At 62.2% G+C, this 57,671-nt stretch carries 51 protein-coding genes and 1 pseudogene (2 of these 52 cut by a window edge); 25 read left to right on the top strand and 27 right to left on the bottom strand.

Going from position 1 to position 57,671, the window contains the following annotated elements:
• The 6 genes from LIY36_RS00520 to fdhA form a co-directional block, all read left to right on the top strand.
• Positions 1–1,177: the 3' portion of a sarcosine oxidase subunit beta gene (locus LIY36_RS00520; RefSeq protein ID WP_034115307.1), read on the top strand. Its footprint begins 74 nt before the window's first position; only the last 1,177 of its 1,251 coding nucleotides appear in the window; its start codon lies off the left edge, out of view; its stop codon occupies positions 1,175–1,177.
• A gap of 14 nt (positions 1,178–1,191) precedes the next feature.
• A complete protein-coding gene (locus LIY36_RS00515) occupies positions 1,192–1,494 on the top strand; it encodes a sarcosine oxidase subunit delta (protein WP_073525868.1) in 303 nt (100 codons plus the stop codon).
• A complete protein-coding gene (locus LIY36_RS00510; RefSeq protein ID WP_192299862.1) occupies positions 1,491–4,508 on the top strand; it encodes a sarcosine oxidase subunit alpha in 3,018 nt (1,005 codons plus the stop codon). Before LIY36_RS00515 ends, LIY36_RS00510 begins: the two co-directional genes overlap by 4 nt.
• Positions 4,509–4,631: 123 nt before the next feature.
• Positions 4,632–5,264 (top strand): sarcosine oxidase subunit gamma, encoded by a 633-nt coding sequence (locus LIY36_RS00505; RefSeq protein WP_192299861.1) that lies wholly within the window; start codon positions 4,632–4,634, stop codon positions 5,262–5,264.
• 10 nt (positions 5,265–5,274) lie between these two features.
• Positions 5,275–6,132, top strand: a complete 858-nt coding sequence (purU, locus tag LIY36_RS00500; protein ID WP_226454496.1) for a formyltetrahydrofolate deformylase — start codon at positions 5,275–5,277, stop codon at positions 6,130–6,132.
• A gap of 181 nt (positions 6,133–6,313) precedes the next feature.
• A complete protein-coding gene (fdhA, locus tag LIY36_RS00495; RefSeq protein ID WP_192299859.1) occupies positions 6,314–7,513 on the top strand; it encodes a formaldehyde dehydrogenase, glutathione-independent in 1,200 nt (399 codons plus the stop codon).
• Positions 7,514–7,631: 118 nt separating this feature from the next.
• On the opposite strand, the gene LIY36_RS00490 is transcribed toward fdhA, so the two are convergent.
• The 3 genes from LIY36_RS00490 to LIY36_RS00480 all read right to left on the bottom strand — a co-directional run bounded on the left by LIY36_RS00490 (position 7,632) and on the right by LIY36_RS00480 (position 9,476).
• Entirely contained in the window at positions 7,632–8,090 is a 459-nt protein-coding gene (locus LIY36_RS00490; RefSeq protein WP_226454495.1) for an anti-sigma factor, read from the bottom strand.
• Positions 8,091–8,175: 85 nt separating this feature from the next.
• Entirely contained in the window at positions 8,176–8,853 is a 678-nt protein-coding gene (locus LIY36_RS00485) for an anti-sigma factor (RefSeq protein ID WP_226454494.1), read from the bottom strand.
• Complete coding sequence (locus LIY36_RS00480; protein WP_226454493.1) at positions 8,850–9,476, bottom strand: RNA polymerase sigma factor; 627 nt, start codon at positions 9,474–9,476, stop codon at positions 8,850–8,852. Before LIY36_RS00480 ends, LIY36_RS00485 begins: the two co-directional genes overlap by 4 nt.
• A gap of 151 nt (positions 9,477–9,627) precedes the next feature.
• Between LIY36_RS00480 and LIY36_RS00475 the strand changes: the two genes are divergently transcribed.
• Positions 9,628–10,200: a DUF2780 domain-containing protein gene (locus LIY36_RS00475; RefSeq protein WP_226454492.1), complete on the top strand. Its 573-nt coding sequence runs from the start codon at positions 9,628–9,630 to the stop codon at positions 10,198–10,200.
• Here the strand turns inward: LIY36_RS00475 and LIY36_RS00470 are convergent.
• Positions 10,197–11,084, bottom strand: coding sequence for an acyltransferase (locus tag LIY36_RS00470; RefSeq protein ID WP_226454491.1), 888 nt, complete (start codon positions 11,082–11,084; stop codon positions 10,197–10,199). The genes LIY36_RS00475 and LIY36_RS00470 overlap by 4 nt on opposite strands.
• A 174-nt stretch (positions 11,085–11,258) precedes the next feature.
• Between LIY36_RS00470 and rloA2 the strand changes: the two genes are divergently transcribed.
• The 4 genes from rloA2 to creD are packed head-to-tail and all read left to right on the top strand — an operon-like array spanning position 11,259 to position 15,301.
• Positions 11,259–11,759: a retropepsin-like aspartic peptidase RloA2 gene (gene rloA2 / locus LIY36_RS00465; protein ID WP_192299853.1), complete on the top strand. Its 501-nt coding sequence runs from the start codon at positions 11,259–11,261 to the stop codon at positions 11,757–11,759.
• A 9-nt stretch (positions 11,760–11,768) separates the two neighbouring features.
• Positions 11,769–12,437 carry a two-component system response regulator CreB gene (gene creB, locus LIY36_RS00460; protein WP_226454490.1) on the top strand — a complete coding sequence of 223 codons (669 nt, stop codon included), beginning with the start codon at positions 11,769–11,771 and terminating at the stop codon, positions 12,435–12,437.
• Positions 12,437–13,876 carry a two-component system sensor histidine kinase CreC gene (creC, locus tag LIY36_RS00455; RefSeq protein ID WP_192299851.1) on the top strand — a complete coding sequence of 480 codons (1,440 nt, stop codon included), beginning with the start codon at positions 12,437–12,439 and terminating at the stop codon, positions 13,874–13,876. Before creB ends, creC begins: the two co-directional genes overlap by 1 nt.
• 51 nt (positions 13,877–13,927) lie before the next feature.
• Positions 13,928–15,301 (top strand): cell envelope integrity protein CreD, encoded by a 1,374-nt coding sequence (gene creD, locus LIY36_RS00450; RefSeq protein WP_226454489.1) that lies wholly within the window; start codon positions 13,928–13,930, stop codon positions 15,299–15,301.
• Positions 15,302–15,476: 175 nt separating this feature from the next.
• Here creD and LIY36_RS00445 read toward each other — a convergent pair whose 3' ends face one another.
• The 8 genes from LIY36_RS00445 to LIY36_RS00410 form a co-directional block, all read right to left on the bottom strand.
• Positions 15,477–16,106, bottom strand: a complete 630-nt coding sequence (locus LIY36_RS00445; RefSeq protein ID WP_226454488.1) for a glutathione S-transferase N-terminal domain-containing protein — start codon at positions 16,104–16,106, stop codon at positions 15,477–15,479.
• A gap of 145 nt (positions 16,107–16,251) precedes the next feature.
• Positions 16,252–16,434 carry a hypothetical protein gene (locus LIY36_RS00440; RefSeq protein ID WP_226454487.1) on the bottom strand — a complete coding sequence of 61 codons (183 nt, stop codon included), beginning with the start codon at positions 16,432–16,434 and terminating at the stop codon, positions 16,252–16,254.
• Positions 16,431–17,525, bottom strand: coding sequence for a PepSY-associated TM helix domain-containing protein (locus tag LIY36_RS00435; protein WP_226454486.1), 1,095 nt, complete (start codon positions 17,523–17,525; stop codon positions 16,431–16,433). Before LIY36_RS00435 ends, LIY36_RS00440 begins: the two co-directional genes overlap by 4 nt.
• 63 nt (positions 17,526–17,588) lie before the next feature.
• Complete coding sequence (locus LIY36_RS00430; protein ID WP_226454485.1) at positions 17,589–20,018, bottom strand: TonB-dependent siderophore receptor; 2,430 nt, start codon at positions 20,016–20,018, stop codon at positions 17,589–17,591.
• Positions 20,019–20,235: 217 nt separating this feature from the next.
• Positions 20,236–21,204 carry a FecR domain-containing protein gene (locus LIY36_RS00425; protein ID WP_226454484.1) on the bottom strand — a complete coding sequence of 323 codons (969 nt, stop codon included), beginning with the start codon at positions 21,202–21,204 and terminating at the stop codon, positions 20,236–20,238.
• Positions 21,201–21,719, bottom strand: a complete 519-nt coding sequence (locus LIY36_RS00420) for an RNA polymerase sigma factor (protein WP_226454483.1) — start codon at positions 21,717–21,719, stop codon at positions 21,201–21,203. The genes LIY36_RS00425 and LIY36_RS00420 overlap by 4 nt, the downstream gene beginning before the upstream one ends.
• A 99-nt stretch (positions 21,720–21,818) precedes the next feature.
• Complete coding sequence (locus tag LIY36_RS00415; protein WP_226454482.1) at positions 21,819–22,526, bottom strand: 3'-5' exonuclease; 708 nt, start codon at positions 22,524–22,526, stop codon at positions 21,819–21,821.
• Positions 22,523–24,445 carry a putative nucleotidyltransferase substrate binding domain-containing protein gene (locus LIY36_RS00410; protein ID WP_226454481.1) on the bottom strand — a complete coding sequence of 641 codons (1,923 nt, stop codon included), beginning with the start codon at positions 24,443–24,445 and terminating at the stop codon, positions 22,523–22,525. The genes LIY36_RS00415 and LIY36_RS00410 overlap by 4 nt, the downstream gene beginning before the upstream one ends.
• A gap of 244 nt (positions 24,446–24,689) precedes the next feature.
• Here LIY36_RS00410 and LIY36_RS00405 point away from each other — a divergent pair, with 244 nt between their 5' ends.
• Positions 24,690–25,136 carry a response regulator gene (locus LIY36_RS00405; RefSeq protein WP_226454480.1) on the top strand — a complete coding sequence of 149 codons (447 nt, stop codon included), beginning with the start codon at positions 24,690–24,692 and terminating at the stop codon, positions 25,134–25,136.
• 175 nt (positions 25,137–25,311) lie between these two features.
• Here LIY36_RS00405 and LIY36_RS00400 read toward each other — a convergent pair whose 3' ends face one another.
• Complete coding sequence (locus LIY36_RS00400; protein ID WP_226454479.1) at positions 25,312–27,489, bottom strand: malate synthase G; 2,178 nt, start codon at positions 27,487–27,489, stop codon at positions 25,312–25,314.
• Between the two features lie 266 nt (positions 27,490–27,755).
• Here LIY36_RS00400 and LIY36_RS00395 point away from each other — a divergent pair, with 266 nt between their 5' ends.
• Positions 27,756–28,268, top strand: coding sequence for a glycine cleavage system protein R (locus LIY36_RS00395; RefSeq protein ID WP_226454478.1), 513 nt, complete (start codon positions 27,756–27,758; stop codon positions 28,266–28,268).
• Positions 28,269–28,491: 223 nt separating this feature from the next.
• Here the strand turns inward: LIY36_RS00395 and rarD are convergent, their stop codons facing one another.
• The 5 genes and pseudogenes from rarD to LIY36_RS00370 form a co-directional block, all read right to left on the bottom strand.
• Positions 28,492–29,376 carry an EamA family transporter RarD gene (gene rarD, locus LIY36_RS00390; protein WP_226454477.1) on the bottom strand — a complete coding sequence of 295 codons (885 nt, stop codon included), beginning with the start codon at positions 29,374–29,376 and terminating at the stop codon, positions 28,492–28,494.
• Between the two features lie 118 nt (positions 29,377–29,494).
• A complete protein-coding gene (locus tag LIY36_RS00385; protein WP_226454476.1) occupies positions 29,495–30,469 on the bottom strand; it encodes a serine/threonine protein kinase in 975 nt (324 codons plus the stop codon).
• A 168-nt stretch (positions 30,470–30,637) separates the two neighbouring features.
• Entirely contained in the window at positions 30,638–32,536 is a 1,899-nt protein-coding gene (locus LIY36_RS00380) for a PhoX family protein (protein ID WP_226454475.1), read from the bottom strand.
• Between the two features lie 80 nt (positions 32,537–32,616).
• Positions 32,617–33,381, bottom strand: a complete 765-nt coding sequence (locus tag LIY36_RS00375; protein WP_226454818.1) for a TOBE domain-containing protein — start codon at positions 33,379–33,381, stop codon at positions 32,617–32,619.
• 63 nt (positions 33,382–33,444) lie between these two features.
• Positions 33,445–34,176: pseudogene (locus LIY36_RS00370) on the bottom strand (ComF family protein); the annotation flags it as partial.
• 92 nt (positions 34,177–34,268) lie between these two features.
• Here LIY36_RS00370 and bioB point away from each other — a divergent pair.
• From bioB to LIY36_RS00320, 10 genes are all read left to right on the top strand, one after another.
• Entirely contained in the window at positions 34,269–35,324 is a 1,056-nt protein-coding gene (gene bioB, locus LIY36_RS00365; RefSeq protein ID WP_192299833.1) for a biotin synthase BioB, read from the top strand.
• A gap of 155 nt (positions 35,325–35,479) precedes the next feature.
• The gene (gene bioF, locus LIY36_RS00360; protein ID WP_226454474.1) at positions 35,480–36,661 is read left to right on the top strand and encodes an 8-amino-7-oxononanoate synthase; all 1,182 of its coding nucleotides are present in this window, start codon (positions 35,480–35,482) and stop codon (positions 36,659–36,661) included.
• Positions 36,654–37,385 carry an alpha/beta fold hydrolase gene (locus LIY36_RS00355; protein ID WP_226454473.1) on the top strand — a complete coding sequence of 244 codons (732 nt, stop codon included), beginning with the start codon at positions 36,654–36,656 and terminating at the stop codon, positions 37,383–37,385. Before bioF ends, LIY36_RS00355 begins: the two co-directional genes overlap by 8 nt.
• A complete protein-coding gene (gene bioC / locus LIY36_RS00350; protein WP_192299830.1) occupies positions 37,378–38,190 on the top strand; it encodes a malonyl-ACP O-methyltransferase BioC in 813 nt (270 codons plus the stop codon). Before LIY36_RS00355 ends, bioC begins: the two co-directional genes overlap by 8 nt.
• The gene (bioD, locus tag LIY36_RS00345; protein ID WP_192299829.1) at positions 38,187–38,864 is read left to right on the top strand and encodes a dethiobiotin synthase; all 678 of its coding nucleotides are present in this window, start codon (positions 38,187–38,189) and stop codon (positions 38,862–38,864) included. The genes bioC and bioD overlap by 4 nt, the downstream gene beginning before the upstream one ends.
• Before the next feature lie 106 nt (positions 38,865–38,970).
• Entirely contained in the window at positions 38,971–39,252 is a 282-nt protein-coding gene (locus tag LIY36_RS00340) for a pyrroloquinoline quinone biosynthesis protein PqqE (protein ID WP_192299828.1), read from the top strand.
• Positions 39,253–39,579: 327 nt separating this feature from the next.
• Positions 39,580–41,385, top strand: coding sequence for a phenylacyl-CoA dehydrogenase (locus LIY36_RS00335; protein ID WP_226454472.1), 1,806 nt, complete (start codon positions 39,580–39,582; stop codon positions 41,383–41,385).
• A gap of 206 nt (positions 41,386–41,591) precedes the next feature.
• A complete protein-coding gene (locus LIY36_RS00330) occupies positions 41,592–42,881 on the top strand; it encodes a GGDEF domain-containing protein (RefSeq protein ID WP_192299826.1) in 1,290 nt (429 codons plus the stop codon).
• Between the two features lie 90 nt (positions 42,882–42,971).
• Entirely contained in the window at positions 42,972–44,744 is a 1,773-nt protein-coding gene (locus tag LIY36_RS00325; protein WP_226454471.1) for an acyl-CoA dehydrogenase C-terminal domain-containing protein, read from the top strand.
• A gap of 123 nt (positions 44,745–44,867) precedes the next feature.
• Positions 44,868–46,646 carry an acyl-CoA dehydrogenase C-terminal domain-containing protein gene (locus LIY36_RS00320; protein WP_226454470.1) on the top strand — a complete coding sequence of 593 codons (1,779 nt, stop codon included), beginning with the start codon at positions 44,868–44,870 and terminating at the stop codon, positions 46,644–46,646.
• Positions 46,647–46,870: 224 nt separating this feature from the next.
• On the opposite strand, the gene LIY36_RS00315 is transcribed toward LIY36_RS00320, so the two are convergent.
• Positions 46,871–47,770, bottom strand: coding sequence for a LysR family transcriptional regulator (locus LIY36_RS00315; protein ID WP_226454469.1), 900 nt, complete (start codon positions 47,768–47,770; stop codon positions 46,871–46,873).
• Positions 47,771–47,979: 209 nt separating this feature from the next.
• Here LIY36_RS00315 and LIY36_RS00310 point away from each other — a divergent pair, with 209 nt between their 5' ends.
• Positions 47,980–49,248, top strand: a complete 1,269-nt coding sequence (locus LIY36_RS00310) for an aspartate aminotransferase family protein (RefSeq protein WP_192299822.1) — start codon at positions 47,980–47,982, stop codon at positions 49,246–49,248.
• 182 nt (positions 49,249–49,430) lie between these two features.
• On the top strand, positions 49,431–49,589 hold the full coding sequence (locus LIY36_RS00305; protein ID WP_192299821.1) for a YqaE/Pmp3 family membrane protein: 159 nt from the start codon (positions 49,431–49,433) through the stop codon (positions 49,587–49,589).
• A gap of 5 nt (positions 49,590–49,594) precedes the next feature.
• Here LIY36_RS00305 and pqqE read toward each other — a convergent pair whose 3' ends face one another.
• The 8 genes from pqqE to LIY36_RS00265 form a co-directional block, all read right to left on the bottom strand.
• Entirely contained in the window at positions 49,595–50,746 is a 1,152-nt protein-coding gene (gene pqqE / locus LIY36_RS00300; protein WP_192299820.1) for a pyrroloquinoline quinone biosynthesis protein PqqE, read from the bottom strand.
• Positions 50,718–50,993: a pyrroloquinoline quinone biosynthesis peptide chaperone PqqD gene (pqqD, locus tag LIY36_RS00295; RefSeq protein ID WP_003194772.1), complete on the bottom strand. Its 276-nt coding sequence runs from the start codon at positions 50,991–50,993 to the stop codon at positions 50,718–50,720. The genes pqqE and pqqD overlap by 29 nt, the downstream gene beginning before the upstream one ends.
• Positions 50,990–51,742 carry a pyrroloquinoline-quinone synthase PqqC gene (gene pqqC / locus LIY36_RS00290; protein WP_017739525.1) on the bottom strand — a complete coding sequence of 251 codons (753 nt, stop codon included), beginning with the start codon at positions 51,740–51,742 and terminating at the stop codon, positions 50,990–50,992. Before pqqC ends, pqqD begins: the two co-directional genes overlap by 4 nt.
• 11 nt (positions 51,743–51,753) lie before the next feature.
• Positions 51,754–52,665, bottom strand: coding sequence for a pyrroloquinoline quinone biosynthesis protein PqqB (gene pqqB, locus LIY36_RS00285; RefSeq protein ID WP_192299819.1), 912 nt, complete (start codon positions 52,663–52,665; stop codon positions 51,754–51,756).
• A gap of 69 nt (positions 52,666–52,734) precedes the next feature.
• The gene (gene pqqA / locus LIY36_RS00280; protein WP_003194766.1) at positions 52,735–52,809 is read right to left on the bottom strand and encodes a pyrroloquinoline quinone precursor peptide PqqA; all 75 of its coding nucleotides are present in this window, start codon (positions 52,807–52,809) and stop codon (positions 52,735–52,737) included.
• A gap of 173 nt (positions 52,810–52,982) precedes the next feature.
• Positions 52,983–55,319 carry a pyrroloquinoline quinone biosynthesis protein PqqF gene (gene pqqF, locus LIY36_RS00275; protein WP_226454468.1) on the bottom strand — a complete coding sequence of 779 codons (2,337 nt, stop codon included), beginning with the start codon at positions 55,317–55,319 and terminating at the stop codon, positions 52,983–52,985.
• A gap of 48 nt (positions 55,320–55,367) precedes the next feature.
• Positions 55,368–56,162, bottom strand: coding sequence for a carbon-nitrogen hydrolase family protein (locus LIY36_RS00270; RefSeq protein ID WP_226454467.1), 795 nt, complete (start codon positions 56,160–56,162; stop codon positions 55,368–55,370).
• A 10-nt stretch (positions 56,163–56,172) separates the two neighbouring features.
• On the bottom strand, positions 56,173–57,671 hold the 3' portion of the coding sequence (locus LIY36_RS00265) for a flavin monoamine oxidase family protein (RefSeq protein ID WP_192299816.1). It continues 193 nt past the right edge of the window; 1,499 of the gene's 1,692 nt are visible here — the last part of the coding sequence; the start codon falls outside the window, past its right edge — the gene reads right to left on this strand; its stop codon occupies positions 56,173–56,175.

Here is a 57,671-nt window from a genome sequence, read left to right as displayed (position 1 = left end):
CACGCCCACCCCTAAAAAGGTCTATGACGTGGTCATCGTCGGCGGCGGCGGGCATGGTCTGGCGACCGCCTACTACCTGGCAAAAGAACACGGCATCACCAACGTGGCCGTGGTCGAGAAAGGCTGGCTGGGCGGCGGTAACACCGCGCGCAACACCACCATCGTGCGTTCCAACTACCTGTGGGACGAGTCGGCGCACCTGTACGAACATGCGATGAAACTGTGGGAAGGCCTGTCCCAGGACCTGAACTACAACGTGATGTTCTCCCAGCGCGGCGTGTACAACCTGTGCCACACCCTGCAAGACATCCGTGATTCCGAGCGCCGCGTGAGCGCCAACCGCCTCAACGGCGTGGACGGCGAGCTGCTCAACGCCAAGCAAGTGGCCGACGAGATCCCGTACCTCGATTGCTCGAAAAACACCCGCTACCCGGTACTCGGTGCCACCGTGCAACGGCGTGGCGGCGTGGCCCGTCACGATGCCGTGGCCTGGGGCTTTGCCCGTGCGGCCGACGCCCTTGGCGTGGACCTGATCCAGCAGACCGAAGTGATCGGTTTCCGTAAGGAAAACGGCGTGTGCATCGGTGTGGAAACCACCAAGGGCTTTATCGGCGCCAAGCGCGTCGGTGTGGTCACGGCCGGTAACTCCGGGCACATGGCTTCGCTCGCCGGCTTCCGCCTGCCGATCGAATCCCATCCGCTGCAAGCGTTGGTGTCGGAGCCGATCAAGCCGATTATCGACAGCGTGATCATGTCCAACGCCGTGCACGGTTACATCAGCCAGTCCGACAAGGGCGACCTGGTGATCGGCGCCGGTATCGACGGCTACAACGGCTATGGCCAGCGTGGTTCGTACCCGGTGATCGAGCACACCATCCAGGCCATCGTCGAGATGTTCCCAGTGCTGTCGCGCGTACGCATGAACCGCCAGTGGGGCGGCATCGTCGACACCACGCCGGACGCCTGCCCGATCATCTCCAAGACGCCAGTGCCGAACATGTTCTTCAACTGCGGTTGGGGCACCGGTGGCTTCAAGGCCACTCCAGGCTCAGGCAACGTGTTTGCCGCCAGCCTCGCCAAGGGTGAAATGCACCCGTTGGCCGCACCTTTCTCCATCGACCGTTTCCACAACGGTGCGTTGATCGACGAACACGGCGCTGCGGCCGTCGCCCACTAACAGGAGAAATTCCTATGTTGCATATCTTCTGTCCTCACTGTGGCGAACTGCGCTCCGAAGAGGAATTCCACGCGTCCGGCCAAGCGCATATCCCGCGCCCGCTGGACCCGAATGCCTGCACCGATGAGCAGTGGGGCGACTACATGTTCTTCCGCGACAACCCCCGTGGCCTGCACCACGAGTTGTGGATTCACGCCGCCGGTTGCCGCCAGTATTTCAACGCGACCCGCGACACCCTGACCTACGAAATTCTTGAAACCTACAAGATCGGTGAGAAGCCCCAATTCACCGCCAAGGCCTCTGGAGAGAAGGTATGAGCCAGACCAATCGCCTGTCCAACGGTGGCCGGATCGACCGTAATAAAGTCCTGACGTTTACCTTCAACGGCCAGACCTACAAGGGCTTTGAAGGCGACACCCTGGCCGCCGCCCTGTTGGCCAACGGCGTCGACATCATCGGCCGCAGCTTCAAGTACTCGCGTCCTCGCGGCATCTTCGCCGCCGGTGCCGAAGAGCCGAACGCGGTGTTGCAGATCGGTGCGACCGAAGCCACCCAGATTCCCAACGTGCGCGCCACGCAACAGGCGCTGTACCAAGGCCTGGTCGCCACCAGCACCAACGGCTGGCCGAACGTCAACAATGACGTGATGGGCATTCTCGGCAAGGTCGGCGGCAAGCTGATGCCGCCGGGTTTCTACTACAAAACCTTCATGTACCCACAATCGTTCTGGATGACCTACGAGAAGTACATTCGTAAGGCTGCCGGTCTTGGCCGCTCGCCGACCGAGAACGATCCGGACACCTACGACAACTTCAACCGTCACTGCGACGTGCTGGTGGTCGGTGCAGGCCCTGCCGGCCTGGCCGCCGCACTGGCTGCCGCACGCAGCGGCGCGCGCGTGATCATTGCCGACGAGCAGGAGGAGTTCGGCGGTTCGCTGCTCGATTCCCGCGAAAGCCTCGACGGCAAGCCGGCTACCGAATGGGTCGCCAGCGTCATCGCTGAACTCAAGGCCCTGCCGGACGTGGTGCTGCTGCCGCGCGCCACCGTCAACGGCTACCACGACCATAACTTCCTGACCATTCACGAGCGCCTCACCGATCACCTCGGTGACCGTGCGCCGATTGGCGTGGTGCGCCAGCGTATCCACCGTGTGCGCGCCAAACGCGTGGTGTTGGCGACGGGCGCGTGCGAGCGTCCACTGGTGTACGGCAACAACGACGTGCCGGGCAACATGCTCGCCGGTGCGGTCTCTACCTACGTGCGTCGCTACGGCGTGGCGCCGGGTAAAAAACTGGTGCTGTCGACCAATAACGACCACGCCTACCGCGTTGCGCTGGACTGGCTCGACGCCGGCCTGCAAGTGGTCGCCGTCGCCGATGTGCGCCACAACCCACGTGGTGCGCTGGTGGAAGAGGCCCGCGCCAAAGGTATTCGCATCCTCACCGGCAGCGCCGTGATCGAAGCCCGTGGCAGCAAGCACGTCACCGCTGCCCGTGTGGCCGCGATCGATGTGAAAGCGCACAAAGTCACCAGCCCAGGCGAATGGCTGGACTGTGACCTGGTGGCCAGTTCCGGCGGCTACAGCCCGGTGGTTCACCTGGCGTCGCACCTGGGCGGCAAGCCGACCTGGCGTGAAGACATCCTTGGTTTTGTCCCGGGTGAAGCGCCGCAGAAGCGCGTGTGTGTCGGTGGCATCAATGGCGTCTACGGCCTCGGCGATTCCCTGGCCGATGGTTTTGAAGGCGGCGTGCGCGCGGCCAGCGAGGCCGGTTTTGCGCCGGTCGAAGGCACCCTGCCAAAAGCCCTGAGCCGCTTGGAAGAGCCAACGCTGGCGGTATACCAGGTGCCCCACGACAAGCCGACCGCACGGGCGCCGAAGCAATTCGTCGACCTGCAGAACGACGTCACCGCCGCCGCCATCGAACTGGCGACCCGCGAAGGTTTCGAGTCGGTCGAGCACGTCAAGCGCTACACCGCACTGGGCTTCGGCACCGACCAGGGCAAGCTGGGCAACGTCAACGGCCTGGCGATTGCCGCCCGTTCGTTGAACGTGACCATCCCGCAGATGGGCACCACCATGTTCCGTCCGAACTACACGCCGGTGACGTTCGGCGCGGTGGCGGGCCGTCACTGTGGGCACATCTTCGAACCTGTGCGCTACACCGCACTGCAAGCCTGGCACGTGAAGAACGGCGCCGAGTTTGAAGACGTCGGCCAGTGGAAACGCCCATGGTATTTCCCACGCAACGGTGAAGACCTGCACGCCGCGGTGAAACGCGAATGCCTGGCCGTGCGCGACAGCGTGGGCCTGCTGGATGCGTCCACACTCGGCAAGATCGACATTCAGGGCCCGGATGCCCGTGAGTTCCTCAACCGCATCTACACCAACGCCTGGACCAAGCTCGATGTGGGCAAGGCGCGCTACGGCCTGATGTGCAAGGAAGACGGCATGGTCTTCGACGACGGCGTAACGGCCTGCCTCGCCGACAACCACTTCCTGATGACCACCACCACCGGCGGCGCTGCTCGCGTGCTGCAGTGGCTGGAAATCTACCAACAGACCGAATGGCCAGACCTCAAGGTGTACTTCACCTCGGTCACCGACCACTGGGCCACCATGACCCTGTCCGGCCCCAACAGCCGCAAGCTGCTGGCCGAAGTCACCGACATCGATCTGGACAAGGACGGCTTCCCGTTCATGACCTGGAAAGAAGGCCTGGTGGGCGGCGTACCGGCGCGGGTGTTCCGGATCTCGTTTACCGGCGAGCTGTCGTACGAAGTCAACGTGCAGGCCGACTACGCCATGGGCGTGCTCGAACAGATCGTCGCGGCGGGCAAGAAGTACAACCTGACCCCGTACGGCACCGAAACCATGCACGTGCTGCGGGCCGAGAAGGGCTTCATCATCGTCGGTCAGGACACCGACGGTTCGATGACCCCGGACGACCTGAACATGGGTTGGTGTGTCGGTCGCACCAAGCCGTTCTCGTGGATCGGCTGGCGCGGCATGAACCGTGAAGACTGCGTGCGTGAAGAGCGCAAGCAACTGGTGGGCCTCAAGCCAGTCGATCCGAAAGTGTGGCTGCCCGAAGGTGCGCAACTGGTGTTTGATCCGAAGCAGTCGATCCCGATGAAGATGGTCGGTCACGTCACTTCGAGTTATGCGCACAACTCCCTTGGTTATTCGTTTGCCATGGGCGTGGTCAAGGGCGGCTTGAAGCGCATCGGTGAACGGGTGTTCTCGCCACAGGCCGATGGCAGTGTGATCGAGGCGGAGATTGTGTCTTCGGTGTTCTTCGATCCCAAGGGTGATCGTCAAAATATCTGACGGACCGAGTAGCGGCCTTCGCGAGCAAGCCCGCTCCCACATTTGGAATGCGTAAACCCTGTGGGAGCGGGCTTGCTCGCGAAGACGCCAGTAGCCTCACAACAGAATTTGGATAGGTGCTTTATGACAGCAGCCAATGTGTACCAACAACGCCCAACCACCGGGGCCAAGGCCGAGTCGTCGCTGCACCATGCCGACCTCGCCAGCCTGGTTGGCAAGGGCCGCAAGAACGCCGGTGTGACCGTGCGTGAAAAGAAACTTCTGGGCCACCTGACCATCCGGGGCGATGGGCACGATGCAGCCTTCGCCGCCGGCGTGCACAAGGCCCTCGGCATCGAACTGCCCAGCGCCCTGACCGTGATCGTCAAAGGCGAAACCAGCCTGCAATGGCTCGGCCCGGATGAGTGGTTGCTCATCGTGCCAAGCGGTGAAGAATTCGCCGCCGAGAAAAACCTGCGCGAGGCCCTGGGTGATTTGCATATCCAGGTGGTCAACGTCAGCGGCGGCCAGCAGATCCTTGAACTGAGCGGCCCGAACGTGCGCGACGTGTTGATGAAGTCCACCAGCTACGACGTACACCCCGACAACTTCCCGGTAGGCAAGGCGGTGGGCACGGTGTTCGCCAAGTCGCAACTGGTGATCCGCCACACGGCCGAAAACACCTGGGAACTGCTGATTCGTCGCAGCTTCTCGGACTACTGGTGGTTGTGGTTGCAGGACGCCTCGGCGGAATTCGGCCTCAACGTCCAAGCCTGAGGAATCAGCCATGAGCCGCGCACCTGATACATGGATTTTGACCGCCGACTGCCCCAGCGTGCTCGGCACGGTGGACGCGGTCACCCGCTACCTGTTCGAGCAGGGCTGCTACGTTACTGAGCACCACTCGTTCGATGACCGGCTTTCGGGCCGGTTTTTCATCCGCGTGGAGTTCCGCCAGCCCGACGGTTTTGACGAGCAAGGTTTCCGCGATGGCCTGGCCATTCGCGGCGAAGCCTTTGGGATGATCTTTGAGCTGACGGCGCCAAACTACCGGCCAAAAGTGGTGATCATGGTCTCCAAGGCCGATCACTGCCTCAACGACCTGCTGTACCGCCAGCGCATCGGCCAATTGTCGATGGACGTGGTCGCGGTGGTGTCCAACCACCCCGATCTGAAGCCGTTGGCCGACTGGCACCAGATTCCCTACTACCATTTCCCCCTCGACCCCAATGACAAACCGTCCCAGGAGCGTCAGGTGTGGCAGGTGGTGGAAGACACCGGTGCCGAACTGGTGATCCTTGCGCGCTACATGCAAGTGCTGTCGCCGGAGCTGTGCCGCAAACTTGATGGAAAGGCCATCAACATTCACCACTCGTTGTTGCCGGGGTTCAAGGGCGCCAAGCCGTATCATCAGGCGTACAACAAGGGCGTGAAGTTGGTGGGCGCCACGGCGCATTACATCAACAACGATCTGGACGAAGGCCCGATCATCGCCCAGGGCGTGGAGGTGGTGGATCACAGCCACTATCCCGAGGATTTGATCGCCAAGGGGCGTGATATTGAAGGGCTGACGTTGGCCCGGGCCGTTGGGTATCACATTGAGCGGCGGGTTTTCTTGAACGCCAATAGAACGGTGGTGCTCTGACTGACGCCTTCGCGGGCAAGCCCGCTCCCACATTGGGAATGCGTACTCCTGTGGGAGCTGGCTTGCCTGCGATGAGGCCCTGACAAACAACGCAAAAACAGCATCTGTAACCCGAGCACTTAAACGCGCTGCCCAGCCAAAGGGCAACGCAGTTCCATAAAAACAACAGCGAGGTGAAAGCATGTCTGGTAATCGTGGTGTCGTGTATCTCGGCAACGGCAAGGTCGAAGTACAGAAAATCGACTATCCCAAAATGCAGGACCCCCGTGGCAGGAAGATCGAGCATGGCGTCATCCTGCGCGTGGTCTCCACCAACATCTGCGGCTCCGACCAGCACATGGTGCGCGGCCGTACCACCGCCCAGACCGGCCTGGTGCTCGGTCACGAGATCACTGGTGAAGTGATCGAGAAGGGCAGCGACGTCGAGAACCTGAAGATCGGCGACCTGGTTTCCGTCCCCTTCAACGTCGCCTGCGGCCGCTGCCGCTCGTGCAAAGAGCAACACACCGGCGTGTGCCTGACCGTCAACCCGGCGCGTGCCGGGGGGGCCTACGGCTACGTCGACATGGGCGACTGGACCGGCGGCCAGGCCGAATACGTGCTGGTGCCGTACGCCGACTTCAACCTGCTCAAGCTGCCGGACCGCGACAAGGCCATGGAAAAAATCCGCGACCTGACCTGCCTCTCCGACATCCTGCCAACCGGCTACCACGGCGCCGTCACGGCCGGCGTTGGCCCTGGCAGCACCGTGTACATCGCCGGTGCCGGCCCGGTCGGCCTGGCCGCTGCCGCGTCTGCCCGCCTGCTCGGCGCGGCGGTGGTGATCATCGGTGACGTCAACACCATCCGCCTGGCCCACGCCAAGGCCCAGGGTTTTGAAATTGTCGACCTGTCCCAGGACACGCCGCTGCATGAACAGATCGCCGCGTTGCTGGGCGAGCCTGAAGTGGATTGCGCAGTCGACTGCGTGGGCTTCGAAGCCCGTGGTCATGGGCACGACGGCGTCAAGGCGGAAGCCCCGGCCACCGTGCTCAACTCGCTGATGGGCGTGGTGCGCGTGGCGGGCAAGATCGGTATTCCGGGCCTGTACGTCACCGAAGATCCGGGTGCCGTCGACGCCGCCGCGAAAATGGGCAGCCTGAGCATCCGCTTCGGCCTGGGCTGGGCCAAATCCCACAGCTTCCACACCGGCCAGACCCCGGTGATGAAGTACAACCGCGCGCTGATGCAAGCGATCATGTGGGACCGTATCAACATCGCCGAGATCGTCGGTGTGCAGGTCATCAGCCTGGACGACGCGCCAAAAGGCTACGGCGAGTTTGACGCAGGCGTGCCGAAGAAGTTTGTGATCGATCCGCACAAGCTGTTCAGCGCCGCCTAAACCTGGCCGTGCTGTGATCCAAATGTGGGAGGGGGCTTGCCCCCGATGACGGTGTATCAGTCGATATATCTACTGACTGACACTCCGCTATCGGGGGCAAGCCCCCTCCCACATTGGTTTAGCGATTGGCCAACGCCCCTTGGTACACCGTCGGGCCTGTCGGCTGTTTGCTCACCGAGCCGCCTTTGGTTTCCGAACTCACCATCAGCGTGACCGGCTTCTTGATCGACTCTTGCTGGCGCGGGTTGAGGCCGATGATGCCTTTGCCGTCTTCCGGCAACAGGCCAAGGGACACTGGCACGCCGTCTTCGGGGATTGCCCACAGTTCCAGGCTCTGGTCTGGCGCAGGGGTGGCGGCGGCAATCGGTTGCACTTCCAGGTAGTCCTTGTGGGCCATGATCTGCGCAGCGGGCTGCTGGGTCGTGGTCACCAGGGTCGCGGCGGATTTGACCGAGTCTTGGGTGTAAAGGGCACCGCCGATACCAGCGAGCACCACAAGGCAGGCGCCCACGAACAGACGCGGGCCGTTCCAGAATGAGGGTTTGTGCTCAATCACTTGGGGGTCGATCGTAGTCATAGGTCTCTTCCTGACAAATTTTGTAGTCAACTCATGGACCTTGTGCAGGACGATGGGTTCCTGAACCCATCGCCCGTGATCTTCGCTAAAGTGATGCCAATTTGCCTTGATATAGCACTGGGCCAGTGGGCTGGCCGGTCGGTGAGCCGCCTTGTGGCTCCAGGCTCACGGCCAAGGTCAGTGGCGTGGAGAGCAGGGCTTTTTGTGCGTTGCTCAGCTGGATTTGACCTTTACCCGCTGTGGATACCAAGCCCAGTGAAATCGGTTTGCCACCGGCGGGAATCGCCCACAGTTGCAGGGCACGCGCCGGTTCCACGGCGGCCAGGGCCAGGGGCTCGACCTGCAGTCGGTCACCCACCGCCTGCACCCGCAATGCCGGTTGCTGGCTGGCGTTGACCAGGGTGGCGTCGTACGTCACGCCTGGATCGCGGGGGTACAGCACGCCCACCAGCAGCGCCGCGCCCAGCACGCAAGCGGCCGCGAGCAAGCGCCAACTGATCCTGAACGCTTTCTTCGCCGGCATATGCAGCACCTGCGGTTCGATGCGCGCCTGGATGCCCGCCCAAACGTGATCCGGCACCGGGTGTTCCGGCAGCTCGCCGGTCAGCGTGGCGAGGGCGTCCTGCCAATGGCCGAGCTCGACCCGCAGCGCGGGATCTTCCAGCAGCAACCCATCAAAGCGCCGACGCGCGGTCGCGGGCATCAGACCGATGGCGTAGTCGGCCGCGAGGGCGCGGCGCAGGGTCGTGGTTTGGTAGTTCATGATTCAAGGCACCTGCGTAGGCGCTCCATGCCGCGACGGATCCAGGATTTGACCGAGCCCAGCGGCGCCGCCATGTGCGCGGCCAGCTCTGCGCACGACAGGCCCTTGAAGTAGGCCACGCTGATCGATTGACGCTGCATGCCGTCAAGGCTGTCGAGGCAGCGGTTCAGTGCATGGGTATCGCGTTCGCGGTCGAGTTGCTCGTGGGCGCTGGGGCCGTCATCGAGCAGGGCGTCCTGCTGGCCGTCGGCCAGGGGTTGCTCGCGGTGTTTGCGCAGTTGGTCGATGGCCAGGTTACGGGTGATGTTGACCATCCACGTCATCGGCGCCGCTAGGTGGGCCTCGTAGCGCGAGGCGTTGTACCAGATCCGCACGAAGGCTTCCTGCAGCACCTCTTCGGCCAGGTCCGGGCGCCCCATGAACCGCAAGGCAACGCCGTGCAAGCGCGGCGAAACACTGCGGTAAAGGGTTTCGAACGCCTGGCGATTGCCCTCGGCACATCGGGCCAGCAAGGCGCACAACGGATCAGCGTCGTTGATCGAAATAAGGCATCTCCAGGCTCGTGAACGAGGTCGACGGCACTGCGCACGGTAGGCAAAGGGTAGTTCAGCTTGTGCGTTCATTCCATTTCACTCGCGGCGGCGCATGGTGGATATACGCGAGGGCAGGGGATTCGGATGCAGCCTTTTCTGAACTAACCTCCATGTGGGAACAATCCTTCGGGACAGTCAGTCAAACCCATGCTTTCAGCTCTTACATCCAGAGGTTGTTTCAATGAAGATTTCACGCGGTTTCGCCCTTTCCTGCCTGATGACCCTGGCAGCCGGCCCGGTGTTCGCCGCAGGCTTCAGCCTTGGCGATGCAGCCAATGCGATTTCCGGCATGCAAGGTGGCAACAACAAGGCTGCCGCTGCCGCACCGTCGTCCGAGACGGCCGATTTGCTGAGCACACTGACCTCGCAACTGAACATCACCCCCGAGCAAGCCATTGGCGGCACCGGCGCGATGCTCGGCCTGGCCAAGAACAAGCTGAGTGGCAATGACTACTCGCAACTGGGCAACAGCGTGCCGGGCCTGGATCAGCTGTCGGGCAACAATGCCCTGGGCAGCCTCGGCGCCTTGAGCGGGATGCTCGGCCAGGCCGGTGGCAGCAAGACCAGCGGCCTGGACGGCCTGCTGGGTAACGTGAAGAGCACCAACGACCTGAACACCGCGTTCGGCGCCCTGGGTATGGACAGCGGCATGATCGCCCAGTTTGCCCCGGTGATCCTGCAGTTCCTGGGCGGCCAGGGTGCCAACGAATCGTTGCTGGGCAAATTGGCCCAGGCGTGGGGCACCGGCAGCTAAGAACGCTCTGCGCGCAGTTGTTCGATGCGCGCATCCTTCTCGTTCCAGAGCTGGTTCACCCAGTTCTGGACGGTCTGGCGAAACGCCGGATCGTTCTCGTAATCCCCCTGCCACAACGCCGGGTCCAGTTCACGGGTACGGATGTCGATGATCACTTCTGGCACCGCGCCGCTGATCAAATCCCAGAACCCCGGAATCTTTTGCTGTGGATACACCACGGTCACATCGAGGATCGCGTCCAACTGTTCGCCCATCGCCGCCAGCACGAAGGCCACGCCGCCCGCCTTGGGCTTGAGCAGGCGCCTGAACGGTGAGTCCTGCTGCTGGCGCTTGGCCTCGTTGAAGCGCGTCCCTTCCAGGTAATTGACCACCGTCACCGGCTGGCGCTTGAACAATTCACAGGCCTGTTTGGTGATTTGCAGATCCTGCCCGGCCAGTTCCGGATGCTTGGCCAGGAACGCCTTGCTGTAGCGCTTCATGAAGGGGTAATCCAGCGCCCACCAGGCCAGGCCGAGGAACGGCACCCAGATCAGCTCTTTTTTCAGGAAGAATTTGAAGAACGGCGTGCGCCGGTTGAGGGCCTGGATCAGCGCCGGGATGTCCACCCAGGATTGGTGGTTGCTGATCACCAGGTAGGAGGTGTCGCGACGCAGGTCGTCGCCGCCGCGAATATCCCAGCGGGTGGGGATGCAGCGCGCGAAGATCAGTTTGTCGATCTCGGCCCAGGTCTCGGCGATCCACATCACCGCCCAGGACATAGAGTCGCGAGAACGGCCAGGGGCGACCAGCTTGAGCAGGGCAAACACCATCAACGGACCGATCAGGACCAGGGTGTTGAGCAATAGCAGCAGTGTGACCAGACAGCCGGTGAGCAGGCGGCGCATAAGCAACTCTTGGGATCTTGTGGGCGGGCCATGATAAGAGAGCTGAGTCTAGAGACCAAATCGCAAAGTATCGGACGAATGTTTCACAATGTGCCGGGTATGGTTCGGCAGAGCTAACTAAGTGCCGCGCGTGCGGTCTAGAATCCGCCTACTTCTTTCCGAGGACATGCCTTCGTGAAACTTCTATTTGCCTCGCTTGCCCTGGTTGCCTTGCCGGTCATGGCTGCTGAACCGACCCTTTACGGTCGCTACGAATACATCCAGTTGCCGGAGATCGGCCAAACCTTCAAGGCCAAGATGGACACTGGCGCGCTCACCGCTTCGCTGTCGGCCCGTGACATCGAAACCTTCCAGCGCGATGGCGATGACTGGGTGCGTTTCCGTCTCGGCGGCAAGGATGCGTCGGACAAAGTCTACGAGCACAAGGTCGCGCGGATCAGCAAGATCAAGAGCCGCGCCGACGAAGATGACGAGAAGGACGAACCCGCCGTGGCCAAGCGCCCGGTGATCGACCTGGAAATGTGCCTGGGCAACGTCAAGCGCACCGTCGAGGTCAACCTCACCGACCGCAGCAGCTTCAACTACCCGCTGCTGATCGGTGCCAAGGCCCTGCGTGAATTCGGCGCTGCGGTAAACCCGGCCCGTCGTTACACTGCCGACAAACCGGACTGCTGACAGAGCCCCATGCCCCACATCCTGATTGTCGAAGACGAAGCGGCGATAGCCGATACGCTGCTGTTCGCCCTGCAAGGCGAGGGTTTCACCACCACCTGGCTGAGCCTCGGCCAGGAGGCGCTGGCCTATCAGCGCCAGACCCCGGCTGACCTGATCATCCTCGACATCGGCCTGCCGGACATCACCGGCTTTGAAACCTGCAAGCAATTGCGCCGCTTCAGTGAAGTGCCGGTGATGTTCCTCAGTGCCCGTGACGGCGAGATCGATCGGGTGGTGGGTCTGGAAATCGGCGCCGATGATTATGTGGTCAAGCCGTTCAGCCCGCGGGAAGTGGCGGCGCGGGTGCGGGCGATCCTCAAGCGTGTAGGACCCGGTGTTGCGCCGGCGGTGTTTCAGGTGGACCTGGAACGCATGCAGATCAACTATCGCGGCCAGCCCCTGAGCCTGACGCGGCATGAATTCCGTTTGTTGCAAAGCCTGCTGGAACAGCCCGAGCGTGTGTTCAGCCGTGAGCAATTGTTGGACGCGGTCGGCGTGGCCGCGGATGCCGGTTACGAACGCAATATCGACAGCCATATCAAAAGCCTGCGCAGCAAGTTGCGCAGCGTCGCCGCCGAGGCCGAGCCGATCCAGACCCATCGCGGCCTCGGCTACAGCTACAGCCCGAGCCACAGCTGATGCGCCTGGGGCTGCGGATCTTCTTGGTGTACGCGCTGTTTATCGGCCTGACCGGTTATTTCGTGCTCAGCACGGTGATGAAGGAAATCCGCCCCGGCGTGCGTCAGTCCACCGAGGAAACCCTGGTGGACACCGCCAACCTGCTCGCCGAGATCCTGCGCGATGACGTGAAAAACGGCACCCTTGGTCAAAGCCACTGGCCCGAATTGCTCAAGGCCTATGGCAACCGCCAGCCAGGGGCGACCATCTGGGGGCTGCCGAAAAACCAGGTCAACCACCGCATCTACGTGACCGATGCCAAGGGCACCGTGCTGCTCGACTCCACGGGCGAAGCGGTGGGCCAGGATTACTCCAAATGGAACGACGTGTACCTGACCCTGCGCGGCGAGTACGGCGCCCGTTCCACCCGCAGCGCAGCGGATGACGCCGCGTCGTCGGTGATGCACGTCGGTGCGCCGATCCGCGACAACGGCCAGATCATCGGCGTGGTCACCGTGGCCAAGCCCAACAGTTCGTTGCAGCCCTATGTGGACCGCACCGAGCGGCGCTTGCTGTGGTACGGCGCCGGCCTGGTGGTGCTGGGCCTGTTGCTCGGGGCGTTGCTGTCGTGGTGGCTGAGCGTGGCCCTGCGTCGGCTCACGGCCTACGCAGAGGCGGTCAGCGAAGGTCGGCGGGCCGAGTTGCCGCATTACCGTGGCGGCGAGCTCAAGCAGCTGTCCACCGCCGTGGAGCACATGCGCACGCAGTTGGAGGGCAAGGCCTACGTCGAACATTACGTGCACACCCTGACCCACGAACTGAAAAGCCCGCTGGCGGCGATTCGCGGCGCGGCGGAGCTGTTGCAGGGCGACATGAGCCGCGAGCAGCAGCAGCGCTTTGTCGGCAATATCGACAGCGAAAGCGCGCGCTTGCAGCAGTTGATCGAACGCCTGCTGAACCTGGCGCAAGTCGAGCAACGCCAGGGGCTGGAAGAGCAGGCGCAGATTCCGCTGGCGACTATGGTCGAGGACGTGCTCAAGGCCCAATGTGCGCGGATCGAAGGCGCGGGCCTGCATGTCGAGCAAAGGATAACGGCGGATGTGAAGGTGTATGGCGAACCCTTCCTGCTGCGCCAGGCCCTCGGCAACCTGCTGGACAACGCCTTGGACTTCACCCCGCCCGGTGGGGTGTTGCGGTTCAGCGCGCAGGTGCAGCACAACGCTGTGCACGTCAGCCTGTTCAACCAGGCCGCACCGATTCCCGACTACGCCCTGCCGCGCCTGAGCGAGCGTTTCTACTCGCTGCCACGCCCGGCCAGCGGGCGCAAAAGCACCGGCCTGGGCCTCAACTTTGTCGAAGAAGTGATGAAGCTGCACGGCGGCGCGTTGCAGATCGGCAATGTGCAAGGTGGGGTGAACGTGGTGCTGCATCTCCACACAGTCTCCACAGTGCCCACATAAATCTCCCACACAGGCTGCCCAGACTCTCCCCATCAAAACAGGGAGAGTCCCATGAACCGCAGTCTGCTTTTCAAACTTGGCGCGATTGCGCTGCTGATGCTGGTGTTGCTGATTCCACTGCTGATGATCAACGGCATCATCGGCGATCGCCAAAACACTCGCGATGCCGTGCTGGATGACATCGCCCGCAGCTCCAGTTACAGCCAGCGTCTGACTGGCCCGTTAATGGTGGTGCCGTACCGCAAGACTGTGCGCGAGTGGAAGCTCAATGAAAAGCTCAACAAACGCTACGAAGTCACCCGTGAAGAGCGCGGCCGTTTGTACTTCCTGCCAGACAGCTTCGAACTCGACGGCAAGGTGCAGACCGAACTGCGCGCCCGTGGCATCTACCAGGCGCGGCTGTTCCATGCCGACAACCGTATCAGCGGGCATTTCGAACTGCCGGCACAACTGGGCATCACCGAAGACTTTGCCGACTACCGCTTTGAACCGGCGTTCCTGGCGGTGGGTATCAGCGATATTCGTGGCATCGAGAACTCGCTGAAACTGGAACTGGGCAGCCAGCGCCTGGACTTCGAACCGGGCTCCCAAGTCGACTGGCTGGGCGAGGGCGTGCACGTGGAGCTGCCGGAGCAGGACAGTAAAAAACCTTATGTCGTGACCTTCGCTTTCGACCTGCGCCTGCAAGGCACCGAACAACTGCAAGTGGTGCCGGTGGGCAAGGTCAGCCAAGTGTCACTCGCCTCCAACTGGCCGCATCCGAGCTTTATCGGCAACTTCCTGCCGGCCCAGCGTGACGTCACCGATCAGGGCTTCAGCGCCAACTGGCAGACCTCATTCTTTTCCACCAACCTTGAGCAGGCGCTGCAAAGTTGCCTGGACGGGCAGGGCTGCAAGGACTTCAACAACCGCAGCTTCGGCGTCAACTTCATCGACCCGGTGGACCAGTACCTCAAGAGCGACCGCGCGATCAAATATGCGCTGCTGTTTATCGCCCTGACTTTTGCCGGCTTCTTTCTGTTTGAAGTGCTCAAGAGCCTGGCAGTGCACCCGGTGCAGTACGCGTTGGTGGGCTTTGCCCTGGCGTTTTTCTACCTGCTGCTGTTGTCGTTGTCCGAGCACATCGGCTTTGCCCTGGCTTACCTGATCTCGGCGAGTGCCTGCGTGTTGTTGATCGGTTTCTACGTGTGCCATGTGCTGCGCAGCGTCAGCCACGGGCTGGGGTTTTCGGCGGGGTTGGCGGCGTTGTATGCCTTGCTCTACGGGCTGTTGAGTGCCGAGGATTACGCGCTGCTGATGGGCTCGCTGTTGCTGTTTGGGTTGCTGGGCACGGTGATGGTGCTGACGCGCAAACTGGATTGGTATGGCGTGGGCAAGCGCAAGGTGGTGGAGCCGTTGCAGTTTGATCTGGAGGCGGTGCAATGATTGGGTTAAGGGAAGATCATCAGATGAAGGCGAGGCTAGTCAACTTCCTCAACCATGCCACTGGACAATGTGGGAGCGGGCTTGCTCGCGAAAGCGGTGGGTCAGTCAATGAATCCGTTACTGATAGACCGCATTCGCGAGCAAGCTCGCTCCCACAGGGGAATGTCGGTGGGGGTTAGGCGGGAGGTTGGGTTTCAAGCATCGACGGACGCTGGCTGACCTCGGCGTACCAGGCGGCGAGCTGCGGGTTGTCGAGGCGCCATTGCAGGTCCGGGTGGCGGAAGTCCAGATAACCCAAGGCACACGCCACGCTTATCGCGGCGATGTCGAAATGGCTGGCCAACTCGGCAATCGCTTCGGCTTCCAACTCGGCGACACTGCGGCGGATCTTGTTGCGCTGCTCATCCAGCCACTGGTCCCAATGCTTCTGCACCGGGCGCATCGCGGTCTCGTAGCGCACCAGCACGGCGGCATCCATGATGCCGTCGGCCATTGAGGCCAGGGTCAGGCGGCGCCAGCGGGCGGAGCCGTCGCGGGGGATCAGCGGGTTGCCGACGTGCTGGTGGTCGAGGTAATCGAGGATCACCCGGCTGTCGTGCAGCATCGAACCGTCGGCCAGGCGCAGGGCCGGGATCTTGCCCACGGGGTTGCCTTGCACCACTTGCAGGTCGGGCTGGACCGGCGTCGGCAGGGTGGCTTGCAGCGCCACGCGGTCCTGTTGGCCGGTTTCGATCAGCAGCACGCGGACCTTGCGCACGAAGGGCGAGGCGGGGTTGTGGAACAGGGTCATGGTGGGCATGGGCATTCCTCAAGATGGCAGCGGCTAGCCTAGAGGCATTTGTGGTGTTTTTGAAGGCCTCTTCGCGAGCAAGCCCGCTCCCACATTTGACCCCATTTTGTCAGGCGGATCGCGGTCGAATGTGGGAGCGGGCGTGCTCGCGAAAGCGCCATCAGCTACGCCGCTTAAACAACCCCCAAGTGCCAAGCGCCGCTGGCACACCCAACCCCACCCAACTCAACGCATCCCACCACCCATCCCCCAGCAACGCCGCAAACAACCCGGCCGCACTGAGCACGCCAATCCCCAAGGGAATGCCAAACACCTTCCAGAAACTCGACTGTCTTGGCTTCATGTCTTGCGCCTGACGATCCACAGGTAAATACCGCTGAGCAACACGATGATGGTCAGCACATCCAGCACAGCCCACAAAATCTTCATCGGCATGCCGCCGTAGTCGCCAAAGTGCAGCGGCTGGGACATGCCCATGGCGTCCATGTACCACGGCCGCTCGGCGATGGCAGTGACGGCCAGGGTGCTGGCGTCGATCAATACCGGCGTGAGCAGGTGCGAGGTCAGGTGCGTGCTGCCCTTCATGAACACCGCGTAGTGGTGCTCGCTGGAAAAGCGCGTGCCGGGGAAGGCGATAAAGTCTGGCTGCATGCCCGGTGCGGCCTTGGCGGCGATGGTCAGCAAGTCCGTTGCCGGGGCGCGCTGGGTCAAGGGCGGGGCGTTTTTGTAGGGTTCGATCATCGCGCCGAGGCTGTCCTGGCGCCAGGCGGCGATGATCAGGTCGGCGCAGGCGCTGATCACGCCGGTGACGCCGACCACCAGGGCCCAGGTCAGGGTCACCACGCCGATCAGGTTATGCAGGTCGAGCCAGCGCAGGCGTGTGGATTTGTCGTGGCGCACCGTGGCGAACCTCAGGCGGCGCATGAACGGCAGGTACAACACCGTGCCCGAGATGATTGCCAGCACAAACAGAATGCCCATGAACGCCAGCAGCAACTTGCCCGGCAGCCCGGCGAACATATCCACATGCAGACGCAGCAGGAACAGGGTGAAGCCGCCATTTGCCGACGGCATCTGCACCGCATCGCCCGTACGCGCATCCAGCATGAAGGTGTGCGACGAATTGGGTTCGGTACCGGCAGTGGCGGCCATGATCGCGATCACACCGTTTGGGTCGTCCTCGTCCCAGGCCAGGTACTGCATGGCCTCGCCGGGGCGATGGGCCTGGGCCTTGGCCACCAGCTGTTCGAGGTTGAGCTGCGGCGTATCGGCGGGCATCTGCGCCAGCGCCGGCTCGTTGCCCAGCAGGTGGTCGATCTCGTGGTGGAACACCAGCGGCAGGCCGGTGAGGGCAAGCAGCAGCAGGAATACGGTGCAGATCAGGCTGGTCCAGGTGTGGACGAAGGACCAACCGCGGATGGTAGTGCTTTTCATTTTCCAGCCTTCAGACATGCCGAGGCCGCCCACTGGGGGCGGCCCGGCTGTTAACTCAGCCGATCACCACTGGTAGGTGGCGCTGGCAACGACGCTGCGTTGGTCACCGAAGTAGCAATAATTGGCGTCGCAGGTCGACAGGTAGTCCTTGTTGAACAAGTTGGTGGCGTTGAGCTTCACCGATGCGCCCTTGAGGGCGTTGTCCAGGCGGCTGAGGTCGTAATGCACCGAACCGTCGAACACGGTGTAGGCGTTGGCCTTGCCCAGCCAGGTGTTGGCCTGGTCGCCATAGGTGTTGCCGGTATAACGCGCGCCAAAGCCGACGCCGAAACCATCGAGTGGGCCGGTGTGCCACGTGTAGTCAGTCCACAGCGAGGCTTGCTGGTTGGGCATCAAGGTCAGGCGGTTGCCTTTGTAGATGCCTTTTTGCACCTCGGACTTGGCCAGGGTGTAAGCGGCGATGACCTTGAGGTTCTCGGTCACGTCAGACACGGCTTCCAGCTCCAGGCCCTTGACCTTCACTTCGCCGGTCTGGCTGTTGATCTGCTGGTTGCCAGCGCCAAGGGTGGTCACTTGCACGTTCTTCTGGGTCAGATCGTAGACCGCCGCCGTCAGCAGCGTGTTGGAACCGGGCGGCTGATACTTGACGCCCATTTCCCACTGTTTGCCTTCGGTCGGTTTGAAGGTCTTGGCCGCACTGGTATCGGCGTTGCTCGCCGGTTGGAACGATTCGGCGTAGGACAAGTACGGTACGAAGCCGGAATCGAACACATAGCTCAGCGCTGCGTTGCCGCTGAAGTGTTTGATGCGGTCGGTGTTGGTCGCATCGCTGTCGTTGAAGTAAGTGGTGGCCTGATGCACCCAGTCTTCGCGCCCGCCCAGGGTCAGGCGCCATTTGTCCAGGGCCATCTGGTCCTGTACGTAGAGGCCGGTCTGCACGGTTTTCTGGTTGTAGTCGTAGAACGGCCGGACGTCGGTCGGGCGCACCGTCGGCGTGGTATTGACCGGGTTGAAGATGTTGATACCCGAAGCGGTGCCGTAAATCGCGCGGTAGGACGTATCGGTACGCTGGTGGTCCAGGCCCAGCAGCAAGGTGTGGATCACGTCGCCAGTGGCGAAGTCGGCCTGGAAGTTGTTGTCCACCGCAAACTGGCCGATGTTCTCGTCCACATTGGTGGTCGAACGGCTGATATTGCCCGCGGCATCCGCCGGCGAATAGGCATAGGAGCCCACAGTCAATTGCTGGAACGATAATTCCGACTTGGTGTAGCGCAGGTTCTGCTTGAACTGCCACGTATCGTTGAAACGGTGTTCGAAGGCATAACCCAGCGCGTAGTAGGTACGGTCGTAGAACTCGTAGTCCGGGTCGCCCAGGTTCTTGTGATGGGACACTTCGCCCAGCGGCGATTTGATCTTGGTGCCCTGGATCGGCATGAACTGGCTGGTGGTGCCGGTATCGTCGCGGGTGAACTGCGAGAGCAAGGTCAGTTTGGTGTCGGGGTCGACGTTCCAGGTCAGGCTGGGGGCGATGTTGTAGCGCTTGTTATCGATATGATCGACCTGAGTGCCGGCATCGCGCACCACGCCGCTGAGGCCGTAGAGGAACTGGCCTTCCTCGTCGATCTTGCCGGTGCTGGCGAAGTTGATCTGGCGGTAGTTGTCGCTGCCGTATTGCACTTGGACGGCATGGCTCGATTCTTCGCTGGGACGGCGGCTGACCATGTCCAGGAGGCCTCCCGGTGGCGTCTGGCCGTACACCGACGACGCGGGGCCGCGCAGCAGGGCGAGGCGGTCGAGGTTCCAGGTCTCGGCCTTCGGGTTGGCGTAGACGCCGCGCGGCAGTGGCAGGCCGTCGAGGAACTGGGTCGGTTCGAAGCCGCGTACGCGCATCCAGTCGTAGCGGGTGTCGCTGCCGTAGCTCGCGGAGACGATACCGGGCATGTATTTGACCGCGTCATCCAGGTTCTGCACGTTGCGGTCTTGCATCTGCTGGCGGGTGGCGACGGAAATCGAGCGCGGCGCCTCGACCAGGGCGGTATCGGTCTTGGTCCCGGCAGCGGTGCGTGTTGCGACATACCCGTCCACCGGGCCCCAGGCGCTTTCATAGCTGCCTTGGCCAATGATATTGGTCTGCGGCAACGCCACTACACCCTCCGGGATTGCCACCAGCGTGTACGTGCCCGCGCTGCTCTGTTCCAACTGCAAGCCCGTGCCGCGCAGGGCTTCGCGCAGTGCGCCCGGTGCATCGAACTGGCCTTGGACCGGGGCCGAGGTCTTGCCGGCGGCGAGCGCCGGGTTGAGGGTCAGGGCCAGGCCCGCTTGGCTGGCGATCTGGTTCAGGGTGGCCGCCAGGGGCGCCGCCGGCAGGTTGTAGGCACGCACGCTGGAGGCCTGTTCGGCGGCGATCAGCAAGGGGCTGGCCAGCGGGGTACCGAGGGCGATGGCCACGGCTAACAGGCTGGGGCGCAGCAGGGTGTCTAGCGTGCGGGACATGGGGCGGCTCCTGAATGGAAATATTTCTCAATTGCCTAGGTGCCGAACGAGAATCGAAAAGTGATAGGGCTGGGTGTAATTATTTTTTTGCGCTGTTCTTGGGGGCCTCTTCGCGAGCAAGCCCGCTCCCACACTTGACCGCATTCGTTCCGGTAGAGCGCGGTCGAATGTGGGAGCGGGCTTGCTCGCGAAAGCAATCGGCCAGGCACTACAGAACCTAAGGCTTGGCGCTGACAGTCACCCACCACGGCGTATGCTGCTCGATCTGAACCGGCAAAGTCGGCAGCAGCGCATTCAACGCCAGGGTTGTGTCATGCAGCGGGAAGCTGCCGGTGATCCGCAGGTCGGCCACATTGTTATCCACGCCCAGGTGCCCGGTGCGATAACGGCTGAGTTCCTCGATCACATCCCCCAGGCGTGCGTTGTCCACCACCAGCATGCCGCGCGTCCAGGCGTCGGTAGCCGGGGTGACGGCCAGCGTCGGGCCCAGCCCGTCGCTGCGCATCAGCACTTGCTGGCCTTCCTTGAACACCTGTTCGTGCGGCGACGTTTCGGGCTGGGCGCCGACGGCCGATTGCAGCACGCTCAAGCGCGTGGCGTGGTCTTCGCGCTTGACGATAAACCGCGTGCCCAGTGCGCGCAGGCTGCCGTCGCGGGTCTGCACATAGAACGGCCGCGCGTCGTTGTGGCCGGTTTCGACGAGGATTTCGCCGTCCTGCAACACGATCAGCCGGCGCTTTTCATCGAAGCGTACGTCGATGGCGCTGTGGGTGTTGAGGTTGATCAGCGTGCCGTCCGGCAACTTCAGCGTGCGCTGCTCGCCAGTGGCGGTGCGTTGGTCGGCCAGCCAATAGTGGATCGGTACGTAGCGCTCGCCGGCGAACAACGCCAGGCCGATGACCAGCGCGATGCTTGCCAGCCCGCTGCCGAGCTTGCGCACCCGCTGGCGAATGCCCTCGCGGGACTGCAACAACGCCACCCGCGCCGGGCCCGAGGCGGCGCTGAAACGCTGGTCGAGCATGCCCAACTGGCGCCAGGCGCGGGCGTGTTCTTCGTCGCTGGCCAGCCATTTGTCGAACTCTTCGCGCTCAACCGCGCTGCCGTCGCCGGAATCGAGGGACAGTTGCCAGGCAATCGCCGCGTCCAGCACGCGGGACGACACCGGTTTGGAACTGATCGTGTTCACTGCGGCTCGCCATACAGCGCGATGTAGCACTGGCGAATGCCCTGGGCCAGGTATTGGCGCACGCGAGGCACCGACACGCCAAGGCGCTGGGCGATTTCGGCGTGGCCGAGGCCGTCGAGGCGGTTATACAGGAAGGCGGCGCGGGCCTTGCTCGACAGCTTGCCGAGCAGGCGGTCGATGGCCTTGAGGTCTTCGAGGATCAGTTGCTGTTCTTCCGGCGAGGGGTGTTCGCTTTCCGGGATCAGCATCAGTTCGGTGAGGTAGGCCTGTTCCAGTGCGGCGCGGCGGAAGTAGTCGAACAACAGGCCCTTGGCGATGGCCACCAGGAACGCCCGGGGTTCGCGGGGTTCGCGCAACTCGTCACGGCCGAGCAGGCGCATGAAGGTGTCCTGGCTCAGGTCTTCGGCGCGGCTCGGGCAGGCTACGTTGCGTCGCAGCCAGGCCAGCAGCCAGCCGCGATGGTCGCGATACAACGCGCCAACAAGCTCACTGCGTGGGGTCTGGATCGACGACAAGGATCACCTGGCAAACAAAACGTTTAAACTAACGAGAATTATTCGCGATTGTGTCAGAGCCGTAGGGTGGACGCAATTGGCGTCTGTCGGGTGGTGCTATTAAAACGATGGCGCTTGTTTACGCCGTTTCCATTGGCTCAAACGCTCTTGCAGGGCGTGGGGCGTGTCGATGAACTGCTGGCGCGCACGGCTGAACAAGATGAGCATCAACTCGGCCGTGGCCAGGGCGTCGGCGCTGGCGTGGTGGCGTTCGCCGACCTGCAAATTGAAGTGGTTGATCCAGTCATCCAGCCCGGCCTCGCGGATATGCGCTTCGGGGCACAGCAGCGGGGCGATGTCGGCCACGTCGAGGAACGGGTGGGTCAGGCGGTAACCCAGGCTGTCCTTGAGCGCCCGGCACAGCATGTGTTGATCGAATGGCGCGTGGAACGCGAGCAACGGGCTGTCGCCGACAAACGCCATGAAATCCAGCAGCGCTTCGACCGGATCACTGCCAGCGGCAATTGCACTGGGGCCGAGGCCGTGGATCAACACGCTGGGGCTGAGTTTGGTCTCGGCCCGTTGCAGGGTGCGTTCAAACATCTGCGAGAAATCCACCGCACCGTCTTCGATCACCACCGCCCCGATGGATAGCACCTGATCACGGTTGAGGTTCAGGCCGCTGGTTTCCAGGTCTACGACCACCCAGCGTTGCGTGCGCAACGTGTTATTGCCCAGCGTCGCGGGCTCTGGCAGTTGCGCCAGGCGTTGTAGTTGCGCGCTGTCGAGGCCAGGCTTTTTCGCACGCAGCCAACTGAACAAACTCACAGCTGATACCGCAATGTCAGGCTGCTTTGCAGGCGTTGGGCCTGGCGCAGGGATTCGCGCAGGATGCGTCGGTCCAGGTGGTTGAGGCTGTCGGGGTCGACGCGGTTGGAATATGCCTGGTTTTCCCGCGTCTGCAACTGGTGCTGCTGCATGCGGGTCTGCTGGATGAAGTGGTATGCCTCCTCATAGGCGGCGCCGTCCAGCGGCTCGATGACTTCCTTGGCCACCAGTTGGCGCAGGCGCTCCAGGGTGTTGTTGGCGTGGATGCCATTGGCCAGGGCCAGCAGGCGCGCACCGTCGACGAAAGGCGTGAGGCCCTGCACCTTGAGATCCAGCATGGCCTTTTCGCCACCTTTGCGTGTGAGCACAAAGTCGCGGAAGCGTCCTACGGGCGGACGCTGGCGCAAGGCGTTCTCGGCCAGCATGCGTTGGAACAGCCGGTTATCCCCAACCTGATCGAGAATGCCCTGGCGCAGTTGTTCACAGCCGCGTTCATCGCCCCACACCACGCGCAGGTCGAAGTAAATACTGGAGCCGAGCAGATTCTCCGGGGTCGCCTCGCGGATAAACGCCGCGAAACGCCGCGCCCATTCGGCCCGCGACAGGCACAGCTCGGGGTTGCCGGCCATGATATTGCCCTTGCACAGGCTGAAGCCGCACAGCGCCAGGCTCTGGTTGATCTGCTGCGCCAACGGCAACAGCTGGGCGCGGATCTGCGCGGCTTCGGCGGCGTCCTTGGCCTCGAACAGGATGCCGTTGTCCTGGTCGGTATACAGCGTCTGTTCGCGGCGGCCTTCGCTGCCAAAACACAGCCAACTGAAGGGCACGCCGGGGTCGCCTCTTTCGGCCAGGGTCAGTTCGATCACCCGGCACACGGTGTGATCGTTGAGCAGGGTAATGATGTGGGTGATCTGGGTGGACGACGCGCCATGGGCCAGCATGCGCTCGACCAACTGGCCGATCTCGCCGCGAATCGCCACCAGGTTGTCGACCCGGGGCGCGTTGCGGATGGTGCGGGCCAGGTGCACCAGGTCTACCCGTTGCAGGGAAAACAGGTCGCGCTCGGATACCACGCCACACAGGCGTTGCTCCTTGACCAGGCAGACGTGGGCGATATGTCGCTCGGTCATGGCGATGGCGGCGTCGAATGCACTGTGGTCTGGCGTCAGATAGAACGGCGCCTGGGTCATATGGCGTTCGATGGCCTGGTTGAAATCACTGGTGCCGTCGGCCACCACCTGACGCAGGTCGCGCAGGGTGAAAATCCCCAGCGGCGCCTTGTGCTCGTCGATGATCACGATGCTGCCGACCTGCTGCTCGTGCATCAGCGTCACCGCTTCGCGCAGCGGCGTGGTGGGGCTGCATGTCACCGGGTGGCGCATGGCCAACTCGCCGAGGCGGGTGTTCAGGGAGTATTGGGTGCCGAGGGTTTCCACGGCTTTTTGCTGGACTTGCTGGTTGACCTGATCCAGCAGACTGCTCACGCCGCGTAGGGCAAAGTCGCGAAACGGGCTGGAAAGCGCGAAGAGTTTGATAAACGCCGGCTTGTTCAGCTGTAGGCAGAAGGTGTCTTCGGCGGCTTTATGCTCGGTGCGGGTAGCCCGTTCACCCAGCAGGGCAGCGAGGGGGAAGCATTCGCCGGTGGTGATTTCGAAGGTGGTTTCGGCTGAATCCGGGCGTTCGCCGACCACGCGGCCTTGCTTGACGATGTAAAAGTGTTCGACGGGCCCACCCGACGGCTTGAGGATGCTCTCGCCGGGGCCGAAGAAGCGCAGTTGGCATTGCTCCACCAGGAACGCCAGGTGGGCGTTTTCCATCTGGTTGAACGGCGGGAAGCGCTGCAGGAACTGCAAGGTGCCGTGGATATTCTGTAGTACGGCAGTTTTCCCCGCCTGGGCGAAGGCATCAGCTTTACTCATGACAGTGACCGCATTTTTTGTCGTTATCGGTCTGCATGGTCGACTCCTGCGCTGCGGGTGCCCATTGGACGTAAGTCTAGGTCGATAAAAACGGCATAAACCTAGGGCAAAACCTTAGATGAAGATCGTGCAAAACCCGTAGAACGCCCACTAGGCAAACTTTCCGACGAAGTGCACATTGTTCGTCCGTGCGCCGATGTCTGACGAATGTGCCGGGAGCTGGATGAGAACTGCTGAGAACCGTATGTCCGATCACGATATTTTGAGCGATGCCGAGCGCGAGGCGCTGAGCGCCGTGATGCTGGAGCCTGATTTACCGCCGCAACGGGTGTTGATCGTCGATGACGACAAGGACGCCCGGGAACTGCTCGCGGAAATCCTGGGCCTGGACGGTATTCGCTGCATGACCGCCGACAGCGGCGAGTCAGCGTGGGCACTGTTGCAGTCCAGCAGTTCCATTGGGTTGCTGATTACCGACCTGCGCATGGCGCCGAGCAACGGCTTGGAGCTGATCCGCCAGGTGCGCGAGTCCACCCGGGCGGCGTTGCCGATCATCATCATATCGGGGGACGCCGAAGCGCCGGATGTGATCGATGCGATGCATCTGAGCGTGGTGGACTTTTTGCTCAAGCCGATTGATAGCGTGAAGTTGGCGAAGTTGGTGAAGCGGGAGTTGGGGATGGTTTCCTGATTGTTGTGGTGCCTGTACCGGCCTCTTCGCGAGCAAGCCCGCTCCCACATTTGATCGCGTATATCCCGTAGGCACTCGGTCGAATGTGGGAGCGGGCTTGCTCGCGAAAGCGCCAGTCCGGTCACCCTGGCCCCCCAAGAAAAAGCCCCAGTCTCTCGACCGGGGCTTTTTTCATTTACAGGCCATTCTTAGCCTTGAACTCCCGACGCCGACGATGCAACACCGGCTCGGTATAGCCATTGGGCTGTTTGGTGCCTTCAATCACCAACTCCACCGCTGCCTGGAACGCGATGTTGCTGTCGAAATCCGGTGCCAGTGGGCGGTACAACTTATCCCCGGCATTCTGACGGTCTACCACCGGCGCCATGCGCTTGAGGCTTTCCAGCACCTGGGCTTCGTTGACGATGCCGTGGCGCAGCCAGTTGGCGATGTGCTGGCTGGAAATGCGCAGGGTGGCGCGGTCTTCCATCAGGCCCACATCGTTGATGTCCGGCACTTTCGAGCAACCGACGCCCTGGTCGATCCAGCGCACCACGTAACCGAGGATGCCCTGGGCGTTGTTGTCCAGCTCATTACGGATTTCTTCGTCGGACCAATCGGTATTGGTCGCCAGAGGAATGCTCAGGATGTCGTCCACCGACGCGCGTTCGCGCTTGGCCAGTTCGGTCTGGCGGGCGAATACGTCGACCTTGTGGTAGTGCAACGCGTGCAGCGCAGCCGCAGTCGGCGACGGCACCCAAGCGGTGTTGGCGCCGGCCAGTGGGTGGGCGATTTTCTGTTCGAGCATCAAAGCCATCAGGTCGGGCATCGCCCACATGCCTTTGCCGATTTGCGCACGGCCTTGCAGGCCGGTGCTCAAGCCGATGTCGACGTTCCAGTTTTCGTACGCGCCAATCCATTTTTCCGCCTTCATCGCCGCCTTGCGCACCATCGCGCCGGCTTCCATGGAGGTGTGGATTTCGTCGCCGGTACGGTCGAGGAAGCCGGTGTTGATAAACACCACGCGCTCGCTGGCCGCCTTGATGCAGGCCTTGAGGTTGACCGTGGTACGGCGCTCCTCGTCCATGATCCCGACTTTGAGGGTGTTGCGCGGCAGGTTCAGCACCTCTTCGATGCGACCGAACAGCTCGTTGGTGAACGCGGCTTCTTCCGGGCCGTGCATCTTCGGTTTGACGATGTACACGGAGCCGGTGCGGCTGTTTTTGCGAGTGCTGGTGCCGTTGAGGCTATGGATCGCGGCCAGGCTGGTGATCAGCCCGTCGAGGATGCCTTCCGGTACTTCGTTGCCGTCTTTGTCGAGGATCGCGTCGATGGTCATCAGGTGACCCACGTTGCGCACAAACAACAGCGAACGGCCGTGCAGGGTTACGTCCTGGCCATTCACGCCGGTGTAGACGCGGTCGGCATTCATGGTGCGGGTGAAGGTCTTGCCGCCCTTGGCCACTTCTTCGGCCAGGTCGCCCTTCATCAGGCCGAGCCAGTTGCGATAGATCACGACTTTGTCATCGGCATCGACGGCGGCGACGGAGTCTTCGCAGTCCATGATGGTGGTCAGCGCGGCTTCCATCAGCACGTCTTTGACACCGGCGGCATCGGTCTGGCCGACCGGGGTGCTGGCGTCGATCTGGATTTCGAAGTGCAGGCCGTTGTGTTTCAACAGTACGGCAGTCGGTTGTGCCGCGTCGCCGTGGAAACCGATCAGTTGCGCATCGTCGCGCAGGCCGCTGTTGCTGCCGCCCTTGAGACCGACGATCAGCTTGCCATCCACGATTTTGTAAGCGGTGGAGTCGACGTGGCTGCCGGCGCTGAGCGGTGCGGCTTCGTCGAGGAAGGCGCGGGCGAAGGCAATCACCTTGTCGCCGCGCACTTTGTTGTAGCCCTGGCCCTTTTCGGCGCCGTCGGCTTCGCTGATGGCGTCGGTGCCATACAGCGCGTCATACAGCGAGCCCCAACGCGCATTCGATGCGTTGAGGGCAAAACGCGCGTTCATCACCGGCACCACCAGCTGCGGGCCGGCCATGCGGGCGATCTCGTCGTCGACGTTTTGGGTCGTGGCCTGGAAATCTGCGGCTTCTGGCAGCAGGTATCCGATGTCTTGCAGGAAGGCCTTGTAGGCCACCGGGTCATGAGCCTGGCCCGCGTGGGTCTGGTGCCAGGTGTCGATCCGCGCCTGGAAATCGTCGCGTTTGGCGAGTAGGGCTTTGTTCTTCGGTGCCAGGTCATGGATGACCTTGTCGGCACCGGCCCAGAACTGCTCGGCAGTAATGCCGGTGCCGGGAATGGCTTCGTTGTTCACGAAGTCGAACAGGACTTTGGCGACCTGCAGGCCACCGACTTGAACGTGTTCAGTCATTGCTTGCCTCACTCTGCACAGCTTAAGCGCTTTTTAGATTTTCATTATGTAGTGCCAGGTTGCGCATACTACATGATGACTTGCGGTTGTGAAAATTAGACTAAATACGTCGTTTAGCGACCCACTTTGGTCGTACGGTCACAGCGGAGAACCGGATGTTCTCAAAAAACTATTGGATTGTTCCAGATAAATATAAAAATGGTACACGATTTGTTATCAAGGGCTTCCGGGTCCACCTTGTAGATTGAATTCCAGAGGGCATCGCCATGGACCATCTTGTACTCACAATCATCGCCGCCGACAAACCCGGCCTGGTGGAACGCATTGCACAGAACATCGCCGCCCACGGCGGCAACTGGCTGGAAAGCCGCATGGCGCACATGGCCGGGCAGTTTGCCGGGATCCTGCGGGTCAGCGTTCCTGCAGAAAACCGTCAGGCCCTGGTAGGCGCGCTGGAGGACTTATCCACACATGGCATCCGTGTGCAGGTGGGTGAGGGCAGCAGTGGGCAGGCGTCGGCGTCCAAATCCATCCTGATGACGCTGGTGGGCAATGACCGCTCGGGCATCGTGCGGGAGATCACGGCGTTGTTGAGCAAACAGGGGGTGAACCTGGAGAGCCTGAGCACCGATGTGCGGCCGGCTCCGATGAGCGGTGATCCGCTGTTTACCGCCGAGGCGCTGTTGCGGGTGCCGGCAGCGTTATCCCTGGACACCTTGCAGCTCTCCCTGGAAACCCTGGCCGATGACTTGATGGTGGAGCTGCACCACGAGGAATAATCTGCCCACAGGGTTATGCATGGAAATCTTGCATGGGCCTGTGGATAACCTGTAGAGACCCGGCGCCAGGCCACGCCGGCCGGGCTTCTGCGCTGCTTGAGCAAAAAACGAGCAATTTCAAAAGCTTGTGCACAAATGGCGGGGATCAGGTTGTGGATAACCTTGGGGTGGATGTCTGCAAGCCACGCCCGCTGTGGCTTGCAGAGTTTTGTACGTTATTTGATCAGCGTTTGCGCACGCTCAGCCAGGCATCCACGCTGTAAACCACCAGGCCAGCCCAGATAAACGCGAAGGCAATCAGCGTGCTCGGTGCCAGGTGTTCACCGAACAACAGCACCGCTTCCAGCAGCACCAGGGTCGGCGCGACGTACTGCAAAAAGCCCAGGGCTGTGTAGGGCAGGTGCCGTGCGGCGGCGTTGAAACACACCAGCGGGATCAGCGTTACCGGGCCAGCGGCCACCAGCCACCAGGCTTCGGACGTGCTCCAGAACGCCAGTTGTGCACTGTGGGCGGTGGGGTTGAACAACAACCACGCCACGGCAATCGGCACCAGCATCCAGGTTTCCACCACCAGCCCCGGCAGTGCCTTGACCGGCGCCTGTTTGCGGATTAAACCGTAGAACCCGAAGGTCAGCGCCAACACCAGCGACACCCACGGCAAACTGCCCACCTGCCACACCTGCTGTGCCACACCCACTGCCGCCAGCCCGACCGCCGCCCACTGCAAGCGCCGCAGGCGTTCGCCGAGGATCAGCATGCCCAGCAACACATTCACCAGCGGGTTGATGTAGTAACCGAGGCTCGCTTCCAGCATGCGCCCGCTGTTCACCGACCACACATAGGTCAGCCAGTTGCCCGCAATCAACGAACCGCTGAGGGCCAGGATCGCCAGGCGCTTGGGGTTGTCACGCAGTTCACGGAACCAGCCGGGGTGTTTCCACACCATCAGCAGCAAACCGCCGAACAGCGCCGACCACAACACGCGATGCACGATGATTTCGGCGGCCGGGACGCTGGCGATGGCTTTGAAGTAGAGCGGGAACAGACCCCAGATGACATAGGCGCTCAGGCCCAGGATGTACCCCTTGCGGGGGTTGGCGGCGTGCATTGCAGAATCCTTGCTTAGGCAGCTAACAAAGGCGCGATTGTAAGTACATTTGCCAGGCAATGGGCGGTGCTTTTCTGTGGGCCCCGACAAGCCAGCTCCCACAAGGAGAGGGGTTGGGTCAGAAGAGTTTCAGGGGTTCTTCGTTCAACGCCGACAGTTGCTCGCGCAATGCCAACACCTGGTCCCCCCAATACCGCTCAGTGCCAAACCACGGGAAGCTGTGGGGAAACGCCGGGTCATCCCAGCGCCGCGCCAGCCAGGCGCTGTAATGCATCAGGCGCAAGGCGCGCAGCGGTTCGATCAGCGCCAGTTCGCGCGGGTCGAAGTCGTGGAATTCCTGGTAGCCGTCCATCAATTCCGACAACTGTCCCAGGCATTCCTGACGATCACCGGCAAGCATCATCCACAGGTCCTGCACTGCCGGGCCCATGCGGCAGTCATCCAGGTCGACGATGTGGAACATCTCGTCACGGCACATCATGTTGCCGGGGTGGCAATCGCCGTGCATACGGATGTTTTTGTGCGGCGTGGCCTTGTACACCTCTTCCACGCGCTTGAGCAGGTCGCGGGCCACGGACTCGTAGGCCGGTAGCAGGCTCTTGGGGATGAAGTTGCCTTCGAGCAGGGTGTTGAGGGAGTCGTGGCCGAAGTTCTTCACACCCAAGGCTTCACGGTGTTCGAAGGGGCGGGTGGAACCCACCGCATGCAAACGGCCCAGCAGTTGCCCGAGGCGATAGAGTTGGTCGAGATTGCCCGGCTCCGGCGCACGGCCGCCACGGCGTGGGAACAGGGTGAAGCGGAAGCCGGCGTGTTCGAACAGGCTTTCGCCGTTGTGGATCAGCGGCGCGACCACCGGCACTTCGCATTCGGCCAATTCGAAGGTGAAGCGGTGCTCTTCGAGGATCGCCTCGTTGGTCCAGCGCTGTGGGCGATAGAACTTGGCGATCAGCGGTTCGGAGTCTTCGATGCCCACCTGGTAAACGCGGTTTTCGTAGCTGTTGAGCGCCAATACGCGCGCGTCGCTGAGGAAACCGATGCTTTCGACGGCGTCGAGGACCAGGTCAGGGGTGAGTGTTTCAAACGGATGGGCCATGCGAACTCCTGCGCGCAGCAGGGCGCCGCGTCCGGCCGGGTATGGTAACAGTGATAGGTGGTGACTGTGCGGACGCCTTCGCGGGCAAGCCCGCTCCCACATTCGACCGCATTCTCATGTTGGAACTCGGTCAACTGTGGGAGCGGGCTTGCTCGCGAAGAGGGTTTATCAGGCGCCGACGATGCCACCATCATCCCGCCGAATCGCCATCACCGACGAGCGTGGTTTACCGTTCGGCAAATGCTCCGGCCAGGTCGAGCCCCCGGTTTCCCCCGGATGTTGAATCCCCACAAACAGTGTCTTCTGATCCGGTGAGAAGCTGATGCCTGTCACCTCACACGCCACCGGTCCGACCATGAAACGGCGGATTTCCCCGGTAGTCGGGTCGGCACACAGCATCTGGTTATTGCCCATGCCGGCGAAGTCGCCTGCGTTGCTGTAGTCCCCATCCGTAAGAATCCACAGGCGCCCAGCCTTGTCGAAACCCAAGCCATCAGGACTGTTGAACATGTTCTGCGGGTTGATATTGGACGAGCCGCCCTTAGGTGTGCCGGCGTGTACACCCGGGTTGCCGGCCACCACAAACAAGTCCCAGCTGAACGTCGCGGCGCCGTGGTTATCGGCGTCGGCCTTCCAGCGCAGGATCTGGCCGTAGACGTTTTTCTCGCGCGGGTTGGGCCCGCCCACCGGCTGGCCGTCTTCGCCGCGCTTGGCGTTGTTGGTCAGGGTGCAATACACCTGGCCATCGGTGGGGCTGACCACGATCCATTCCGGGCGGTCCATGCGTGTGGCTTTCACCACGCTGGCGGCGAGGCGTGCGTGGATCAGCACCTCGGCCTGGCTGGTGAAACCTGTGCTGGCGTCGATGCCGTTCTTGCCGAAAGTCAGCTCGACCCATTGGCCTTTGCCCTTGGGATGGTCGGCGTTGCCGTCGCCGGCGTCGAAAATCGCCACGTACAAGGTGCCGTGGTCGAGCAGGTCTTTGTTGGCCTTGGGGTTCTTGTGGTTGATCTTGTCGCGGCTGACGAATTTGTAGATGAACTCGCCACGCTCGTCGTCGCCCATGTACACCACGGCGCGGCCGTCGCGGGTTTCGGCCAGCGCGGCGTTTTCGTGCTTGAAGCGGCCAAGGGCAGTGCGCTTGACCGGGGTGGACTTGGGATCGAACGGGTCGATTTCCACTACCCAGCCGTGGCGATTGAGTTCGTTGGGGTTCTTGGCGAGGTCAAAGCGCGGGTCGTGCTGGTGCCAGTTGATGTCTTTGCTGGCGGCCACGGCGCCATAGCGCTTTTGCCCGGCATCGAAGGTTTGTTGTGGGTTGGTGCTGCCGAAGCAGTCGGTGAAGTTCTCTTCACAGGTCAGATAAGTACCCCATGGCGTTTTGCCGTTGGCGCAGTTCTGGAACGTGCCAAGGGCCTTTGTGCCGCTCTTGTCGGCGCCGGTTTTCAGCCAGGCGTGGCCGGCGGCGGGGCCGCTCAGGCGGATCGGCGAGTTGCCGTGGATGCGCCGGTTGTAGCGCGAGTCCTGCACGAACTGCCAGGTATCGCCCTGGCGCCGCACTTCGATCACCGACACGCCCTCGCTGGCCTGGGCCTTGCGCACGTCCTCGGCCGATTGCGGCGCACCGCCGTGGGCGAAGAGGTAGCGGTAGTTGGTGTATTCGTTGTTGATCGCCATGAGCGCACGGTTGTCGTCGCCGGGGAAGGCGAACAGGCTCATGCCGTCGTTGTGGTCGCCGAACTGCTGCTCCTGGGCCAGGGCCGTGCCGTTGCCGGACGGGTCGAACGCCGGTGCGCTCTTGCTCAGCGGCTGGCCCCAACTGATCAGCACCGAGGCGCTATAGCCCGGCGGCAAGGTAATGGCGTCGCTGGTGGCGGCGGCGATGCTGGTGAAACCCAGCAACGGGCTGGCGCTTGCGGCGTTGACGGCCATCGCGCTGCGGCTCAACAGGTTGCCACCGAGGAACATCGCGGCACCGCACAGGGCACCGGCGCCGATAAAGCGGCGGCGGGTGAGGCCGACCATCTGTTCGAGGTCGGTGGCTTGGTTTTCTTCTAATAGGCTCATCGTCAGGCTCCCTGCGGTTTTTGCAGACACCTTAAGGAGCGCGCGTGACGAAATTGTTGCAGTTTGAGGATGGCCGTCGCCTATACCGGTGTGCCCAGCAGCACATTGCTCGGGGCGAATTGCACACGGATCGTCTGGCCTTCGGCGGCGCCCAGGGCCATGAGCTTGCCGGGCGGCGCCAGGGCGCATAAAACCTGGCCGTTGGGCAGGGTGATACGCACTTCGCTGGGGCCGTCTTCAGCGTCGAGAATCGCCTCGATCCTGCCGCTCATGCAATTGTGTCCAGGTGTTGCAGAGGACCCGGGGGCCAGCAATTCCAGCCAGCCGGCCTTGATCAGCGCGACCACTTCCACGCCGCTCTCCAGTTCCAGCCGTTGCGTGCTGTCGTGGGTGATCTGCGCTTGCAGCGTCAGGCCACCAGCGAGTTGCAGGCGGATCAGGTCGTTGCGGCCATGGCTCTCAATCGCCATGACCTGGCCGTGCAACTGGTTGCGCGCGCTGGTGCGTAGCATCAAGCGGCCAAGCAGGTTGAAGTCACTGGCGGCTTCATCCGAACCGAGCAGTTCGGCTTGCAGCACTTGCAGGCGCTGGTAGAGGCGCAGGACCCGCTCGCCCTCTGCCGTCAGCCTGGCCCCGCCGCCGCCCTTGCCGCCGACGCTGCGCTCCACCAGCGGTTTTTGCGCGAGGTTGTTCAGTTCGTCGATGGCGTCCCAGGCGGCTTTGTAGCTCAAACCGGCGCTTTTCGCTGCGCGGGTAATCGAACCCTGTTCGGCGATATGTCCCAGCAAGGCAATGCGCTGGGGGCGGCGGATGATGTGTTGGCTGAGGGAGGCTGGCAGAGACATGGCGATACGCTTGGATGAGATAAACAGAACGTTGCGGGCAAGGCGCGCTTGCGTCAAGTCAGGCCCCGGTTTGGGCGTGCGGGCCAGGCAATACACATCGACTTGCCGCGCACCGGCGTTGATCAACAGGCGCGCAAGGCTGTGGGCGGTGGCGCCGGTGGTGAGTACGTCGTCGACCAGGGCGAAGTGGCGACCCGTCACCTCGGCATTGGCGGCCACGGCGAAGGCCTTGAGCAAGTTGCGTTTGCGCTGTTTGGCGTCAAGGGCTTGCTGCGCGACGGTTTCCTGGGGCCGCAGCAGCACATGTTCATCCAGTGCGATGTCGAGGTCGTGGCTCAGCCACCGCGCCAGCATCAGTGCCTGGTTAAAGCCGCGTTCACGCTGGCGTTTGCGCGCCATGGGCACCGGCAGCAGGCAGTCGGGGCGCGGGAGTTCGGCGTTGTCGAAGCGGTGTTGCAGGTGCTGGGCGAGCAAGCGCGCGAGCAGGTGGCCGAGCGGCCAGCGTGCCTGGTGCTTGAAGCGGCTGATCAGGCTGTCGACCGGAAAGCTGAAGGTCCAGGGCGCGATCACATGTTTAAACGCCGGTGGCTGTTTGAAACATTGTGCGCAAACCAGGCCGTCCATCGGCAGGGGCACGGCGCAAATCTCGCACTGCTCCAACAGCCAGGGCAGCTCGGTTTCGCAGACGTTGCACACACAATGGGCGGATTCCGTCGCTTCATCGCAGATCAAACAGGTGTGTTCGTTTTTTAACCAGATGTAAACCTGGTGTTTGTAGTCAGGTTGACAGTGCATGAATCTTCCTTAAATATGCCGAGCATCCGTGTCGTGTCTGTGGGTATTGCCCTTCCCACAGCGCTTGCCCAAGCATAATCAAGGAATCGCCCATGAGCGCCAGCACCACCGCCACCTTGCGTCACGATTGGTCCCTCGCCGAAGTCAAAGCGCTGTTCGTGCAGCCGTTCAATGACCTGTTGTTCCAGGCGCAGACCGTGCATCGCGCGCATTTCGACGCGAACCGTGTGCAGGTGTCGACCTTGCTGTCGATCAAGACCGGTGCTTGCCCGGAAGATTGCAAATATTGTCCGCAGTCGGGCCACTACAACACCGGCCTGGAAAAAGAAAAGCTGATGGAAGTGCAGAAGGTCCTCGAAGAGGCCGCCCGCGCCAAGGCCATCGGTTCGACCCGCTTCTGCATGGGCGCCGCGTGGAAGCACCCGTCGGCCAAAGACATGCCCTACGTGCTGCAGATGGTCAAAGGCGTGAAGGCCATGGGCCTGGAAACCTGCATGACCCTCGGCCGCCTCGACCAGGACCAGACCGCAGCCCTGGCCCAGGCCGGTCTCGATTACTACAACCACAACCTGGATACGTCGCCGGAGTTCTACGGTTCGATCATCACCACCCGCACCTACAGCGAGCGCCTGCAAACCCTGGCCTATGTGCGTGAGTCGGGGATGAAGATCTGCTCTGGCGGCATCCTTGGCATGGGCGAGTCGCTGGATGACCGCGCCAACCTGCTGATCCAGCTGGCCAACCTGCCGGAGCATCCGGAGTCGGTGCCGATCAACATGCTGGTGAAGGTGGCCGGTACGCCGCTGGAGAATGCCGAGGACATCGACCCATTCGACTTCATCCGCATGCTGGCCGTGGCGCGCATCCTGATGCCGCAGTCCCACGTGCGCCTGTCGGCCGGCCGCGAAGCGATGAACGAGCAGATGCAGGCCCTGGCGTTTTTTGCCGGCGCCAACTCGATCTTCTACGGCGACAAATTGCTGACCACTGCCAACCCGCAGGCGGACAAGGACATGCAACTGTTCGCGCGCCTGGGGATCTTGCCCGAAGCCCGCGAAGAGCACGCCGATGAAGTGCATCAGGCGGCGATCGAACAGGCACTGGTTGAGCAAAAAAGCAGCGAGCAGTTCTACAACGCGGTGGTTTGACGCCCATCTCTCTATTGGAATGCAATCCATTGTGGAAGCTGGCTTGCCTGCGATAGCGGCCGTTCAGACACATTGATGCTGAATGTGCCGCCGTCATCGCAGGCAAGCCAGCTCCCACATTGAGACCGTGTTCAGTCTGTTTAATCGAGGCCTGCATGTCTTTCGATCTCTCCGCGCGCCTCGCTGCCCGCCGTGCCGAGCACCTTTATCGCCAACGCCCGCTGCTGGAAAGCCCCCAGGGCCCGCAAGTGGTGGTCGACGGCCAACCGCTGCTGGCGTTCTGTAACAACGATTACCTGGGCCTGGCCAATCACCCGCAAGTGATTGAAGCCTGGCGCGCCGGTGCGTCCCGTTGGGGTGTCGGCGGTGGCGCGTCGCACCTGGTGGTCGGGCATGCCACGCCGCACCACGAGCTGGAAGAAGCCCTGGCCGACCTCACCGGGCGCCCGCGCGCATTGCTGTTTACCACCGGCTACATGGCCAACCTCGGCGCAGTCACGGCGTTGGTGGGGCAGGGCGATACGGTGCTGGAAGACCGGCTCAACCACGCCTCGCTGCTGGATGCCGGCTTGCTGTCCGGTGCGCGTTTCAATCGCTACCTGCATAACGACGCCGAAAGCCTGGCCAAGCGTCTGGAAAAGGCCACTGGCAACACGCTGGTGGTCACCGACGGCGTGTTCAGCATGGACGGCGACCTGGCCGACTTGCCCGCGCTGGCCCGTGAAGCCCGCGCAAAAGGCGCCTGGCTGATGGTGGATGATGCCCACGGTTTTGGCCCGTTGGGCGCCAATGGTGGTGGGATCGTCGAGCATTTCGGCTTGAGCCAGGAGGACGTGCCGGTACTGGTCGGCACCCTCGGTAAAGCCTTCGGTACGGCGGGCGCCTTTGTGGCGGGCAGCGAAGAGCTGATCGAAAGCCTGATCCAGTTTGCGCGCCCGTATATCTACACCACCAGCCAGCCCCCGGCGCTGGCCTGTGCGACCTTGAAAAGCCTGGAGTTGCTGCGCACCGAGCATTGGCGGCGCGAGCACCTCGATGGCCTGATCCGCCAGTTCCGCCGGGGCGCCGAGCAGCTTGGCCTGGATTTGATGGCGAGTTTTACGCCGATCCAGCCGATCCTGGTCGGTAGCAGCGCCAAGGCCGTGCGCCTGTCGCAGATGCTGCGCGAGCGTGGCCTGATGGTCACGGCGATCCGCCCGCCCACCGTACCCGCTGGCAGCGCACGTTTGCGCGTGACGTTAACGGCGGCCCACACCGAGGCGCAGGTGAAGCTATTGTTGAGCGGGTTGGAAGAGTGTTTCCGCTTGTTAGGCGCCACGGAGCCCGACCATGCGTGATCGACTGATTTTGTTGCCTGGCTGGGGCCTCGGCGTATCGCCGCTGGAGCCGTTGGCCGCCGCCTTGCACGGTCTGGACGAACACCTGCGGGTGCAGATCGAACCGTTGCCGACGCTGGACGCCAGCGACCTGGACGAATGGCTCGATGAACTCGACGCGACGCTGCCGGACGACGCCTGGCTGGGCGGCTGGTCCCTCGGCGGCATGCTTGCTGCGGAACTGGCGGCACGACGTGGCGAACGCTGCTGCGGCTTGCTGACCCTGGCGAGCAACCCCTGTTTTGTCGCCCATGACGGTTGGCCGAGTGCGATGCCTGCCGAGACCTTTGACGCCTTCCTCGCCGGTTGTCATGCCGATTCCCAAGTCACCCTGAAACGCTTCGGCCTGTTGTGTGCCAAGGGCGCCGCCGACCCGCGTGGGCTGGCGCGTTTGCTGGTGGGCGGGGCGCCGAACACTCCGCCCCGGGCGTTGATGAGCGGCCTTGAATTGCTTGCCCGACTCGACACCCGCGACGCCTTGCTGGCCTATCGGGGCCCGCAGATGCACCTGTTTGCCGGGGGCGACGAACTGGTGCCCGCCGAAGCCGCGAGCGACCTGCTGAGCTTGCTGCCCGATGTTGAAATCGGCCTGATTGAACAGGCTGGTCACGCTTTTCTTCTGGAGGACCCCCACGGTGTAGCGGGGGCCATCCAGGCTTTTTTGCATGAGTGCGCTGATGACTGATTTATCCCACGCCCCGTTGCCGGGTGCCCTGCCGGACAAGCGCCAGGTGGCGGCGTCGTTTTCCCGTGCGGCGGCCAGCTATGACAGCGTTGCCGAGTTGCAGCGGGCTGTCGGCGCTGAATTGCTGGCACGTGTGCCGGCCGGTATTGCACCGCAACGCTGGTTGGATATGGGGTGCGGCACCGGGTATTTCAGCCGTGTGCTGGGCGCGCGCCTGCCCGCCAGCCAGGGCATTGCGTTGGACATCGCCGAAGGCATGCTCAACCACGCGCGGCCCCTGGGTGGCGCACAGCACTTCATCGCAGGTGATGCCGAGCGCTTGCCGCTTAAAGCTGAAAGCGTGGGGCTGCTCTTCACCTCCCTCGCGGTGCAATGGTGTGCGAATTTCGGCGCGGTGCTCAGCGAGGCTTATCGCGTGCTGCAACCCGGTGGCGTGTTGGCGTTCGCCAGCCTGTGCGTGGGCACCCTGGATGAGCTGCGCGAAAGCTGGCGGGCGGCGGACGGTATGGTTCACGTCAACCGTTTCCGCACCTTCGAGATGTATCAGCAATTGTGCGCGGCCAGCGGCCTGCGGGTGGTGAGCCTGGAGCGCCAGCCCCATGTGCTGCACTACCCGGATGTGCGTAGCCTGACCCATGAGTTGAAGGCGTTGGGCGCCCATAACCTCAACCCCGGCCGGCCGGGAGGGTTGACGGGGCGCGCGCGGATTGTTGCACTGGTGGACGCTTACGAGCAGTTCCGTCAGGCCCAGGGCCTGCCCGCCACGTATCAAGTGGTGTACGCCGTACTGGAGAAACCGCTATGAGCGCCTATTTTGTCACCGGTACCGATACGGATGTTGGCAAGACCACCATCGCCGCCGGCCTGTTGCACGCCGCCCGGCAAGCCGGAAAAAGTACTGCCGCCGGTAAGCCGGTGGCCTCTGGTTGCCAGGTCACGCCCAAAGGCTTGCGCAACGCCGACGCACTGGCGCTGTTGGCCGAGTGCTCGCTGCCGCTGAGTTATGCCGAGGTCAACCCGCTGGCGTTCGAGCCGGCCATCGCGCCCCATCTGGCGGCGCGCGAAGCGGGGGTTGCGCTCACGGTGCAAGCGTTGCTCAAGCCGATGCAGCAGATCCTGGCGCGGGATGCGGATTTCACCCTGATCGAGGGCGCGGGCGGTTGGCGCGTGCCGCTGGCGGATCAGGCGAACCTGTCGGACCTGGCCATTGCGCTGAAGCTGCCGGTAATCCTGGTGGTGGGCGTGCGCCTGGGGTGCATCAGTCATGCCTTGCTGACTGCCGAGGCCATCGCCCGGGACGGTTTGTCGCTGGCGGGCTGGGTGGCGAATATCATCGATCCCAAGACCTCCCGTCTGGAAGAGAACCTCGCCACCCTGGCCGAGCGATTGCCTGCACCGTGCCTGGGGCGTGTGCCGAAGCTCAAGCACGCCGGGGCTGAAGCGGTGGCCGAGTACTTGCAATTGGATCTGCTTGACTGATTTTGGCTATCACTAAGGCATTGTGCCATTAGTGTTTTTGACGGGTGTTTTGCCGGTTTCTCTGCTTCAATCAGGGCTCACGATTCTATAAAGGCAGGTTTACGCCATGGACATCTCTGGAAGCAGCGCGTTTTATTCGGGACTGAGCACCATTCAGGCCGGGCAGAACCGTGTCGACCAGGCCGCCGGCAAGATCGCCAGCGCGGCGACGACCCAGCCATCGGATGCACAGCTTGATCGCCTGCGCGCCAACGACCGGGCCCAGCCGTCGAATTCGGCGAGCAATATGGTCGAGATGGCTGAAGGCAAGTTTCAGGTGGAGCTGGGCGCCAAAGTCGCCAAGGCTTCGGATGAAATGCTCGGCACCTTGATCGATACCTTCGCTTGACCCCTCTCTTCCCAGGCGTGCTGGCTCTTCTGGGGGAGTTGGCTTGCCTGCGATAGCTTCTACTTTTTCGTCCTGATGCACCGCGGCGCCTGCATCGCAGGCAAGCCAGCTCCCACATTTGTTCTGCGCCAACCCTCTGAACTTCTACACTTTCCTGTGCAGTGGCATCTCGCCACGTGCGCTGTCGTGCGCGGCATTGATTTGCCGCATGACAAACGGCGTCTTGACATCCCCAAGTCGTAAACGTATGTTTCAAACACCTGTTTGACCGCCACAACAATTCCACGCGGTTGTTCATTCCAGATACATCAGCAGAGGTTTATCGCTATGCCTGACTACAAGGCCCCCTTGCGTGATATTCGCTTCGTTCGTGACGAACTGCTTGGCTATGAAGCGCACTATCAGAGCCTGCCGGCTTGCCAGGACGCTACCCCGGACATGGTTGACGCCATCCTTGAGGAAGGCGCCAAGTTTTGTGAGCAAGTGCTGGCCCCGTTGAACCGCGTGGGTGACATCGAAGGGTGCACCTGGAGTGAGTCTGGCGTTAAAACCCCTACTGGTTTCAAAGAAGCCTATAAACAATTCGTCGAAGGCGGCTGGCCAAGCCTGGCCCACGACGTAGAGCACGGTGGCCAAGGCCTGCCGGAATCCCTGGGCCTGGCCGTGAGCGAAATGGTTGGCACCGCCAACTGGTCGTGGGGCATGTACCCAGGCCTGTCCCACGGTGCGATGAACACCATTTCCGAGCACGGCACCCCCGAGCAGCAAGAGGCTTACCTGACCAAACTGGTGTCGGGTGAATGGACCGGCACCATGTGCCTGACCGAGCCACACTGCGGTACCGACCTGGGCATGCTGCGCACCAAGGCCGAGCCTCAGGCGGACGGTTCCTACAAGGTCTCCGGCACCAAGATCTTCATCTCGGCCGGTGAACACGACATGGCCGACAACATCGTCCACATCGTACTGGCCCGCCTGCCGGACGCTCCGGCTGGCACCAAAGGCATCTCGCTGTTTATCGTGCCGAAGTTCCTGCCCAACGCCGATGGCTCGATCGGCACGCGCAACGCGGTGAGCTGTGGCTCGCTGGAACACAAGATGGGCATCCACGGCAACGCCACCTGTGTGATGAACTTCGACCAGGCCACCGGTTTCCTGATCGGCCCGGCGAACAAAGGCCTGAACTGCATGTTCACCTTTATGAACACCGCTCGCCTGGGGACCGCGCTGCAAGGCCTGTCCCACGCCGAGATCGGCTTCCAGGGCGGCCTGAAATATGCCCGTGATCGCCTGCAAATGCGCTCCCTGACCGGCCCGAAAGCGCCGGAAAAGGCCGCTGACCCGATCATCGTGCACCCTGACGTGCGTCGCATGCTGCTGACCATGAAAGCCTTCGCCGAAGGCAACCGTGCGATGGTGTACTTCACCGCCAAGCAAGTGGACATCGTCAAGTACGGCACCGACGACGAAGCCAAGAAACAGGCCGACGGCCTGCTGGCCTTCATGACTCCTATCGCCAAGGCGTTCATGACCGAAGTCGGTTTCGAGTCCGCCAACCACGGCGTGCAGATCTACGGCGGCCACGGCTTCATTGCCGAGTGGGGCATGGAGCAGAACGTGCGCGACAGCCGCATTTCGATGCTGTACGAAGGCACCACGGGTATCCAGGCTCTCGACCTGCTGGGCCGTAAAGTGCTGATGACCCAAGGCGAAGCGCTCAAGGGCTTCACCAAGATCGTGCACAAGTTCTGCCAGGCCAACGAGGGCAACGAAGCGGTCAAAGAGTTCGTCGCACCGCTGGCTGCACTGAACAAAGAGTGGGGCGAGTTGACCATGAAGGTCGGCATGGCCGCGATGAAAGACCGCGAAGAAGTCGGCGCCGCCTCGGTGGACTACCTGATGTACTCCGGTTATGCGTGCCTGGCTTACTTCTGGGCCGACATGGCGCGCCTGGCGGCTGAGAAACTGGCGGCCGGCACCTCCGAAGAAGCGTTCTACACGGCCAAGCTGCAGACGGCGCGCTTCTACTTCCAGCGCATCCTGCCGCGTACCCGTACCCACGTGGCCACCATGCTGTCGGGCGCCAACAACCTGATGGACATGAAAGAAGAAGACTTCGGCCTGGCTTACTAAGCCTTACCGGGTCACTTCCTGAGCCGCCGCTTCCTACCGGAAGCGGCGGCTTTTTTTGGGCAATAAAAAACCACAGTACAGCGCTCAGGGATTGCCGTTGGCTGCCGTTAAAGTGATGGCAATGTGATACATGCGTGCCAGGTTATGCTTAACTGTTCGCGCAGAGGCACAGTGCCATCATTCTTTTGCGGGTCGGAGTTTTACCCTTGTCACGCGTGTCCGCTGTACGGTTCAGTCATTTCCTACCTTCGTTGCTGCTGTTGCTGGCCGGGCTCTCGGCTGCGTACGTCAAGGACCTCAACGTCTTCTTTACCTCGCTGTTCAACGTGCTGCCGACCCTGGTGCTGTTGCTCGGCGGTTCGTATTGCGCGGTGTATCGACGCCAGCGCGAACTGTTTCTGATGATCACGGTGTATATCGCCTACTTCCTGCTCGATACCCAGACCGACTACTACCGCGACAATGGCCGCGTGCGTGAAGACGCCGCCGTGGTGTTCCATTTGTGTTGCCTGCTCTTGCCGCTGTTGTTCAGCATCTATGCGTTATGGCAGGAAAAAACCCACCTGTTCCGCGACCTGGTCGCACGCTGTGCTGTGTTGCTTGCCGTAGGCAGTGTCGCGTTGGCGTTGGAGCAAAGTTATCCCCAGGCGCTGTTGAACTGGCTGGCAGAGATCCGCTGGCCGGCGTTGCATGGGGCCTGGATGAGCCTGATCCAGTTGTCGTACCCGATGTTCCTGATCGGCTTCCTGACCCTGGTGGCGCAATACTGGTATCAGCCACGCCCGCTGCACGCCGCGCAACTGGTGGGATTTATCGGTTTGTTCTGGATGCTGCCACAAACCTTCATCCTGCCGTTCACCCTCAACATCATGTGCAGCCAGGTGATGCTGATGATCGCTGCGGGTGTAGCCCACGAGGCCTATCAAATGGCCTTCCGTGACGAACTGACCGGCCTGCCCGGACGGCGTGCGCTGAACGAACGCATGCAGCGCCTGGGGCGCAACTACGTGCTGGCGATGACCGACGTTGATCACTTCAAGCGCTTCAACGACACCCACGGCCACGACGTGGGTGATCAGGTGCTGCGCCTGGTGGCGAGCAAGCTGGCCAAGGTCAACGGTGGCGGTCGCGCCTACCGGTATGGTGGTGAAGAGTTCGCCGTGGTGTTTGCCGGCAAGAGCCTGGATGAGTGCATGCCGCATCTGGAAGAAATCCGCGAGATCATCGCCAACTACGACATCAAACTGCGCAACCCGGATCGTCCCCAGGACGATCAGCAAGGGCGCCAACGGCGGGTGGGCAATGGCGCCAGCAGTGTCTCGGTAACCGTCAGCATCGGCGTGGCCGAGCGTCAGGCTGAGCAACGCACCAGCGAAGAAGTGCTCAAGTCTGCCGACCAGGCGCTGTACGCCGCCAAGGGCGCAGGGCGCAATTGCGTGATCGCGGCCGGGCAGACCCGGCGTGGCGCCGTGCGCACGCAAAGCGCTGCCGGTTGAGTAATGGCGCTGTATTCAGCAGCGCTACAGTGATTGTCCGAGGGCTTGGCCGGCAGTAGGTTGAAGCGATCTGCTGCCGGAGACATTGCCATGCCTGACTACAAAGCTCCCCTGCGCGACATGCGCTTTCTGATCGACAACGTGTTTGATTTCCACGGCCACTACGCCGCGTTGGGCGCGACGGATGCCAGCCCCGACATGGTCAGTGCGATCCTCGAAGAAGGCGCCAAATTCTGCGAAAACGTGCTCGCGCCGCTCAACCGCAGCGGTGATGAAGAAGGCTGCCATTTCGACAACGGCGTCGTCACCACGCCCAAGGGGTTCAAGGAAGCGTTCGCCCAGTATGTCGAAGGCGGCTGGCACGGCGTGGCGGCGGACCCGGCCTTCGGCGGCCAAGGCTTGCCGCAGTCCCTGGGCCTGGTGCTCAGTGAGATGATCGGCTCCAGCAATACCTCGTGGGGCATGTACCCGGGGCTGACGCATGGCGCGATGTCAGCGATCCACGCCCATGGCACTGCGCAACAGAAAGACACCTTCCTGACTAAGCTCACCGCCGGCGAATGGACCGGCACCATGTGCCTCACCGAAGCCCATTGCGGCACCGACCTGGGCCTGATCAATACCCGCGCCGTGCCCCAGGCGGACGGCAGCTATGCGCTGACCGGCAGCAAGATCTTCATCTCGGCCGGCGAGCACGACATGAGCGCCAATATCATCCACTTGGTGCTGGCCAAGCTGCCGGATGCGCCGGCGGGCACCAAGGGCATCTCGTTGTTTATCGTGCCCAAGTTCCATGCCGATTCCGGCGAGCGCAACGCGGTGCATTGCGGCTCTATCGAACACAAGATGGGTATCAAGGGCTCGGCCACCTGCGTGCTGAATTTCGACGGGGCCAAGGGCTTCCTGATCGGCGAGGCGAACAAGGGCCTCAACTGCATGTTCACCATGATGAACCATGCGCGCCTGGGCACCGGTATGCAGGGGTTGTGCAACGGCGAGGCGAGTTACCAGGGCGCGATCAAATACGCCAACGATCGCCTGCAGATGCGCTCTTTGACCGGCGCCAAGGCCCCGGACAAAGCCGCCGACCCGATCATCGTGCACCCCGACGTGCGGCGCATGTTACTGACCATGAAGGCCTTCAACGAAGGCAACCGGGCGCTGACCTACTTCACTGCGCAATTGCTCGACACCGCGCACCTGAGCAGCGACGCCGCGCAACGCCAGGAGGCCGAAGACCTGTTGGCGTTCCTCACGCCGATCTGCAAAGCCTTTATGACCGACACCGGCCTTGAAGTGACCAACCACGGCATGCAGATCTTTGGCGGCCATGGCTACATTCGCGAATGGGGCATGGAGCAACTGGCGCGGGATGCACGGATTGCGCCGATCTATGAAGGCACCAACGGCATCCAGGCCCTCGATTTGCTGGGGCGTAAAGTGCTGGGTAGCCAGGGCAAGTTGCTGCGCGGGTTTACCAGGATTGTGCATAAGTTTTGCGCGGCGAATGCCGAGCATGCCCAGCTCAAGGCCTATGTGGCGCAACTCAATCAACTCAATGGGGAATGGGGCGAGCTGACGACCAAAGTGGGCATGGCGGCCATGAAGAATCCCGACGAAGTCGGCGCAGCGGCGGTGGATTACTTGATGTACAGCGGTTACATCGTGCTCGCCTATCTGTGGCTGCGCATGGCGGTTGCCGCCCAAGCGCAGGTCGAGGATGCCGCGTTCGCCCAAGCCAAACTGGCCACCTGCGACTTCTACTTCAAGCGCCTGCTGCCCCGCACCGCCACCCACCGCGCCGCCGTGGAAGCGGGCAGCGAATGCCTGATGAGTCTGCCTGCGGAGGCATTTGCGTTGTGATGACTTAAAAATACCAGCCAGTCACAAGTGGACCCTATGTGTCTGAAAAGTTGTTCGGGTACACTCGGAGCCTGTAAAACCGACCCTTACCGAATTACCTTTCACGTTCTCACGAGGTTTGCCATGGCTGATTACAAAGCGCCGCTGCGTGATATGCGCTTCGTCCTCAACGAAGTCTTTGAGGTCGCCGACATTTGGGCTCAGTTGCCGGCATTGGCAGACACCGTTGATGCCGAAACCGTAGAGGCAATCCTCGAAGAAGCCGGCAAAGTCACTGCCAAATCCATCGCCCCGCTTAGCCGTGGTGGCGATGAGCAGGGTTGCCGTTGGCAAGACACAGCGGTGTTTACCCCGGATGGTTATCCGCAGGCTTATAAAACCTACGCTGAAGGTGGCTGGGTGGGTGTAGGCGGTGATCCGGCGTTCGGTGGCATGGGCATGCCCAAGGCGGTCTCGGCCCAGGTTGAAGAGATGATCAACTCGTCGAGCCTGGCGTTTGGCCTGTACCCGATGCTGACGTCCGGCGCCTGTGTCTCCATCAATACCCACGCCAGTGAAGAACTCAAGGCCACCTACCTGCCGAAGATGTACTCCGGTGAGTGGGCCGGTTCCATGTGCCTGACCGAAGCCCATGCCGGTACGGACCTGGGGATTATTCGCACGAAAGCCGAGCCGCAAGCGGACGGTTCCTACACGATCAGCGGCACCAAGATCTTTATCACCGGCGGCGAACACGACCTGACCGAAAACATCATCCACCTGGTGCTGGCCAAGCTGCCGGACGCGCCGGCCGGTCCCAAGGGCATCTCGTTGTTCCTGGTGCCGAAGTTCATGGTGAATGCCGATGGCAGCCTGGGTGCGCGCAACCTGGTGAGCTGTGGCTCGATCGAGCACAAGATGGGCATCCAGGCGTCCGCGACCTGCGTGATGAACTTCGACCAGGCCGTGGGTTATCTGGTGGGCGAGCCGAACCGTGGCCTGGCGGCGATGTTCACCATGATGAACTACGAGCGTCTGGGGGTGGGTATCCAGGGCCTGGCGTCCGGTGAGCGCTCGTATCAGAACGCGATTGAATATGCGCGTGACCGCCTGCAAAGCCGTGCGCCGACCGGTGCCCAGGCCAAGGACAAGGTGGCCGATCCGATCATCGTCCACCCGGACGTGCGTCGCATGCTGCTGACCATGAAGGCCGCGAACGAAGGCGGTCGCGCGTTCTCCACCTACGTGGCGACGCAGTTGGACATCGCCAAGTTCAGCGAAGACCCGGCTGCCCGCGAGCGTGCGGATAACCTGGTGGCCTTGCTGACCCCGGTGGCCAAGGCGTTCTTGAGCGACCTTGGCCTGGAAACCACCGTGCTCGGCCAGCAAGTGTTCGGCGGCCACGGCTATATCCGCGAGTGGGGCCAGGAGCAACTGGTGCGTGACGTGCGCATCACCCAGATCTACGAAGGCACCAACGGCATCCAGGCGCTGGACCTGATGGGGCGCAAAATTGTTGGCAGTGGTGGGGCGTTCTACACCTTGTTCGCTGACGAGATCCGCGCATTTATTGCCTCGGCCGCCGGCGAGTTGGCGGAGTTCACCAAGCCGCTGAGTGTGGCGGTCGACACTCTGGACGAACTGACGGCGTGGGTGCTGGATCGCGCGAAAACCAACCCGAATGAAATCGGTGCGGCGTCGGTGGAGTATTTGCATGCATTTGGATACATGGCCTACGCCTATATGTGGGCGCGCATGGCAAAGGCGGCGTTGGGCAAAGAGGCTGAGGAGGCCTTCTACGCCAGCAAGCTGGGGACTGCGCGCTTCTACTTTGCCCGCCTGCTGCCGCGTATCCAGTCGCTGAACGCGTCGGTAAAGGCCGGTAGTGAATCGCTGTTCCTGTTGGATGAGGCGCTGTTTTAAGGGGAGAGGGCGTGTAAGTATTCTCTTACATGACGTGCTGCTATTCGTCCTCTATCGCCAAATTGGATCCACAGTTAATCTACTTCACATGGACGTCGCGCAGGAAGCGCAAAGCAACAACACGGACACGTAGGATTCTGCCAGGATGGCGGAGTGAAATGGATGTCAGGGAAACAGTCTGCAAAGCCCCGCTTCGGCGGGGTTTTCTTTTGCCCGCGAAAAAGTCAGGCGCTTGCCTGCGGCGCATTCATCACGTCTTCCAGCAACGTGCGCAACAGCGCTACCGTCGCCTGCTGGCGTTGCGCATCACGGCACACCAAACCGACTTTCAACGGCACCCTGGGTTCGCTCAAGGGTTTCCATAGCAGTGCCTTGCTGTTGTGTTCGTCTTGGGAGCGGCCCGGCAGTACCGTCGCCAGTTTGGTGTGGGGCAGGCTGTCGAGAATCCCCACCATGGTGTTCAGCTCGGCCTGCACCTGCGGGCGCCGTCCGAGGTTGGCCAACTGGCCCTGCCAGATTTGTCTGACCTGAAACTCTTCCCCCAGCAGCAACATCGGCAACTCGGCCGCCTGTTTCAGCGAGACTTTCTTGAATTCCCGCAACGGGTGATCCTCGGGGATGACCACCTTCAACTCATCTTCATACAACAGTGCGCCGTGCAGGCCCGGCTGTCGTGGCGGCAGGTAGCTGATGCCGATGTCTAGCGAGCCATTGAGCAGTCGCCGCTCAATCTCCAGCCCGGTCAACTCGTAAATCTGCACCACCAGGTGTGGCTGGGCCTTGCGCACCCGTTCGAGCATTTGCGGGACCAGGCTGGTGTGCACGGTTTGCAGCACACCGATGGCCAAGGTGCGCATGGCCTGGCCCTTGAAGTTGCGCAAGGCTTCGACGGCTTGCTGCATGCCATCGATCAACGGCAACGCGTGGTTGTACAGGGTGTGTGCGGCGAGGGTCGGCAGCAGGCGTTTGCTGCTGCGTTCGAACAGGCTCACGTCGAGGTTTTGTTCCAACTGGCGGATCTGCTGGGACAACGCCGGCTGGGAGATCGACAGACGCTCCGCGGCACGGCCGACGTGGCCTTCCTCATACACCGCGACGAAATAACGCAGTTGCTTGAAATCCATAAGATTTGCTTATCGAAAAAGCTGGAAAATCGAAATGGCCGTTGGCCCCCGGGGCGCCTAGTCTAGCGCCTATTCGCAGGGCTTACAGGGCCAGATCGGGCAATGAATAGCGTTTATTTAGATAGCGTTTACATAGGCAAGGCAAAAAACCTCAAGGCACTGTTGCTCGGTCGCACCGACCAAGGTCCGGTTGCTATTGGGGGTGAGGTGTGAACCTGTTCAATATGCGCCGCCCGACGCCCAGCCTGGATGACCTGATTTTGGACGAGTCGCGTGATGATGCGTCGAGCGAATCCTTGATGCCCACCGTGGCGCGTCCACCGCAAGTGTTCGTACGCGGCCAGGGCTCCTGGCTGTGGGACAGCGACGAGCGTGCCTACCTGGATTTCAGCCAAGGCAATGCTGCCAACAGCCTCGGCCACAGCCCACAGGTGTTGATCAAGGCCCTGGCCGACCAGACCCAGGCGCTGATCAACCCGGGCAACGGCCTGCATAACCGTGCTCAACTCAACCTCGCCGAACGGCTCTGCCATCGTACCGGCAGCGACCAGGCCTACCTGCTCAACAGTGGCGCGGAAGCCTGTGAGGCGGCGATCAAGCTGGCGCGCAAATGGGGCCAACTGCATCGCGGTGGCGCCTACCGCATCATCAGTGCCAGCGGCGGTTGCCATGGGCGCAGCTTCGCGGCGATGTCGGCTTCGGCCGGTGGTCCGGACAATCGTTTTGAACCGCAACTGCCAGGCTTCAGCCATGTGCCTTTCAACGACCTGCCGGCCCTGCACGCCGCAGTCGATGCGCAAACCGTGGCCATCCTGCTCGAACCCATCCAGGGCGAAGCCGGCGTGATCCCGGCCACCGAGCACTACCTCAAGGGTGTCGAGCGCCTGTGTCGTGAACTGGGCATCCTGCTGATCCTGGACGAAGTACAAACCGGCCTTGGCCGTTGCGGCACCCTGCTTGCCGAACAGCAATACGGCGTACGCGCCGACATCATCACCCTGGGTAAAGGCCTGGGCGGCGGCGTGCCCCTGGCGGCGCTGTTGGCCCGGGGCAAAGCCTGTTGCTTCGAGTTGGGCGAGCTGGACGGCACCCATCATGGCAACGCGTTGATGGCCTCAGCCGGCATGGCGGTGCTTGATACGGTGCTGGAGCACGGCTTCCTTGAACATGTACGTGAAGCCGGCTTGCATCTGGGCGAAGGCCTTGCCCGCCTGGCCTACCGCTACGACCACGGCCAACTGCGCGGCCACGGCCTGATGTGGGGCCTGACCTTGTCGGATGATTCTGCAGATGCAGTGGTAAAAGCTGCGCTGCACGAAGGCCTGATCCTCAACGCCCCGCAACCCAATTGCCTGCGCTTTACCCCGGCGTTGACCGTCAGCAAAGGCAACATCGACGAAATGCTCCTGCGCCTGGCGCGCGCTTTCTCCCGCGTGCGTACTGCGCAGTTGCAATGCCGCAAGGGCATCGCCGTTTAACCCCAATTTCCTGAACCGTCTCGCGGTATACGCGGCGCCTCCAGCCTGATTCTTTTGGCTGGGGGCGTTTTTTTGTGTACGTCGGTATAGATGGCTCTAAGCCAGATCCCACTGAACCCTCACGAACCCCCAAGGTCGATTAGCTACACGGCTCACACGAGCCGATTTTCTGGAGCTGACCCATGGATTTCATTCGTATCCTCATCGCCATCCTGCTGCCGCCACTGGGCGTGTTCCTGCAAGTGGGCTTCGCCGGCGCGTTCTGGCTGAATATTCTGCTGACCCTGTGCGGCTACTTCCCCGGCATCATTCACGCGGTATACATCATCGCCAAGCGCTGAGGCCGTCAGCTTTTGGCGATGAGGCGTGAGTTGCGCTCGTTGCGAAACGCCAGCTGTTCGATGGTCTGGGTGGCGTGTTCGGCATCTTCGCGCGCTTGAAGGATGATGCCGTGCTGCTCGGATTTGCTGCACACCGGGTCGGCGTTGCTCGCGTCGCCGGTGAGCATGAATGCCTGGCAGCGGCAGCCACCGAAGTCCTTTTCTTTTTCATCGCATGAACGGCACGGCTCGGGCATCCAGTCGTAGCCGCGAAAGCGGTTGAAGCCGAACGAGTCGTACCAGATGTGTTGCATGCTGTGGTCGCGCACATTCGGAAATTGCACCGGCATCTGTCGGGCGCCGTGGCAGGGCAGGGCGGTGCCGTCTGGCGTCACTGTCAGAAAAATACTGCCCCAGCCGTTCATGCAGGCTTTCGGGCGTTCTTCGTAGTAATCCGGGGTAACGAAGATCAGCTTGCACGGGTGGCCTTCGGCTTCGAGCTTGGCGCGGTATTCATTGGTGATGCGTTCGGCGCGTACCAGTTGTTCCTTGGTCGGCAACAAACCCACACGATTGAGCTGCGCCCAGCCGTAGAACTGGCAGGTGGCGAGCTCAACGAAGTCTGCCTCCAGCGCGATACACAGCTCAATGATGCGGTCGATCTTGTCGATATTGTGCCGGTGGGTAACGAAGTTCAGCACCATCGGGTAGCCGTGGGCTTTCACCGCCCGGGCCATCTCCAGTTTTTGCGCGAAGGCTTTTTTCGAGCCGGCCAGCAGGTTGTTCACCTGCTCGTCGCTGGCCTGGAAGCTGATCTGGATATGGTCCAGGCCAGCCTTCTTGAAGTCGCTGATCTTCTGCTCGGTCAGGCCGATGCCGGAGGTGATCAGGTTGGTGTAGAACCCCAGCTTGCGCGCTTCGGCGATCAGCTCGGCGAGGTCCTGGCGCACCAGCGGTTCACCGCCGGAAAACCCCAGCTGTGCTGCGCCCATTTCCCGCGCCTCGCGAAACACCTTGAACCACTGCTCGGTGCTCAGTTCCTTGCCCTGCTCGGCGAAATCCAACGGGTTGGAGCAATACGGGCATTGCAGCGGGCAGCGGTAGGTCAGCTCGGCGAGCAGCCACAGCGGCAGGCCGATCGGCGGTTTTTCAGGCAAGGGTGATCCAGTGTTCTGCACGGGCGACCTCCATGAATTGCTCGATGTCGTCACCCAGCTCAGGTACGCCGGGGAACTGCTTATCCAGCTCGGCGATGATCGCCGCCACGTCGCGCTCGCCGTCGATCAGGCCGCCGATCAGCGCAGCGCTGTCGTTGAGCTTGATCATGCCTTCGGGGTAGAGCAACACATGGCCCTTTTGCGCGGGCTCGTACTGGTAGCGGTAGCCCTGGCGCCAGGTCGGTTTCTTGCTGCGATCAAAGCTCATAGGGCGATCCCTTTATGCCAAACCCGCTGGTCGGTCACGCTGTGATACGGCGGGCGCTTGAGTTCGTAGGCCATGCTCATGGCGTCCAGCATGCTCCACAAAATATCCAGTTTGAACTGGAGTATTTCCAGCATGCGCTCCTGGCCTTCGCGGGTGGTGTAGTGCTGCAAGGTGATCGCCAAACCGTGTTCCACATCCCGGCGGGCCTGGCCCAGGCGGGTGCGGAAATATTCGTAGCCGGTCGGGTCGATCCACGGGTAATGCTGCGGCCAGCTGTCGAGGCGCGACTGGTGGATCTGCGGCGCGAACAGCTCGGTCAGCGAACTGCTGGCGGCTTCCTGCCAGCTGGCGCGACGGGCAAAGTTGACGTAGGCGTCGACCGCAAAGCGTACGCCGGGCAGTACCAATTCCTGCGAGCGCAGTTGGTCGGGATCGAGACCGACGGCCTGCCCCAGGCGCAGCCAGGCTTCGATGCCGCCGTCTTCACCGGGGGCGCCGTCGTGGTCGAGCAGGCGCTGGATCCATTCGCGGCGGATCTCGCGGTCAGGGCAGTTGGCCAGGATCGCCGCGTCTTTGAGCGGAATATTCACTTGATAGTAGAAACGGTTGGCGACCCAGCCCTGGATCTGCTCGCGACTTGCGCGGCCTTCGTACATCGCCACGTGGTACGGGTGATGGATATGGTAGAAGGCGCCCTTGGCACGCAGGGCGGCTTCGAATTCGGCGGTGGTCAACGGCGTATCAGTCATTTCGATCGCTCCTACAATTCAATGCTCATGCCGTCGTAAGCCACTTCGACATTACGCCGCACCAGCTCGGCTCGCTCGGGGGAGTCTTCATCGAGGATCGGGTTGGTGTTGTTGATGTGGATAAGCACTTTGCGCTGCTCTGGCAGTTGTTCCAGCACTTGCAGCATGCCGCCGGGGCCGTTCTGCGCCAGATGACCCATTTCGCGGCCGGTGCGGGTGCCGACGCCACGGCGCTGCATTTCATCGTCGTCCCACATTGTGCCGTCCACCAGCAGGCAGTCGCTGCCGGCCATGATCTCCAGCAGTGGTGCGTCGACCTTGCCCAGGCCGGGGGCATAGAACAGCTTGCCGCCGGTGCGCAGGTCTTCGACGATCAGGCCGATATTGTCGCCCGGGTGCGGGTCGAAGCGGTGCGGTGAGTAGGGCGGTGCAGCGCTGCGCAGTGGCAGCGGGGTGAACCGCAGGTTGGGGCAGGCCGGGATGCTGAAGCTGGTGTCCAGCTCGATGCGGTTCCAGGCCAGGCCGCCGTTCCAGTGGGTAAGCATGGGGAACAGCGGGAAGCCGGTGCTGAGATCTTCGTGGACCATGTCGGTGCACCACACCTGGTGCGGGCAGCCTTCGCGCAGGCTCAGCAGGCCGGTGGTGTGGTCGATCTGGCTGTCCATCAGGATGATGGCGCTGATGCCGGTGTCGCGTAGCGCACGGCCGGGCTGCATCGGCGCAAAGCCTTGCAGTTGCGCGCGAATATCCGGCGAGGCGTTGCACAGCACCCAATTCACGCCATCGTCGGAGATGGCGATGGACGATTGGGTACGTGCCTGGGCCCGCAAGCTGCCATCACGAAAACCTGCGCAGTTGGCGCAGTTGCAGTTCCACTGTGGGAAACCACCGCCGGCGGCGGAACCTAGAATCTGGACAAACATGGTAGCTCCCAAGCAAAGCTCAAAACAAAAACGCCCCGGGCGGGCCGAGGCGTTGTAGTACCCAGCGGATTAACGGCTGGCGAAGTACATGGTGACTTCGAAACCGATACGCAGATCAGTGTAAGCAGGTTTGGACCAGGTCATATTCTTACTCCTACCAAGGGATGGGACTTTCACTACCAAGTAATACATATAGTCCATCTCCGATCGGAGATGTTCAGCAGCGTGAGTAGGAATAATACTCAGATCTGCTCAAGTTAGCGCTGTCTCGGTGGAAAAAGCCTGTTGCAAGGTTGGCAATGATCAGCCCGCCGGTATCAGCCTGTTGTGATGCGCGGGCCGTTGGCGACATAGCGCCAGCCGCCTGTGGCGTTGTTCAACTGTTCGGCGGCGTGTAGCAGATCTTCGCGGGTCAGGCGTTGGATCGACTGTTGAACGCGCTCCAGATAATCCGCCGGGTGCCCGGCCAAACGCGCATGCCAGAGCAGTTCGGCGGCTTGGGCAAGCGGTAGCGTGCTTGCCGAGAACTGTCCCGCCAGTGCCGTGTTGGCCATGTCGTCAGCGTTGTTGATCAGCGTCGGCAATTGCGTCAGGAAGATCTGTAACTGCTCAACGATCGCTTCCCGGGACACATTGGGCGATTGCACGCCAAACAGCAGGCCCGTTTGCCCGTTGATCTGTCGGACGCCGCTGAACACGGCGTAGCCGATTTGCAGCTCTACCCGCAGGCGTTGGTAAAACGGACCCTGGAGCAGATGCCCAAGCAGGCGCCACGCGGCTTCATCCTCCAGGGATTGGCTGGGGGCCGGGCAAAACAGCAGCAAGGCGGCCTCGCTGGAATCGGTCTTCACCTCGTGCCAGATGCGCTGGCCGCCGAGGGTTGGCAAGAACTGATCGGTCGGTGCGGGTTGCCCGGGCAGGTGCGCTGCGGCTGCCTTGATCGCCGCTTCGGACGCGGCCGGAAAACCCAGCCCCAGGCCCTGCCAGCGGGCGTTGACCCAGGAGGTTTCGCGGTGCTCGGGCGGGGTGGCGCAGTAAGCGGGCAGTGCTTTGAGCAATTCGCGAATGGCGATCGTCGGCGTCGGGGCGCAGGGTTTCTGTTGTGCCTGGTTCAGGATGTGCGCCAAGGCATCCAACGCCGCCGGCATGGGTTCGTGCAGCCCGACCATTTTCACCAGCCAGTCGTTGCCGATGGTTTCAAACGACAATTCAACGCCCGCCTGGCGAGCATTCTCACGCAGTGGCTGCAATGCGCCTTGCAGGTCGCTGGGAGCAGAGCGCCAGTGCAGGTACAGCGCGGCTTCATCGGTGTCATTCGCCCACGCTTGGCTGAAGGACAGCGCCGACACTTCCCGGCGGCCCCGTGAACGGTCCTGGGCGAAGGTGCGCAAACCGCGGTGGGCGCTGGTCTGGCCACGAATCAGGCCAGCACGCTCTTCCTTGGCTGGCGGGCGCAGGAATGGATTGTTCGGTGGCAGTTGCCACGTGTGCTGCGCCGGTGGCAGCCGCAGGGCGACGAGCAGGGTTTTGAGGGCAGTGAGGGCCTGTTCCGACAGATCTTCGCTGTCGTGTCGAGCCAAGGCGAGGGCGCCGCCGGTTTGTTGCTGGCGAGCGGCCAGCAGGGCGAACTCTTCTTGCAGTGCCGTCCAATCGCTGTGTGCGAAAAAGCTCAGCCAGTCGTGCAGCAATGCTTCAATCGCTGTCGCCGGTTCATCTTGAGTGTCGAGGGTGAAATCGACGTCCAACAGTGCTTGCCCGGCAAAGTGATACAGCACCCTCGCTTGCAGGTCGGTGGCCAGTTGTCGTGTTTGCAGTTCGGCCAACAATCCGCCTGGAGCCGAAGCGTTGAGCCAGGTGCAGAGGAACTCCAGGGCTGCGCGCGGCGCGTTGCAAGTGATGACTTGGTGCAGGTGGTTGTCAGCTTTGTGCTGGTAGCCCTGAACGTCACCGGGCATCAACGGCGGTGGTGCGAGTTGTGGGCGTTGAGGGCTCGAATTCAACACAGCGCTGAATTGCTGCGCAAGAGTTTCCAGTGCGTCCAGCGACTGTGGGCCTGCAAGGCTTAAGGTCATTTGTCCGCTCTGGTAGAACTGCTGATGAAATTCCCGCAATGCCTGCTGAAATGCCTGACTTTCCACCGGCAAGCTGTCGCGGTTGCCCGCATGAAAACCGCGCAGTGGATGATCCGTCGCCAGCCCTGCGAACAACGCCACCTGCTGCTGGGCCTTGGCATCCTGGGACCAGGCGACAAATTCCGCGTGCAGCACTTCGCGTTCGCGCAGTTGATCTTCCAGCGCCAGGCGCGGCTGGGCCAGCATGTCGGCCAAGCGCTCCAGGCCATCGGCGAAGGTCGACACCGGCAGTTCAAAGAAGAAGTCCGTGGTGCGCTCGCGGGTGCTGGCGTTGACCTGGCCGCCGTGGCGTTGCACGTAGGCCATCAGCCCTTCGTCTGTGGGAAAACGCTCGGTTGCGAGGAACAGCAGATGCTCAAGAAAGTGCGCCAACCCCGGCCAGGCCAGGGGCACATCGTGGCTGCCGGCGGCGACCCGTAAAACCGCCGCGCTGCGCTTCAAGCGCGGCGCATGGCGCAGGGAAACCCGCAGGCCATTGGCCAGGGTCAGTTGACGGTGAAGAGGGTGGGCCGGCGCAGGCATGGGCACTTCCGAAACGTAGGAAGTGCCTATGCTAACAAACCCACAAGGTCAGGGCTTGTGCAGCGCGCTGTACAGCTGGGGACGGCGGTCGTGCAGGTAGTGGTTGGCGGCGCGGGCAGTGAGGATCGATTGATGATCCAGCGTGCCGATGATCAGCGCTTCATCCAGCCCGGCCTGGGCAATGCGCTGGCCGTCCGGCGCGGCAATACTGCTTTGCCCGCAGTAGTGGATGTCGCCTTCATGCCCGCAGTAATTGGCGTAGGCCACGTAGCATTGGTTCTCGAAGGCCCGCGCTCGCACGGTGACATCGGCGACAAAGTCGAACGGCACCATGTTCGCGGTGGGCACCAGGATCAGCTCGGCACCGGCCAGGGCCAGGCGGCGGGTGTTTTCCGGGAATTCCAGGTCGTAGCAGATCAGCATGCCCAGCTTCCAACCGTTGAGTTCCACTACCGGGAAGTCATCGCCCCCGGCACTGAACATCCCGTGATCCAGATCGCCAAACAGATGCGTCTTGCGGTAGTTGCACAGGCGCTGGCCGTGAGCGTCTATCAGTTGCACGGCGTTGTAGATCTGCCCGTCGTCGGCCCGCTCCGGGTAGCCGTAGACAATCGCCAGCCCGGCACTTTGCGCCAGTGCGGCAATCCTCTGCGCGGACGGACCATCCTGGGCCTCGGCCAAGGCCCCCACCGCCTCGGCGCCGATGTTGTAGCCGCTGAGGAACATCTCCGGCAACACCAGCACATCCGCACCGGACGCTTCATGCGCCAGCTGGTGCAGGCGTGCCAGGTTGCCGGCCACATCCAGTGGCAGCGGCGGGCATTGGTACAAGGCGACACGCATGGTCAACTCCTTATTCAGGCAGGGCAATCGGGCCAATTTCATCGAACACATCGCCCGGCCCCGGGTTCTCGGGGTGAGTGCTGCCGCCGAAGTGGGTCATGATGCCCCATACAGCATTCAGCGAGGTTTGCACGGCGCCTTCTACCCATGCCGGTGTCCAGGAAACGTCGTCACCGGCGATAAAGATCCCACGCTGTTCGGCGGGCATGTCCTTCTGCATGAAGTGCGCATACATACGCTGGTTGTAGCGATAGTGACCGGGCAACGCGCCTTTGAAGGCCCCGAGGAAATGCGGGTCGGCTTCCCAGGATACGGTGATCGGGTCGCCGATGATGCGCGCCTTGATGTCGACTTTCGGGTAGATCTTCTTCAGGGCGTCGAGGGCCAGCTTTACGCGTTTGTCGATGGGCTGCGGGAGCATTTTCAGCGCGTCGCTCATCCACGCGTAGGACAGGCAGATCACCCCCGGCTTGTCGTCACCGTTGTCGAACAGGTAGGTGCCACGGGTCAGGCGATCGGTGAGGGTCATGCTCATCAGGTCGCGACCGGTTTCCGGGTCTTTGTCTTTCCAGAACGGGCGGTCGACCATCACGAAGGTTTTCGAGGACTGCATGTAGCGCGTGCGATCGAGGGCCATCCACATTTTTTGTGAGAACAGGCTTTCGTCACATTCGATCTGGGTGGTCAGCAGCCAGCTCTGGCAGGTGGTCAGGACGGCGGCGTATTCGCGGGTGTCGCCGTAGTTGTCGGTGACGGCGAAGCGGCCACCGTCGGCGTGGGCAATGCGCTTGACCCCGGCCCGTGGCGCGCCGCGGTGCAGTGAACTGAGGCTGGTGCCCGCCGGCCAATGGGCGCAGCGCTCCGGTACATGGCGCCAGATGCCCATGGGCACTTGGGCTACGCCACCGACCACGAGGTGCTGGTGGTCATCGCAGTTGGTCATCACCACGCGGAAGATTTCCAGCATCGAGTTGGGGAAGTCCGAGTCCCAGCCACCTGTGCCGAAACCGACCTGGCCGAAGACTTCACGGTGCAGGAACGACAACTTGGCGAACGCCTTGGAGGTGGCGACGAAGTCGTAGAACGTGCGGTCGTCCCACAACGGTACGAGCTTGTTCCACAGCGCCTTGAGGCGTGGTACGTCACGGTCGCGGATGGCTTGCTGGATGTCACCGAACTGCGAGCCGGCCTCCAGGGCATCGGCCCAGGCGTCGGCAACTTCCTGGAACAACGCCGGCAAGTCCGACAGCTTTTGTGCGTAATGGGTCTGGCCTTCGAGGTCGATCACCGTGCTGCCGGACGCTGGCGTCAACGGGTTCGGGAAGGGTTTGGTTTCCAGGCCGAGCTTGTCGACGTAGTGGTAGAACGCGGTGGATGACACCGGGAAGCGCATGCCGCCCAGCTCGGCGATGATGCCTTCGGCGCCTTCAAACGCCTGGGAGCGCAAGCGCCCGCCCATTTTCGAGGCTTCGTACACCACCGGCTTGAGGCCCAGCTTCATCAGTTCGT

The sequence above is a fragment of the Pseudomonas sp. AF03-9 genome, from assembly GCF_020515815.1.
Classification (GTDB): Bacteria; Pseudomonadota; Gammaproteobacteria; order Pseudomonadales; family Pseudomonadaceae; genus Aquipseudomonas.
Note: the sequence above shows the minus strand (reverse complement) of the source record. Positions and strands in the feature narration are given on the sequence as shown.

Coding starts and splice junctions, on each gene's coding strand:
- LIY36_RS00515 (WP_073525868.1), top strand. CDS start 1,192: ATGTTGCATATCTTCTGTCCTCACTGTGGCGAACTGCGCTCCGAAGAG.
- LIY36_RS00510 (WP_192299862.1), top strand. CDS start 1,491: ATGAGCCAGACCAATCGCCTGTCCAACGGTGGCCGGATCGACCGTAAT.
- LIY36_RS00505 (WP_192299861.1), top strand. CDS start 4,632: ATGACAGCAGCCAATGTGTACCAACAACGCCCAACCACCGGGGCCAAG.
- purU (WP_226454496.1), top strand. CDS start 5,275: ATGAGCCGCGCACCTGATACATGGATTTTGACCGCCGACTGCCCCAGC.
- fdhA (WP_192299859.1), top strand. CDS start 6,314: ATGTCTGGTAATCGTGGTGTCGTGTATCTCGGCAACGGCAAGGTCGAA.
- LIY36_RS00490 (WP_226454495.1), bottom strand. CDS start 8,090: ATGACTACGATCGACCCCCAAGTGATTGAGCACAAACCCTCATTCTGG.
- LIY36_RS00485 (WP_226454494.1), bottom strand. CDS start 8,853: ATGAACTACCAAACCACGACCCTGCGCCGCGCCCTCGCGGCCGACTAC.
- LIY36_RS00480 (WP_226454493.1), bottom strand. CDS start 9,476: ATGAACGCACAAGCTGAACTACCCTTTGCCTACCGTGCGCAGTGCCGT.
- LIY36_RS00475 (WP_226454492.1), top strand. CDS start 9,628: ATGAAGATTTCACGCGGTTTCGCCCTTTCCTGCCTGATGACCCTGGCA.
- LIY36_RS00470 (WP_226454491.1), bottom strand. CDS start 11,084: ATGCGCCGCCTGCTCACCGGCTGTCTGGTCACACTGCTGCTATTGCTC.
- creB (WP_226454490.1), top strand. CDS start 11,769: ATGCCCCACATCCTGATTGTCGAAGACGAAGCGGCGATAGCCGATACG.
- creC (WP_192299851.1), top strand. CDS start 12,437: ATGCGCCTGGGGCTGCGGATCTTCTTGGTGTACGCGCTGTTTATCGGC.
- creD (WP_226454489.1), top strand. CDS start 13,928: ATGAACCGCAGTCTGCTTTTCAAACTTGGCGCGATTGCGCTGCTGATG.
- LIY36_RS00445 (WP_226454488.1), bottom strand. CDS start 16,106: ATGCCCATGCCCACCATGACCCTGTTCCACAACCCCGCCTCGCCCTTC.
- LIY36_RS00440 (WP_226454487.1), bottom strand. CDS start 16,434: ATGAAGCCAAGACAGTCGAGTTTCTGGAAGGTGTTTGGCATTCCCTTG.
- LIY36_RS00435 (WP_226454486.1), bottom strand. CDS start 17,525: ATGAAAAGCACTACCATCCGCGGTTGGTCCTTCGTCCACACCTGGACC.
- LIY36_RS00430 (WP_226454485.1), bottom strand. CDS start 20,018: ATGTCCCGCACGCTAGACACCCTGCTGCGCCCCAGCCTGTTAGCCGTG.
- LIY36_RS00410 (WP_226454481.1), bottom strand. CDS start 24,445: ATGAGTAAAGCTGATGCCTTCGCCCAGGCGGGGAAAACTGCCGTACTA.
- LIY36_RS00405 (WP_226454480.1), top strand. CDS start 24,690: ATGTCCGATCACGATATTTTGAGCGATGCCGAGCGCGAGGCGCTGAGC.
- LIY36_RS00400 (WP_226454479.1), bottom strand. CDS start 27,489: ATGACTGAACACGTTCAAGTCGGTGGCCTGCAGGTCGCCAAAGTCCTG.
- LIY36_RS00395 (WP_226454478.1), top strand. CDS start 27,756: ATGGACCATCTTGTACTCACAATCATCGCCGCCGACAAACCCGGCCTG.
- rarD (WP_226454477.1), bottom strand. CDS start 29,376: ATGCACGCCGCCAACCCCCGCAAGGGGTACATCCTGGGCCTGAGCGCC.
- LIY36_RS00385 (WP_226454476.1), bottom strand. CDS start 30,469: ATGGCCCATCCGTTTGAAACACTCACCCCTGACCTGGTCCTCGACGCC.
- LIY36_RS00380 (WP_226454475.1), bottom strand. CDS start 32,536: ATGAGCCTATTAGAAGAAAACCAAGCCACCGACCTCGAACAGATGGTC.
- LIY36_RS00375 (WP_226454818.1), bottom strand. CDS start 33,381: ATGTCTCTGCCAGCCTCCCTCAGCCAACACATCATCCGCCGCCCCCAG.
- bioB (WP_192299833.1), top strand. CDS start 34,269: ATGAGCGCCAGCACCACCGCCACCTTGCGTCACGATTGGTCCCTCGCC.
- bioF (WP_226454474.1), top strand. CDS start 35,480: ATGTCTTTCGATCTCTCCGCGCGCCTCGCTGCCCGCCGTGCCGAGCAC.
- LIY36_RS00355 (WP_226454473.1), top strand. CDS start 36,654: ATGCGTGATCGACTGATTTTGTTGCCTGGCTGGGGCCTCGGCGTATCG.
- bioC (WP_192299830.1), top strand. CDS start 37,378: ATGACTGATTTATCCCACGCCCCGTTGCCGGGTGCCCTGCCGGACAAG.
- bioD (WP_192299829.1), top strand. CDS start 38,187: ATGAGCGCCTATTTTGTCACCGGTACCGATACGGATGTTGGCAAGACC.
- LIY36_RS00340 (WP_192299828.1), top strand. CDS start 38,971: ATGGACATCTCTGGAAGCAGCGCGTTTTATTCGGGACTGAGCACCATT.
- LIY36_RS00335 (WP_226454472.1), top strand. CDS start 39,580: ATGCCTGACTACAAGGCCCCCTTGCGTGATATTCGCTTCGTTCGTGAC.
- LIY36_RS00325 (WP_226454471.1), top strand. CDS start 42,972: ATGCCTGACTACAAAGCTCCCCTGCGCGACATGCGCTTTCTGATCGAC.
- LIY36_RS00320 (WP_226454470.1), top strand. CDS start 44,868: ATGGCTGATTACAAAGCGCCGCTGCGTGATATGCGCTTCGTCCTCAAC.
- LIY36_RS00315 (WP_226454469.1), bottom strand. CDS start 47,770: ATGGATTTCAAGCAACTGCGTTATTTCGTCGCGGTGTATGAGGAAGGC.
- LIY36_RS00305 (WP_192299821.1), top strand. CDS start 49,431: ATGGATTTCATTCGTATCCTCATCGCCATCCTGCTGCCGCCACTGGGC.
- pqqD (WP_003194772.1), bottom strand. CDS start 50,993: ATGAGCTTTGATCGCAGCAAGAAACCGACCTGGCGCCAGGGCTACCGC.
- pqqC (WP_017739525.1), bottom strand. CDS start 51,742: ATGACTGATACGCCGTTGACCACCGCCGAATTCGAAGCCGCCCTGCGT.
- pqqB (WP_192299819.1), bottom strand. CDS start 52,665: ATGTTTGTCCAGATTCTAGGTTCCGCCGCCGGCGGTGGTTTCCCACAG.
- pqqF (WP_226454468.1), bottom strand. CDS start 55,319: ATGCCTGCGCCGGCCCACCCTCTTCACCGTCAACTGACCCTGGCCAAT.
- LIY36_RS00270 (WP_226454467.1), bottom strand. CDS start 56,162: ATGCGTGTCGCCTTGTACCAATGCCCGCCGCTGCCACTGGATGTGGCC.